This is a genomic window from Streptomyces capillispiralis, assembly GCF_007829875.1.
Classification (GTDB): Bacteria; Actinomycetota; Actinomycetes; order Streptomycetales; family Streptomycetaceae; genus Streptomyces; species Streptomyces capillispiralis.
In genome coordinates, this window is the sequence record NZ_VIWV01000001.1 from 5,222,761 (window position 1) to 5,280,431 (window position 57,671).

Annotated in this window: 42 protein-coding genes and 2 tRNA genes (2 of these 44 only partly in view); 38 read left to right on the plus strand and 6 right to left on the minus strand. The window is 72.8% G+C overall.

Features of this window, described 5'->3' with window-relative positions:
• The 3 genes from rodA to FHX78_RS22725 form a co-directional block, all read left to right on the plus strand.
• On the plus strand, nucleotides 1–712 hold the 3' portion of the coding sequence (gene rodA, locus FHX78_RS22715; protein ID WP_145869261.1) for a rod shape-determining protein RodA. The gene continues 491 nt to the left of window position 1, outside the view; 712 of the gene's 1,203 nt are visible here — the last part of the coding sequence; the start codon falls outside the window, past its left edge; its stop codon occupies nucleotides 710–712.
• A gap of 124 nt (nucleotides 713–836) precedes the next feature.
• Nucleotides 837–2,348 (plus strand): CYTH and CHAD domain-containing protein, encoded by a 1,512-nt coding sequence (locus FHX78_RS22720; RefSeq protein WP_145869262.1) that lies wholly within the window; start codon nucleotides 837–839, stop codon nucleotides 2,346–2,348.
• Between the two features lie 100 nt (nucleotides 2,349–2,448).
• Nucleotides 2,449–4,422 (plus strand): TIGR03960 family B12-binding radical SAM protein, encoded by a 1,974-nt coding sequence (locus FHX78_RS22725; RefSeq protein WP_145869263.1) that lies wholly within the window; start codon nucleotides 2,449–2,451, stop codon nucleotides 4,420–4,422.
• Nucleotides 4,423–4,511: 89 nt separating this feature from the next.
• Here FHX78_RS22725 and FHX78_RS22730 read toward each other — a convergent pair whose 3' ends face one another.
• Nucleotides 4,512–5,297, minus strand: coding sequence for a DUF2637 domain-containing protein (locus tag FHX78_RS22730; RefSeq protein WP_145869264.1), 786 nt, complete (start codon nucleotides 5,295–5,297; stop codon nucleotides 4,512–4,514).
• Nucleotides 5,298–5,568: 271 nt separating this feature from the next.
• Here FHX78_RS22730 and FHX78_RS22735 point away from each other — a divergent pair, with 271 nt between their 5' ends.
• The 17 genes from FHX78_RS22735 (at nucleotide 5,569) to FHX78_RS22815 (ending at nucleotide 30,446) form a co-directional block, all read left to right on the plus strand.
• Entirely contained in the window at nucleotides 5,569–6,780 is a 1,212-nt protein-coding gene (locus FHX78_RS22735; RefSeq protein ID WP_145869265.1) for a hypothetical protein, read from the plus strand.
• A gap of 48 nt (nucleotides 6,781–6,828) precedes the next feature.
• A complete protein-coding gene (locus FHX78_RS22740; protein WP_145869266.1) occupies nucleotides 6,829–7,605 on the plus strand; it encodes a TIGR03936 family radical SAM-associated protein in 777 nt (258 codons plus the stop codon).
• 261 nt (nucleotides 7,606–7,866) lie between these two features.
• The gene (locus FHX78_RS22745) at nucleotides 7,867–12,057 is read left to right on the plus strand and encodes an Rne/Rng family ribonuclease (protein WP_145869267.1); all 4,191 of its coding nucleotides are present in this window, start codon (nucleotides 7,867–7,869) and stop codon (nucleotides 12,055–12,057) included.
• Nucleotides 12,058–12,272: 215 nt separating this feature from the next.
• Complete coding sequence (locus tag FHX78_RS22750) at nucleotides 12,273–13,340, plus strand: glucose-1-phosphate thymidylyltransferase (protein ID WP_145869268.1); 1,068 nt, start codon at nucleotides 12,273–12,275, stop codon at nucleotides 13,338–13,340.
• Entirely contained in the window at nucleotides 13,337–14,350 is a 1,014-nt protein-coding gene (rfbB, locus tag FHX78_RS22755; RefSeq protein ID WP_145869269.1) for a dTDP-glucose 4,6-dehydratase, read from the plus strand. The genes FHX78_RS22750 and rfbB overlap by 4 nt, the downstream gene beginning before the upstream one ends.
• Nucleotides 14,351–14,465: 115 nt before the next feature.
• A complete protein-coding gene (gene rfbD / locus FHX78_RS22760; protein ID WP_145869270.1) occupies nucleotides 14,466–15,389 on the plus strand; it encodes a dTDP-4-dehydrorhamnose reductase in 924 nt (307 codons plus the stop codon).
• Nucleotides 15,386–17,386 (plus strand): glycosyltransferase family 2 protein, encoded by a 2,001-nt coding sequence (locus FHX78_RS22765; protein WP_145869271.1) that lies wholly within the window; start codon nucleotides 15,386–15,388, stop codon nucleotides 17,384–17,386. The genes rfbD and FHX78_RS22765 overlap by 4 nt, the downstream gene beginning before the upstream one ends.
• Before the next feature lie 11 nt (nucleotides 17,387–17,397).
• Nucleotides 17,398–17,991, plus strand: coding sequence for a dTDP-4-dehydrorhamnose 3,5-epimerase (gene rfbC, locus FHX78_RS22770; protein ID WP_145869272.1), 594 nt, complete (start codon nucleotides 17,398–17,400; stop codon nucleotides 17,989–17,991).
• 217 nt (nucleotides 17,992–18,208) lie between these two features.
• Entirely contained in the window at nucleotides 18,209–18,529 is a 321-nt protein-coding gene (gene rplU / locus FHX78_RS22775; RefSeq protein WP_004931419.1) for a 50S ribosomal protein L21, read from the plus strand.
• 14 nt (nucleotides 18,530–18,543) lie between these two features.
• Nucleotides 18,544–18,798 (plus strand): 50S ribosomal protein L27, encoded by a 255-nt coding sequence (gene rpmA, locus FHX78_RS22780; protein ID WP_037935795.1) that lies wholly within the window; start codon nucleotides 18,544–18,546, stop codon nucleotides 18,796–18,798.
• A gap of 112 nt (nucleotides 18,799–18,910) precedes the next feature.
• Nucleotides 18,911–20,356: a GTPase ObgE gene (gene obgE, locus FHX78_RS22785; protein WP_145869273.1), complete on the plus strand. Its 1,446-nt coding sequence runs from the start codon at nucleotides 18,911–18,913 to the stop codon at nucleotides 20,354–20,356.
• A gap of 100 nt (nucleotides 20,357–20,456) precedes the next feature.
• Nucleotides 20,457–21,980 (plus strand): FG-GAP-like repeat-containing protein, encoded by a 1,524-nt coding sequence (locus FHX78_RS22790; RefSeq protein ID WP_145869274.1) that lies wholly within the window; start codon nucleotides 20,457–20,459, stop codon nucleotides 21,978–21,980.
• Nucleotides 21,981–22,163: 183 nt separating this feature from the next.
• On the plus strand, nucleotides 22,164–23,714 hold the full coding sequence (locus FHX78_RS22795; RefSeq protein WP_145869275.1) for an alkaline phosphatase D family protein: 1,551 nt from the start codon (nucleotides 22,164–22,166) through the stop codon (nucleotides 23,712–23,714).
• A 91-nt stretch (nucleotides 23,715–23,805) separates the two neighbouring features.
• A complete protein-coding gene (locus FHX78_RS22800) occupies nucleotides 23,806–25,029 on the plus strand; it encodes a hypothetical protein (protein ID WP_145869276.1) in 1,224 nt (407 codons plus the stop codon).
• A 224-nt stretch (nucleotides 25,030–25,253) separates the two neighbouring features.
• Nucleotides 25,254–26,750: a bifunctional cytidylyltransferase/SDR family oxidoreductase gene (locus FHX78_RS22805; protein WP_145869277.1), complete on the plus strand. Its 1,497-nt coding sequence runs from the start codon at nucleotides 25,254–25,256 to the stop codon at nucleotides 26,748–26,750.
• Nucleotides 26,751–26,932: 182 nt separating this feature from the next.
• A complete protein-coding gene (locus tag FHX78_RS22810; RefSeq protein WP_145872111.1) occupies nucleotides 26,933–29,008 on the plus strand; it encodes a hypothetical protein in 2,076 nt (691 codons plus the stop codon).
• Between the two features lie 211 nt (nucleotides 29,009–29,219).
• On the plus strand, nucleotides 29,220–30,446 hold the full coding sequence (locus FHX78_RS22815; RefSeq protein WP_145869278.1) for a glycosyltransferase family 2 protein: 1,227 nt from the start codon (nucleotides 29,220–29,222) through the stop codon (nucleotides 30,444–30,446).
• A gap of 109 nt (nucleotides 30,447–30,555) precedes the next feature.
• Here the strand turns inward: FHX78_RS22815 and FHX78_RS22820 are convergent, their stop codons facing one another.
• Together FHX78_RS22820 and FHX78_RS22825 are read right to left on the minus strand one after the other, a co-directional pair.
• Complete coding sequence (locus tag FHX78_RS22820) at nucleotides 30,556–32,649, minus strand: hypothetical protein (RefSeq protein ID WP_145869279.1); 2,094 nt, start codon at nucleotides 32,647–32,649, stop codon at nucleotides 30,556–30,558.
• A 102-nt stretch (nucleotides 32,650–32,751) separates the two neighbouring features.
• The gene (locus FHX78_RS22825) at nucleotides 32,752–34,197 is read right to left on the minus strand and encodes a polysaccharide pyruvyl transferase family protein (protein WP_145869280.1); all 1,446 of its coding nucleotides are present in this window, start codon (nucleotides 34,195–34,197) and stop codon (nucleotides 32,752–32,754) included.
• A gap of 197 nt (nucleotides 34,198–34,394) precedes the next feature.
• Between FHX78_RS22825 and proB the strand changes: the two genes are divergently transcribed.
• From proB to FHX78_RS22850, 5 genes are all read left to right on the plus strand, one after another.
• On the plus strand, nucleotides 34,395–35,522 hold the full coding sequence (gene proB / locus FHX78_RS22830; RefSeq protein ID WP_145869281.1) for a glutamate 5-kinase: 1,128 nt from the start codon (nucleotides 34,395–34,397) through the stop codon (nucleotides 35,520–35,522).
• A 142-nt stretch (nucleotides 35,523–35,664) separates the two neighbouring features.
• Nucleotides 35,665–36,123, plus strand: coding sequence for a hypothetical protein (locus FHX78_RS22835; protein WP_145872112.1), 459 nt, complete (start codon nucleotides 35,665–35,667; stop codon nucleotides 36,121–36,123).
• A gap of 132 nt (nucleotides 36,124–36,255) precedes the next feature.
• Entirely contained in the window at nucleotides 36,256–37,542 is a 1,287-nt protein-coding gene (locus tag FHX78_RS22840; RefSeq protein ID WP_145869282.1) for a glutamate-5-semialdehyde dehydrogenase, read from the plus strand.
• A 99-nt stretch (nucleotides 37,543–37,641) separates the two neighbouring features.
• Nucleotides 37,642–38,205 (plus strand): SCO2584 family spore wall biosynthesis protein, encoded by a 564-nt coding sequence (locus FHX78_RS22845; protein WP_444545365.1) that lies wholly within the window; start codon nucleotides 37,642–37,644, stop codon nucleotides 38,203–38,205.
• Between the two features lie 87 nt (nucleotides 38,206–38,292).
• Complete coding sequence (locus FHX78_RS22850; protein WP_145869284.1) at nucleotides 38,293–39,366, plus strand: SCO2583 family membrane protein; 1,074 nt, start codon at nucleotides 38,293–38,295, stop codon at nucleotides 39,364–39,366.
• A gap of 33 nt (nucleotides 39,367–39,399) precedes the next feature.
• Here the strand turns inward: FHX78_RS22850 and FHX78_RS22855 are convergent, their stop codons facing one another.
• On the minus strand, nucleotides 39,400–40,533 hold the full coding sequence (locus FHX78_RS22855; RefSeq protein ID WP_145869285.1) for a M48 family metallopeptidase: 1,134 nt from the start codon (nucleotides 40,531–40,533) through the stop codon (nucleotides 39,400–39,402).
• Nucleotides 40,534–40,905: 372 nt separating this feature from the next.
• Between FHX78_RS22855 and FHX78_RS36860 the strand changes: the two genes are divergently transcribed.
• The 8 genes from FHX78_RS36860 (at nucleotide 40,906) to FHX78_RS22890 (ending at nucleotide 45,742) form a co-directional block, all read left to right on the plus strand.
• Nucleotides 40,906–41,070 (plus strand): hypothetical protein, encoded by a 165-nt coding sequence (locus FHX78_RS36860; protein WP_167531824.1) that lies wholly within the window; start codon nucleotides 40,906–40,908, stop codon nucleotides 41,068–41,070.
• Nucleotides 41,071–41,131: 61 nt separating this feature from the next.
• Nucleotides 41,132–41,770, plus strand: coding sequence for a nicotinate-nucleotide adenylyltransferase (gene nadD / locus FHX78_RS22860; protein WP_145869286.1), 639 nt, complete (start codon nucleotides 41,132–41,134; stop codon nucleotides 41,768–41,770).
• 16 nt (nucleotides 41,771–41,786) lie between these two features.
• Nucleotides 41,787–43,526 (plus strand): LCP family protein, encoded by a 1,740-nt coding sequence (locus tag FHX78_RS22865; protein ID WP_145869287.1) that lies wholly within the window; start codon nucleotides 41,787–41,789, stop codon nucleotides 43,524–43,526.
• Nucleotides 43,527–43,628: 102 nt separating this feature from the next.
• Nucleotides 43,629–44,075, plus strand: a complete 447-nt coding sequence (gene rsfS / locus FHX78_RS22870; protein WP_145869288.1) for a ribosome silencing factor — start codon at nucleotides 43,629–43,631, stop codon at nucleotides 44,073–44,075.
• Nucleotides 44,066–44,740 carry a histidine phosphatase family protein gene (locus FHX78_RS22875; RefSeq protein WP_189908613.1) on the plus strand — a complete coding sequence of 225 codons (675 nt, stop codon included), beginning with the start codon at nucleotides 44,066–44,068 and terminating at the stop codon, nucleotides 44,738–44,740. The genes rsfS and FHX78_RS22875 overlap by 10 nt, the downstream gene beginning before the upstream one ends.
• A gap of 130 nt (nucleotides 44,741–44,870) precedes the next feature.
• Nucleotides 44,871–44,943, plus strand: a tRNA-Ala gene (locus FHX78_RS22880).
• Between the two features lie 377 nt (nucleotides 44,944–45,320).
• Entirely contained in the window at nucleotides 45,321–45,554 is a 234-nt protein-coding gene (locus FHX78_RS22885; RefSeq protein ID WP_005479297.1) for a hypothetical protein, read from the plus strand.
• Between the two features lie 115 nt (nucleotides 45,555–45,669).
• A tRNA-Ala gene (locus FHX78_RS22890) sits at nucleotides 45,670–45,742 on the plus strand.
• Nucleotides 45,743–45,835: 93 nt separating this feature from the next.
• Here the strand turns inward: FHX78_RS22890 and FHX78_RS22895 are convergent.
• Together FHX78_RS22895 and FHX78_RS22900 are read right to left on the minus strand one after the other, a co-directional pair.
• Nucleotides 45,836–47,446 (minus strand): NADH-quinone oxidoreductase subunit NuoF family protein, encoded by a 1,611-nt coding sequence (locus FHX78_RS22895; RefSeq protein ID WP_145869290.1) that lies wholly within the window; start codon nucleotides 47,444–47,446, stop codon nucleotides 45,836–45,838.
• Nucleotides 47,443–48,687: a cytochrome b/b6 domain-containing protein gene (locus FHX78_RS22900; protein ID WP_145869291.1), complete on the minus strand. Its 1,245-nt coding sequence runs from the start codon at nucleotides 48,685–48,687 to the stop codon at nucleotides 47,443–47,445. Before FHX78_RS22900 ends, FHX78_RS22895 begins: the two co-directional genes overlap by 4 nt.
• A 486-nt stretch (nucleotides 48,688–49,173) precedes the next feature.
• Between FHX78_RS22900 and leuS the strand changes: the two genes are divergently transcribed.
• The 5 genes from leuS to FHX78_RS22925 all read left to right on the plus strand — a co-directional run.
• Entirely contained in the window at nucleotides 49,174–52,041 is a 2,868-nt protein-coding gene (gene leuS / locus FHX78_RS22905) for a leucine--tRNA ligase (protein WP_145869292.1), read from the plus strand.
• 220 nt (nucleotides 52,042–52,261) lie between these two features.
• Nucleotides 52,262–53,005 carry a hypothetical protein gene (locus FHX78_RS22910; protein WP_145872113.1) on the plus strand — a complete coding sequence of 248 codons (744 nt, stop codon included), beginning with the start codon at nucleotides 52,262–52,264 and terminating at the stop codon, nucleotides 53,003–53,005.
• A gap of 72 nt (nucleotides 53,006–53,077) precedes the next feature.
• On the plus strand, nucleotides 53,078–53,923 hold the full coding sequence (locus FHX78_RS22915) for a DegV family protein (protein WP_145869293.1): 846 nt from the start codon (nucleotides 53,078–53,080) through the stop codon (nucleotides 53,921–53,923).
• A 129-nt stretch (nucleotides 53,924–54,052) separates the two neighbouring features.
• A complete protein-coding gene (locus FHX78_RS22920; protein WP_189908612.1) occupies nucleotides 54,053–55,198 on the plus strand; it encodes a ComEA family DNA-binding protein in 1,146 nt (381 codons plus the stop codon).
• 50 nt (nucleotides 55,199–55,248) lie between these two features.
• Nucleotides 55,249–57,671: the 5' portion of a ComEC/Rec2 family competence protein gene (locus FHX78_RS22925; RefSeq protein ID WP_229923985.1), read on the plus strand. Its footprint extends 205 nt past the window's final position; only the first 2,423 of its 2,628 coding nucleotides appear in the window; its start codon is at nucleotides 55,249–55,251; its stop codon lies beyond the right edge, outside the window.

The following is a 57,671-nucleotide window of genomic DNA, read 5'->3' on the forward strand; positions in this document are numbered from 1 at the left end:
GCCCTACCCCGACCACCGCACGGTCCTCCAGGCCCTAGGCCTGGCCGTCGTCCCCATGCTGATCGTGATGCTCATGCCCGACCTCGGGTCGGTCATGGTCATGGTCATCATCGTGCTCGGCGTGCTGCTCGCCTCCGGCGCCTCCAACCGCTGGATCTTCGGCCTGATGAGCGCCGGCGCGCTCGGCGCGGTCACCGTCTGGCAGCTCGGCGTCCTCGACGAGTACCAGATCAACCGCTTCGCCGCCTTCGCCAACCCCGAACTCGACCCCGCCGGCGTCGGCTACAACACCAACCAGGCCCGCATCGCCATCGGCTCCGGCGGACTCACCGGCTCGGGCCTCTTCCACGGCTCCCAGACCACCGGCCAGTTCGTGCCCGAGCAGCAGACCGACTTCGTCTTCACCGTCGCCGGCGAGGAACTCGGCTTCGTCGGCGGCGCACTGATCATCGGCCTGCTCGGCGTCATCCTCTGGCGCGCCTGCCGCATCGCCCGCGACACCACCGACCTCTACGGCACCATCGTCGCCGCCGGCATCGTCGCCTGGTTCGCCTTCCAGGCCTTCGAGAACATCGGCATGACCCTCGGCATCATGCCGGTCACCGGCCTGCCCCTGCCCTTCGTCTCCTACGGCGGCTCGTCGATGTTCGCCGTCTGGCTGGCGGTGGGCCTGCTGCAGTCGATCCGGGTGCAGCGCCCCATGTCCGCATGACCCCCGGCCGCGCGGCCCCGTCCCACGGACACCCGCGCGGCCGCCCCACCCCCTGCGCCTGTACGCGACACCCCCACGGAGCCGCCCACTGCCGCTCCCCACCCCGGGCGACTAGATTCGGTCCATGGCGGACATCAAGCGCGAGATCGAGCGAAAGTACGAGTCCGACGACAGCGGGCTGCCCGACCTGACCCGCGTGCCGGGCGTGGCGGCCGTCCTCGACAAGGGCGTCGTCCACCTCGACGCCACCTACCACGACACGGCCGACGAACGCCTCGCCGCGTCCGCCGTCACCCTGCGCCGCCGCACCGGCGGATCCGACGCCGGCTGGCACCTCAAACTCCCCGTCGCCCCCGGAGTCCGCGACGAGATCCGCGCCCCCCTCTCCGACACCCTCCCGGCCGAGCTGACCGCCCTCGTCCGCTCCCGCGTCCGCGACGGCGAACTGCTGCCCCTCGTCCGGCTCCGCTCCGACCGCGAGGTACGCCACCTCGTGGACACCGACGGCCGGCTGCTCGCCGAGGTCAGCGTCGACACCGTCCACGCCGAACGCCTCACCGGCAGCGGCGGCACCGCCCAGTGGACCGAGATCGAGGTCGAACTCGCCGACGACGCGGACCCCGCCTTCCTCGACAAGGTCGACAAACGGCTGCGCAAGGCCGGCGTGCGCCCCGCACCGGCGGCCTCCAAACTGGCCAGGGCCCTCACCGAGACGGCACCCGGCGGACAAGCACGCGCGCACGGTCCACGGGCGCCCCGGAAACCCGCCACCGCCGGCGACCACGTCCTCGCCTACGTCCGCGCCCAGCGGGACGCCCTCGTCGCCCTCGACCCCGCCGTCCGCCAGGACACACCCGACTCCGTGCACCGCATGCGAGTCGCCACCCGCCGCCTGCGCAGCACCTTCCGCAGCTACCGCGCCCTCCTCGACCGGGAGGTCACCGACCCGATCGGCACCGACCTGAAATGGCTGGCCGGTGAGCTCGGCCGGGACCGCGACCAGGAAGTGCTCGCCGAGCGCCTCAGGTCCGCCCTGGACGACCTCCCCGCCCCGCTCGTCTCCGGCCCCGTCGCCGACCGGCTCACCGCCTGGTCCGGCACCGCCCACCACACGGCCCACGGCCGGCTCACCGGCGTCCTGGACTCCCGCCGCTACCTCACCCTGCTCGACACCCTCGACGCCGTCCTCGCCGACCCGCCCCTGCGCGAGAAGGCCGGCGCCGCCCCCGGCAAACCGCTCGCCAAGGCCGTACGCAAGGACTTCGACCGGCTCGCCGGCCTCGTCGGGCGGGCCCTCGGCCTCCCGCCCGGCGAGGACCGTGACACCGCCCTGCACGAGGCCCGCAAGAAGACCAAGCGCACCCGCTACGCGGCCGAGGCCGCCGCCCCCGCGCTCGGCACCCCGGCGAAGGACCTGGTGAAGTCCATGAAGTCGCTCCAGAGTCTGCTCGGCGACCACCAGGACAGCGTCATGGCCCGCAGGACCCTGCGCGAACTCTCCGCCGTCGCCCACGCGGCGGGCGACAGCGCCTTCACCTACGGCGTCCTCTACGCCCGCGAGGAACGCCGCGCCGAACTCGCCGAGAACGCCCTGCCCGAAGCCTGGGAGACGATCACCGAGGACACCGCCCTCTGATCGGCGTACGGGGAACCCGCCCGGCCGCGTTAGTCTGGATGGTCACCCGCCCCCAGCCATCGGCCGGGGGGACCCCCAGTCAGCAACGAAGGTTCGCGAGATGCCTGCCGAAGCCGCCGAGTCTGTGAAGTCTGTGTTTCCGCAGCTCGAAGCTCTGCTCCCGCATGTGCAGAAGCCGATCCAGTACGTCGGCGGAGAGCTCAACTCCACGGTCAAGCCGTGGGAGAGCTGCGACGTCCGCTGGGCGCTCATGTACCCCGACGCCTACGAGGTCGGACTGCCCAACCAGGGCGTCATGATCCTCTACGAGGTCCTCAACGAGCAGGCCGGCGTCCTGGCCGAGCGCACCTACAGCGTCTGGCCGGACCTCGAGGCGCTGATGCGGGAACACGACGTCCCGCAGTTCACCGTCGACGGCCACCGCCCGGTGAAGGCCTTCGACGTGTTCGGCCTGAGCTTCTCCACCGAGCTCGGCTACACCAACATGCTCACCGCCCTGGACCTGGCCGGCATCCCGCTGGAGTCCAAGGACCGCGGCATCGACGACCCGGTCGTCCTGGCCGGCGGGCACGCGGCCTTCAACCCCGAGCCGATCGCCGACTTCATCGACTGCGCCGTCATCGGCGACGGCGAGCAGGCCGTCCTGGAGATCACCGCGATCATCCGCGCCTGGAAGGCCGAGGGCCGCCCCGGCGGCCGCGAGGAACTCCTGCTGCGCCTGGCGAAGACCGGCGGCGTGTACGTCCCCGGCTTCTACGACGTCGAGTACCTCCCCGACGGCCGTATCGCCCGCGTCGTACCGAACCGCTCGGGCGTGCCGTGGCGCGTCTCCAAGCACACGGTGATGGACCTCGACGAGTGGCCCTACCCCAAGCAGCCCCTCGTCCCGCTCGCCGAGACGGTCCACGAGCGCATGTCCGTGGAGATCTTCCGCGGCTGCACCCGCGGCTGCCGCTTCTGCCAGGCCGGCATGATCACCCGCCCGGTGCGCGAGCGCTCGATCACCGGCATCGGCGAGATGGTCGACAAGGGCCTGAAGGCGACCGGCTTCGAGGAGGTCGGCCTGCTGTCCCTCTCCTCCGCCGACCACACGGAGATCGGCGACATCGCCAAGGGCCTCGCCGACCGCTACGAGGACGACAAGATCGGCCTCTCCCTGCCCTCCACCCGCGTCGACGCCTTCAACATCGACCTGGCCAACGAGCTGACCCGCAACGGCCGCCGCTCGGGCCTGACCTTCGCCCCCGAGGGCGGCTCGGAGCGCATCCGCAAGGTCATCAACAAGATGGTCTCCGAGGACGACCTGATCCGCACCGTCGCCACCGCCTACGGCAACGGCTGGCGCCAGGTGAAGCTGTACTTCATGTGCGGCCTGCCCACCGAGACCGATGACGACGTCCTGCAGATCGCGGACATGGCCACCCGCGTCATCGCCAAGGGCCGCGAGGTCTCCGGCTCCAACGACATCCGCTGCACGGTCTCCATCGGCGGCTTCGTCCCCAAGCCCCACACGCCCTTCCAGTGGGCCCCGCAGCTGTCCGCCGAGGAGACGGACGAGCGCCTCACCAAGCTCCGCGACAAGATCCGCGGCGACAAGAAGTACGGCCGCTCCATCGGCTTCCGCTACCACGACGGCAAGCCCGGCATCGTCGAGGGCCTGCTCTCGCGCGGCGACCGCCGCATCGGCGCCGTCATCCGCGCGGTCTACGAGGACGGCGGCCGCTTCGACGGCTGGCGCGAGCACTTCTCCTACGACCGCTGGATGGGCTGCGCCGACAAGGCCCTCGCCCAGTTCGGCGTCGACGTCGACTGGTACACCACCCGCGAGCGCACCTACGAGGAGGTCCTGCCCTGGGACCACCTCGACTCGGGCCTCGACAAGGACTGGCTGTGGGAGGACTGGCAGGACGCCCTCGACGAGACGGAGGTCGACGACTGCCGCTGGACCCCGTGCTTCGACTGCGGGGTGTGCCCGCAGATGGACACGAGCATCCAGATCGGTCCGACCGGCAAGAAGCTGCTGCCGCTCACCGTCAAGAACGCCGCGCAGGCGCCCAGCGGTCACGCGCACTGACCTGAGCGGGGCACTCCACCGGGGTGCCGAGAACGAAAGCGGCCCCCCGCTGTCCTGCGGGGGGCCGCTTCCTCGTCGTGACGCCGGTGCTAGGGGACGTCGCGCCGGTACGGGCGTACGCGGTGGCGGGGTGCGGTGCGCCGGGGCGGCCGGGTCAGGGTGATCTGGCGGACGAGTTGCTGGAAGCACGCCAGTGCGGCGACTCCCGGGAGTGCGGCGGCGGCGGTGTCGGTGATGGTCCGGGGCGCCTGGGCGACGCAGAGCAGCACGGCGACGGACGAGAAGAGGAGAACGACGAACCAGGAGTGCAGGGCGCGTCGTTGGTGCAGTGCCGCGCGCAGGATGGACAGCGATCCCGCCAGCCAGGGGCCGTAGACCAGCACGGGCCACCAGGCCGCGGAACTGCCGCTGCTGTGCGCGGTGGTGACGAGGAGCAGCGGTTCGTAGGTGACCACCCCGCTGAAGACGCTGACCATCGACACGGTGACCGCCGCCAGGGCGGCGATGACGTAGCTGGCGATGCGCAGCGCGTCGGGGCGTCTGCGCGGGGTGTGCTTGCGGTGGCCGCGCGGGGCCCCGCGCAGGGGCGGGAGTTCGGCTGTGATCTCTTGCAGGTTGCCCATCGGGCTGCCGGCGGGGGGCGCGGTGACCGAGGACTCCTCGCGGGGCTGCGGGAAGGCGGCCCTGCCGAACTCCTCGCCGCGGGCTTCCTGGAGCAGATAGGCCAGTTCCTCGGCCGGGTCCCAGGGAGGGACGGCCGGTTCCACGGGGTCCGTGTAGACGGCGCCCGCCCGGTGCCGTCCGGTGCCTGCGCCGTCGAATGGGGCCGAGCCGCCGGAGCCGTACCAAAGAGGGTCGTAGTGTTCATCATTCATGTCACGATTGATTCATCGGATCGGCGTGCATATCACCCGAGTGCGGCTGTGTGACGGGCAGTTGGAGCGGCCCTGACCTGCTTCCCTTCGTCATATAGCAACTAACGGCGGGTCTTTCGCTTGGATGCGTGGCAAATGAGTGAACGGCCGTGGGGACCATTGCTTTATATAAATTCTCGGAATTCTGTTTTTTCGATCGGCGTTCAGCATATGAGGGGAACGGTTCGGCGGACCGGGGATCCGTACGGGCCGCTGCTGCGTCCTGTCGGGTATGGATCTCGAGAAGTCGCCCGCGCCGCCGCCCGCGCCGTCGCCCGCGCCCGAGGGGTGTCTCGTCGTGGCGGTGCGCATTCCGGTGCGGATCGTGGTGCTCGTGCTGGTCGTGCCGGTGCGGATGGTGTGGGACGCGTGCGTCGTCGCCGGGCGGTTCCTGAACGACACCGTCCTGCGGCCCCTGGGACGGGTGCTGCTGTGGGTGGGCCGGGCGGTGTTCGTGTGGCCGTTCGTGGGGTTGTGGCGGTACCTCCTCGTGCCGCTGGGCAAGGGACTGCTCTGGCTGGGGAACGTGCTGCTGGTCCTTCCCGCCCTGGCCTTCTACCGCTATGTGCTGACGCCCCTCGGTCATGCGCTCGTCTGGCTGTACGCGCGGGTGCTGACCCCGTTCGGGCACCTGCTGGCCGCGATCGGCGCCGGGGTGTGGGCGGGGCTGGCCTGGCTGGGGCGGTACCTCGTCGTCGTGCCCTCGGTGTGGGTGTACCGGTGGGTCCTCGCGCCGGTGGGGCGCGCGATCGCCTGGTGCGGCAGGGGGCTCCTGTGGTGCGGCAAGGGCCTGGTGTGGCTGGTGACGACGATCGTCACGGGGATCGGCACGGCCCTGTACTGGATCGCCCGGATCCTGCTGGTGCTGCCGGCGGCGGCGGTGTGGCGCTGGGTCCTGGTGCCGGTCGGCCGGGTGCTCGCCGTCGTCGCCCGGGAGGTCGGGGCCGCCCTCGGTCACGCCTGGCGGGTCGCCGGGTATGTCTCGCTCGCCGTCGGGCGGTTCCTCGCGTCGGTGTTCCGGTGGGTCTTCGTGGAGCCGGTGCGGTGGGTGTACCGGAGTGTGCTGACCCCCGTGGGGCACGTGGTGCGCGACGGCGTGCTGCGGCCCGCCGCCCGGGCCGCGCGCGCGGTGGGGCGGGCCGGCGGGCAGGCCCTCGCCGCCGCCCGCGCGTCGGTCCGGCAGGCGCGCGCCGACTTCCGCCGGCTGCTGCTCGGCGGCCCGGCCCGCGAACCGGTCCCCTCTCGGGCCGCTGAACCCGTGGCGCGACCGGTCGCCGCCCCGATCTCCGCCCCGATCTCCGCCCCGATCTCCGCACCGATCTCCGGGCCGGTCGCCGAACCGGTCGGCGAACCGGGGAAACCGCAGGTCGCGGACCGCCGGGAACCTACCGGCCCGCAGGCACGTACTCTTGGTAGCAGTACGACCGCTCTCACGAAGGACTGAACGACACTGGGTAAGCGCCAGCCCGAAGGCCCGCCGCCCGCACCCGCGGTGCAGCGCATCCGACTGCGCTACACCAAGCGCGGCCGCCTCCGGTTCACCAGCCACCGTGACTTCCAGCGCGCCTTCGAGCGTGCGTTGCGCCGTGCCGGGGTGCCGATGGCGTACTCGGCGGGGTTCACGCCGCACCCGAAGGTGTCGTACGCCAATGCCGCACCCACCGGCACGGGCAGTGAGGCGGAGTACCTGGAGATCGCGCTCACCGAGCCGCGCGACCCCGAGCGGCTCCGGGCCCTCCTCGACGAGTCGCTGCCCGCCGGGCTCGACATCGTCGACGCGGTCGAGGCCCGCACATCGGGGCTCGCCGACCGGCTGACGGCCTCCGTGTGGGAGCTGCGGCTGGACGGTGTCGCCCCCGAGGACGCCCGCCGAGCGGTGGACGCCTTCAACGCGGCCGGGACCGTCGAGGTCCAGCGCCTGACCAAGAACGGCGTCCGCACCTTCGACGCCCGTTCGGCGGTCGCGGCGCTGGAGAGCTCGGAAACGCACTCCTCACCGGCTGATAGGCCGACCGACCAGCCCTGTGCGATACTGCGGCTGGTTGTTCGGCACGTGACGCCTGCCGTACGACCCGACGACGTCCTGTCCGGTCTCCGCGCCGTGGCCGACCTGGCGCCGCCGGTCCCCGCAGCGGTGACCAGGCTGGCGCAGGGGCTGTTCGATGAAGAGACCGGCACGGTGACCGACCCGCTCGCGCCCGACCGCGAGGCAGCAGCGACCGAGCCGAAACCGGCCGGCGCGACTGCCGCCGCGACGGCGCCCGCGTAGGGAAGGTCCCGCGTAGGGACGGACGTCGTAAGCGCCGCCCTCGCACTCGGGAGCCACCTGGGGCGGGCAGCGCACCGACCAGAAGACTTTCGCCAGGCCGTACGCATTCGGCGTACGGAACCGGCGAGACAGGACACAGAGAGCTCCCGTGCGGCGCCCGCGCCCCGGACGGCGGCAGACGCGCATCGCGCGAGCCGCGGACGTCACCGGCATCGCCGGACCGGGTGCGGCGCCCGGGAGCCTGACGGGAGAAACGCCCGCATGCTCGAACCGATCGAGCCCACCGAGGGCTCCGAACCGAACACTCCGAGCGACACCCTGCCGCCGCGCCGGCGGCGCCGTGCCGCGTCACGTCCGGCGGGACCGCCCGCCGCGACGGCCGAGGTGACGGCCGAGACCGTCGCTCCGGCCATACCGGCCGCGCAGGCCGGGTCCGCCGACGCCACCGCGACTTCCGGGCCCGCTGAGCCCGAGGAGGAGCAGGAGGCCGCCGAGGGCGTGGTCGAGAAGGAGACCGAGGCCGCCGAGGCCGCGCCCGCGCCGCGGCGTCGCCGTGTGGTGCGCCGTGCGGCCGCGCCCGCCGGGGCGCCCGCGTCGGCGGAGGCCGCCGAGACCGTCGTACCGGCGGTGCAGAGCGCGCCCGAGACCGCCGCGGCCCCCGAGCCGGCCGCCGTCGCCGCCGAGCCGGCCGAGGACGCCGCTCCCCGGCGTTCCCGCCGTCGTGCGATGCGCAGCGTGACCTCGCCGACGGCGACCGCCGCCGAGACGGCGCGGAGCGCCGAGGCCGCCGAGCCGGTGGCGACCGCCGAGGTCCCCGCCGAGACCGCCCGGACGCCGGAGGCCGCCGAGGTCTCCGAGACCGCCGAGATTCCCGAGACCCCCGAGGACGCCGCTCCGCGCCGCACCCGGCGGCGCGCCGCGCGGCGGGCCTCCGCGCCCGCCGGTGCGCCGGTGGCCGCCGGGACGGCGGAGGGCGACGCGGGCGAGTCCGCGCAGGCCGCCCCCGCCGCCGCTGCCGCCGAAGAGACCGCCGTGGCCGAGACCCCCGCCGAGACGGCGGCGCGGGTTCCCGCGGAGACCGTCGAGGTGCCCGCCGAGGGGACCACCGCGAAGAGGAAGACCACCCGGGCCGCGCGGGCCGCCCAGGCCGCACCGGCGCCGGAGAGCGCCGAGGACGCCGCCGAGGCCCCCGCCGAGGACGCCGCTCCGCGGCGCCGTCGCCGTGTGGTCCGCAAGGCCGCCGCCGGATTCGCCGAGCCCGCGCGTTCCGCCCGGGCCGAGACCGACCGGTCCGCCGAGCCCGCCGAGACGGAGACCTCGTCGCGGCGCCCCGCGCGTCCCGCCGTCGCGGTGTTCCAGCCGCCGGTGTTCACCGAGCCCCGCTTCCAGACCCCCGAGCGCGCCGCCGCCGAGGCGGCGGCCGAGGTCGCCGCACCGGTGGAGCCGGAGGAGACCGAGGAGCTGCTGGAGGAGCAGCCCGCCGCCTCCCGCCGCCGTCGCCGGCGCCGGGGCGCGGGCGACGAGGCCGAGACCGTGCCCGCCGCCGTGACCGCTCCCGAGGCGCCCGCCGAGGACGAGGCGGAGGAGGCCGAGGAGCCGGCCGAGGACCACGCCGACGCCGAGGACCAGGACGAGGGCGAGGCCGCCGGTTCGCGCCGGCGCCGTCGTCGCGGTGGCCGTCGCCGCCGTCGCGGTGAGTCCGCCGAGACCGACGGCGAGGGCGGCGAGCCCGGCGACGCCGACCTCGACCGGGTCTCCGCCGAGCAGGCCGCCCAGGACGCCGAGGACACCGCCGAGCAGGACGAGGACGACGCCGAGGACGAGTCCGACGAGGGCCGCGACGACTCCGGCGCCGGGTCCAGCAGCAGCCGTCGCCGCCGTCGCCGTCGTCGCCGCGCCGGTGACAGCGGGGGCGAGGGCGAGCACGCCTCCGACGACCCCGAGCGCACCGTCGTCAAGGTGCGCGAGCCGCGCAAGGCCGCCGAGCCGTCGGACGAGGTGCAGTCCATCAAGGGCTCCACGCGTCTGGAGGCCAAGAAGCAGCGCCGCCGCGAGGGCCGTGAGCAGGGCCGCCGCCGGGTGCCGATCATCACCGAGGCCGAGTTCCTGGCCCGCCGCGAGGCCGTCGAGCGCGTCATGGTGGTCCGCCAGCACGGCGACCGCACGCAGATCGGCGTCCTGGAGGACGGCGTGCTCGTCGAGCACTACGTCAACAAGGAGCAGGCGACCTCGTACGTCGGGAACGTCTACCTCGGCAAGGTGCAGAACGTGCTGCCGTCGATGGAGGCCGCCTTCATCGACATCGGCAAGGGCCGCAACGCCGTGCTCTACGCCGGTGAGGTCAACTTCGAGGCGCTCGGCATGTCGGGCGGCCCCCGCCGCATCGAGTCCGCGCTGAAGTCGGGGCAGTCGGTCCTGGTCCAGGTGACCAAGGACCCGATCGGCCACAAGGGCGCCCGCCTCACCAGCCAGGTCTCCCTCCCGGGCCGCTACCTCGTGTACGTCCCCGAGGGCTCGATGACCGGCATCAGCCGCAAGCTGCCCGACACCGAGCGGGCCCGGCTGAAGACCATCCTCAAGAAGGTCGTCCCCGAGGACGCGGGCGTCATCGTGCGCACCGCCGCCGAGGGCGCGAGCGAGGACGAGCTGCGCCGTGACGTCGAGCGTCTGCAGGCGCAGTGGGAGGAGATCAAGAAGAAGTCCAAGAACGGCGGCAGCGCGCCGACGCTGCTGTACGGCGAGCCGGACATGACCGTCCGGGTCGTGCGGGACATCTTCAACGAGGACTTCACCAAGGTCGTCGTCAGCGGTGACGAGGCCTGGCAGACCGTCCACGGGTACGTGTCGCACGTGGCGCCGGACCTGGCCGAGCGGCTGTCCCGGTGGACCAGCGAGGTCGACGTCTTCGCCACGTACCGGATCGACGAGCAGCTCGCCAAGGCGCTGGACCGCAAGGTCTGGCTGCCCAGCGGCGGTTCGCTGGTGATCGACCGGACCGAGGCGATGGTCGTCATCGACGTCAACACCGGCAAGTTCACCGGTCAGGGCGGCAACCTCGAGGAGACGGTCACCAGGAACAACCTGGAGGCGGCCGAGGAGATCGTGCGTCAGCTGCGGCTGCGCGACCTCGGCGGCATCATCGTGATCGACTTCATCGACATGGTGCTGGAGTCCAACCGGGACCTCGTCCTGCGGCGCCTGCTGGAGTGCCTGGGCCGGGACCGTACGAAGCACCAGGTCGCCGAGGTGACCTCGCTGGGCCTGGTCCAGATGACCCGCAAGCGGGTCGGCCAGGGCCTGCTGGAGTCGTTCTCGGAGACCTGCGTCCACTGCAACGGGCGCGGTGTCATCGTGCACCTGGAGCAGCCCTCCGCCGTCGGTGGCGGGGGCAAGCGCCGGAAGCGGGCGCGTGCCGGTGCGGCGGAGCAGCCGCACGAGCACGAGGCCGTCGCGGGCGTCGAGACGGCCGAGCAGGAGGCGGAGGAGGAGACGGTGGCCGAGGTCGCCGCCGAGGCCGCCGCGCCGGTCGCGCTCCCGGCGCCCGAGTTCGTGCCGGACGAGGAGCTGTACAGCAGCGCCGCCGAGGCGGAGGCCGCGGCCACCCGTGGGCGCACGCGCCGCCGGGCGAGCCGGCGGGTGTCGGCCCCGGCGGGCGCGCCGAAGCGGGAGACCGCCCGGGCCGGCCGGCAGCGCGCCGAGGCCGCCGAGAAGGACGAGGTGTCCGAGAAGGCTCAGGCCGCGGTGCCGACGGCGCAGGACGTGACGGCCGCCGAGGAGGCCGCGCGTCCGGTGCAGCCGGAGTCGGCCGCCGAGGCGCTGGCCGAGCCCGCGGCCGTCGAGGACGCGGTGGTTCCCGAGCCGGTCGCCGAGGAGGCCGCTCCCAAGGGCCGTACGCGTCGCCGGGCCACCCGCAAGGTGTCCGCGCCGGCCGGTTCCCCGGCGGGGGCGGAGGCCGCGGTGGTGACGGTCACGGAGCCCGCGGCCCCGGTCGCCGAGGCGCCCGAGCCGCAGCCCGCGGAGGCGGCCCCGTCCGAGGAGCCCGCCGAGCCCGAGGCCCCGGCCCGTCCGCGCCGCCGTGCGGTGCGCAAGCCGAGCACGTCCACCGCGTCCGAGGAGGCGGCCGTCGTGGTCGTCGCGTCGGCGCCGGCGGAGGAGCAGGCCGCCGCCACCGGGGAGGCCGAGGAGGCGCCCGCCGCCGAGGCCGCCGCGGAGGAGACCGCTCCGGCCAAGAAGACGGCCCGCAAGACGGCCAAGAAGGCCACGGCGAAGAAGGCCGCCACGAAGAAGACGACGGCGAAGAAGACCGCCGCCAAGAAGACGACGGCCAAGAAGGCGGCGACGACCACCAAGTCGGCCGCCGCCAAGACGACCGCGAAGAAGACGGCGTCGAAGAAGACGGCGGCCGCGGCCCAGCAGTCGTCGCCGTCGGTGACGGCCTCGACGGAGGACTGACCTCCGCTTTTGCCGAGAAGGTGATCCGCCCCCGGTTCCGCCGGGGGCGGATCGCTTTTTTCGTCCCCCAGTCGTCACAAGGACGTCGAAAATGTGAATGGGGGGTGAATCAATGCCCCTTCCGTCTGGTTATGATGTGGCCAAAGATCAAACTTCAAAAACAGACAAACAGGGATATGTCATCCCTAATTAGGTAAAGTATTGGGGCGTCACACGTGAAGGCTCTCGTCCTTTCCGGGGGAGCGGGGACTCGCCTCCGTCCGATCACCCACACCTCCGCCAAACAGCTCGTGCCGGTCGCCAACAAGCCCGTGCTCTTCTACGGGCTGGAGGCGATCGCCGACGCGGGCATCAGCGAGGTCGGCATCATCGTCGGCGACACCGCGGACGAGATCCGTGAGGCCGTGGGGGACGGCTCCCGCTTCGGGATCGAGGTCACCTACATCCCGCAGGAAGCGCCGCTGGGGCTGGCGCACGCGGTGCTCATCGCCCAGGACTTCCTCGGCGACGACGACTTCGTCATGTACCTCGGCGACAACTTCATCGTCGGTGGCATCACCGGCCTGGTGGAGGAGTTCCGGACCGAGCGGCCCGACGCGCAGATCCTGCTGACCCGGGTCCCCGACCCCACCTCCTTCGGCGTCGCCGAACTCGGCCCCGACGGCAGGGTGGTGGGCCTGGAGGAGAAGCCCAGGCAGCCGAAGAGCGACCTGGCCCTCGTCGGCGTCTACCTGTTCACCCCCGCCATCCACGAGGCGGTCCGCTCCATCGAGCCGTCCTGGCGCGGGGAGTTGGAGATCACGCACGCCATCCAGTGGCTGATCGACGAGGAGCGGGACGTCCGCTCCACCACGATCTCCGGATACTGGAAGGACACCGGCAACGTCACCGACATGCTGGAGGTCAACAGGTCCGTGCTGGAGACCCTGGAACCCCACGACGCCGGCACCGTGGACGAGGCCAGCGAGATCATCGGCCGGGTGCGCATCGAGGAAGGCGCCCGCATCAGCGGCAGCCGTATCGTCGGGCCCGCGGTCGTCGGCGCCGGAACGGTGGTCAGCAACGCGTACATCGGCCCCTTCACCTCGGTGTCCGAGGGGTGCCGCATCGAGGACAGCGAAATCGAGTACTCCATCGTCCTGCGGGGTTCGTCCGTGACCGGCGTGCGCCGGGTGGAGGCCTCGCTCATCGGGCGCGACGTCGTGGTCACGCCCGCTCCCCGCAACCCCAAGGCCCACCGGCTCGTGCTCGGTGATCACAGCAAGGTGCAGATCTCGTCATGACGGCCCCCGCCTCTCCCGCCCGCCCGACCCGGATCCTGGTCACCGGCGGCGCCGGCTTCATCGGCTCGCACTACGTCCGTACGCTGCTCGGCCCGCAGGGACCCGGTGATGTCGCGATCACCGTCCTGGACAAGCTGACCTACGCGGGCAACCCGGCCAACCTCGACGAGGTGCGCGAGCACCCGGGGTTCGCCTTCGTGCGGGGCGACATCTGCGACCCGGAGCTGGTCGGCAAGCTGATGGCCGAGCACGACCAGGTGGTGCACTTCGCCGCCGAGTCGCACGTCGACCGCTCCATCGACGGCGGCGCGGAGTTCGTCCGGACGAACGTGGTCGGCACCCACACGCTCATCGACGCGGCGCACCGGGCCGGCATCAAGACCTTCGTGCACATCTCCACCGACGAGGTCTACGGCTCGATCGACGAGGGCTCCTGGCCCGAGACCCACCCGCTGGAGCCCAACTCGCCCTACTCCTCGGCGAAGGCGTCCAGCGACCTGATCGCGCTGTCCTACCACCGCACCCACGGCCTGGACGTCCGCGTCACCCGCTGCTCCAACAACTACGGGCACCACCACTTCCCCGAGAAGGTCATCCCCCTCTTCGTCACCAACCTCCTCGACGGCAGGAAGGTCCCGCTGTACGGCGACGGCGGCAACGTCCGCGACTGGCTGCACATCGACGACCACGTCCAGGGCATCGAGCTGGTCCGCACCAAGGGCCGCGCGGGCGAGGTCTACAACATCGGCGGCGGCACCGAACTCTCCAACAAGGAGCTGACCGGGCTGCTCCTCGAGGCGTGCGGCGCCGACTGGGAGACCAGCGTCGAGTACGTCGAGGACCGCAAGGGCCACGACCGCCGCTACTCGGTGGACTGCACCAAGATCCGCGAGGAACTGGGCTACGAGCCGCGCAAGGACTTCCGCGAGGGCCTCGCCGAGACCGTCCAGTGGTACCGCGACAACCGCGCCTGGTGGGAGCCGCTGAAGGAGCGCGCCGCGCTGAACTGACGCGCCGCCCGTCTCCCGCGGGCCCGGGACCGTCCCGGGCCCCCTCAGGCATTTCCCGCGGGCCCCGGACCAGGGCCGGGGACCCGCGCCATCCGGCACGGAGGACAGAAGAGGGATGAACCCGACAACGGAACAGGCCAACACCCCGGCCGGCTGGCTGGTCACCGGGGCGGGCGGAATGCTCGGCCAGGACGTACTGGCCCGGCTGGCCGCGGCGGGGGAGCGGGTTACCGCCCTGGACCGGGCCGCGCTGGACCTCACCGACGCCGGCGCCGTGCTGCGGGCGCTGGACCACCACCGGCCCGCCGTGGTCGTCAACTGCGCGGCCTGGACCGCCGTGGACGACGCCGAGACCCGCGAGGCCGAGGCGCTCGCCGTCAACGGCGACGGCCCGGCCCACCTCGCCGCCGCCTGCGCCCGCACCGGCAGCGTCCTGCTGCACGTCTCCACCGACTACGTCTTCGCCGGCGACGCCACGACGCCGTACGCCGAGGACGCCCCCACCGCGCCGCGCAGCGCCTACGGCCGTACCAAACTCGCCGGCGAGCAGGCCGTCCTGACCACCCTCCCGGACCGCGGGTACGTCGTCCGCACCGCCTGGCTGTACGGAGCGGGCGGCGGCAACTTCGTCCGTACGATGATCAAGCTGGAAGGTCTCAAGGACACCCTCGACGTCGTCGACGACCAGCGCGGCCAGCCCACCTGGAGCGCCGACCTGGCCGGGCTGCTGGTCGAGCTGGGGCGCGGCGCCCTGGCCGGCACCGCCCCGGCGGGCGTCTACCACGGCACCAGCTCGGGTGAGACCACCTGGTACGGCCTCACCCGCGAGATCTTCCGCCTGCTCGGCACGGACCCGGACCGCGTCCGCCCCACCACCAGCGAGGCGTTCGCCCGCCCCGCCCCCCGCCCCGCCTACAGCGTGCTCGGCCACGAGCGCTTCGCCGCGGCCGGCATCGAGCCGCTGCGCGACTGGCGCGCGGCCCTCACCGAGGCATTCCCGGAGATCCACCGGGTCCACGAGAAGGAGAACCCGGCGTGACAGTCAAGGTCAGCGTCGTCATCGCGGTCTACAACCCGGGCAAGTACGTCGAGGACTGCGTCAACGGCCTGCTGCGGCAGAGCCTCGGCCCCGACGAGTTCGAGGTCTTCTTCGTCGACGACGGCTCCACCGACGAGACCCCGGCCCTGCTGGACCGGCTGGCCGCCGAGCACCCCCACTTCCACGTCATCCACCAGGAGTCCTCCGGCTGGTCCGGCAGGCCCCGCAACACCGGCATCGACGCCGCCCGGGGCGAGTACGTCATGTTCGTCGACCACGACGACTGGCTCGGCGACGAGGCCCTGGAGCGGATGTACGACTACGGCCGGGCGAACGACGCCGACGTGGTCGTCGGCAAGATGGCCGGCATCGGCCGCCCGGTCCCGCAGGAGCTGTTCCGGGTCAACCGGCCGCGCGCCACGGTGGAGAACGCGCCGCTGATCGACAGCCTCACCCCGCACAAGATGTTCCGGCGGGAGTTCCTCCAGCGGCACGGCATGCGCTTCAAGGAGGGCCGCCGCCGGCTGGAGGACCACGTCTTCGTCGTCGAGGCGTACCTGCGGGCGAAGAGCGTCGCCGTCCTCGGCGACTACCTGTGCTACTACCACATCACCCGCGACGACGGCTCCAACGCCGGTTTCCAGCGCTTCGACCCGGTCGGCTACTTCGGCAACCTCCGTGAGGCGCTCGACGTCGTCGAGGAGCTCACCGAGCCCGGCCCGCTGCGCGACAAGCTGTTCAGCCGCTGGTTGCGCAACGAGATGGTCGAGCGGCTGCGCGGCAACCGGCTGCTGGGGCTCCCCGAGGACTACGCCGAGGAGCTGTACCGCGAGATCCGCGGGGTGATCACCGAGCGGTTCGGGCCGGGCGTGTTCGCGAAGGTCGGCCCCACCCAGCGGGTGGTGGCCGGTCTGGTCGCCGCCGACCTGTACGAGGACGTCCGCGCCCTCGCCCGATGGGAGGCCGGGATCCGGCCCACCGGCACCCTGGACTCCCTGACCTGGGAGGACGGCGTCCTGAACGTCGGTCTCACCTCCGAGTACCAGGTCGACGGCGAGCCGATGACCTTCCGCCGGGAGGGCGGGCGCGACCTGCTCGGCCTGCCGCTGTCCGACAAGGCGCTCGAGGCGCTGGCCGGCCAGGGCATCACCCTGGACGCCCCGGTCGGCAGGAGCGACGTGGACCTGGTGGTCCGCCACCGGGAGGACGCCAGGCAGTTCTACCTCCCCGTCGAGTGCGAGCTGCACCGCCTCGACGCGGGGGACGGCGCCTTCCACCTGCGGATCACCGCGCGCGCGGTCCTCGACCCGGAGACCGCGGCCGCGGGCGGGCCCCTGGAGAAGGGCATCTGGGACCTGCACCTGCGCATCAAGTCCTGCGGCTGGAGCAAGGAGACCCGGCTCGGCGCGGTGCGCGGCGAGGACGTGGACGCCGGACGGCTGGCCGCGCTCACCGGTGAGCCGAGGCGGCTGGTCCTGCCCTACTGGACCGACGGGCCGGGCAACCTCTCCCTCGACGTCGACCAGCACACGAACAAGCTGGAGCGCGAGGCGGCGGCCCGCATGGACCCGGCCGAGGGGGTGGTCGAGGGCGCCACCGTGCGGCTCCCGCTGCCGCTGCACGGCGCGGAGGACGCCGGTGACCCGGTGCGGCTGCGCTTCGAGCGCAAGAACGTGGGCAAGTACCCGGCCGACGCCGTGCTCGACGGCCGTACGGTGAGCGCCGTGCTGCCGGTGGGGAAGCTCGCCGGGAAGCGCTGGGCCGTGCGCATCGGCGTGCCGTCCGCCGGCCGGGGCGAGGCAAAATGGACCCGGCTCCCGGTGGACGTGGTGGTCGCCGCCGACGGCACCGCCCGGGTGATCGACCGGCACACCCCGCCGGCCGGGGCCGCGTCGGCGAAGCCGGGCCCCCAGAAGCCCGCCCGGCCCCGGCCGCTGTGGCGCCGGGCCGCCGGGCGGCTCAAGCGCGCACTGACGAACAAGCAGAAGAAGAGCTGAGGACCCCTTCGATGCGACCCCTTTCCCTCTCCGGCGCCTGGGTGCACGAGCCGAAGATCTTCCCCGACGGCCGGGGCAGTTTCCACGAGTGGTTCAAGGCCCCGGTCTTCACCGGGGCGGCGGGCCACCCGCTCACGCTCGCCCAGGCCAACATGTCCGTCTCCAGCCGGGGCACCCTGCGCGGCATCCACTTCGCCGACGTGCCGCCCGGCCAGGCCAAGTACGTCAAGTGCGTGCGCGGCGCGGTCCTCGACGTGATCGTGGACATCCGGACCGGCTCGCCCACCTTCGGCCAGTGGGAGGCGGTCCGCCTGGACGACCGGGACCACCACGCGGTCTACCTCTCCGAGGGCCTCGGCCACGGCTTCATGGCGCTCAGCGACGACGCCACGGTGGTCTACCTCTGCTCCGAGGGCTACGCCCCCGAGCGCGAGCACGGCATCCACCCCCTCGACCCGGCGCTCGGCATCGAGTGGCCCGACGGCCTCACCCCGCTCCTGTCCGCCAAGGACGAGCAGGCCCCCACCCTGGCCGAGGCCCGCGACCAGGGCCTCCTCCCCTCCTACGAGGCGTGCGTGGCCTACCGGGAGAGCCTCGGGCGCTGAACCGTCCGGGCCGGGCCGGCCCTCCTCCCGGGGGGGCCGGTTTGACCCCTTCGGCCACGGCCCCGTAACCTTGACCGTCGGCGTGTCCATCGGGGCCGCCACATCCCCGTAAACCTCTTCCTTCCGGGTGCCGCGGTGTCCGGGAGAGGTCGTCCGTGTTCACGGCCGGGCGGCTGGCCTGCGGGGGTGCCGTTCTTCGAGTGAGAGTGAGATCCGCGTGTACGCCATCGTGCGCAGCGGTGGTCGCCAGCACAAGGTTGCTGTCGGCGACATCGTTGAGGTTGACAAGATTTCCACCGCCAAGGTCGGCGACACGGTCGAGCTCTCGACCCTGCTCGTGGTCGACGGCGACGCCGTGACCAGCGACCCGTGGGTCCTGGCCGGCATCAAGGTCCAGGCCGAGGTCGTGGACCACCACAAGGGCCAGAAGATCGACATTCTGCGCTACAAGAACAAGACCGGCTACCGCCGTCGTCAGGGCCACCGCCAGCAGTACACGGCGATCAAGGTCACTGAGATCCCCGCGGCTGCGAAGTAAGGGACTGAGGAGAGATGGCACACAAGAAGGGCGCATCGTCCACCCGGAACGGTCGTGACTCCAACGCTCAGCGCCTCGGCGTGAAGCGCTTCGGCGGTCAGGTCGTCAACGCGGGCGAGATCCTGGTCCGCCAGCGCGGCACCCACTTCCACCCGGGCGCCGGTGTCGGCCGCGGCGGCGACGACACGCTGTTCGCGCTGCAGGCCGGTTCGGTGCAGTTCGGCACCAACCGTGGCCGCAAGGTCGTGAACATCGTTCCGGTCGCCTGATCGGAAGCTTTCGCGAGGCGGACCTCACTTCCCCGGTGGGAAGGCGGGTCCGCCTTTCGCGTGTTACACCAACAACTGATCCGTACGTTTTCGCAGTGCTGGAGGCACCCCCATGACCACCTTCGTGGACCGCGTCGAGCTGCACGTCGCCGCGGGTAACGGAGGCCACGGCTGTGCCTCCGTCCACCGTGAGAAGTTCAAGCCGCTCGGCGGACCCGACGGCGGGAACGGCGGACGCGGCGGTGACGTGATCCTCACCGTCGACCAGTCCGTCACCACCCTGCTCGACTACCACCACTCCCCGCACCGCAAGGCCACCAACGGCAAGCCCGGCGAGGGCGGCAACCGCAGCGGCAAGGACGGCCAGGACCTCGTCCTGCCCGTGCCGGACGGCACCGTCGTGCTGGACAAGGCGGGCAACGTGCTCGCCGACCTGGTGGGCCACGGCACCTCGTACGTCGCCGCCCAGGGCGGACGCGGCGGGCTCGGCAACGCCGCGCTCGCCTCCGCGCGGCGCAAGGCGCCCGGGTTCGCGCTGCTCGGTGAGCCGGGCGACCTCCAGGACGTCGTCCTGGAGCTGAAGACCGTCGCCGACGTGGCGCTGGTGGGGTACCCCAGCGCCGGCAAGTCCTCGCTGATCTCCGTGCTCAGCGCCGCCAAGCCGAAGATCGCCGACTACCCCTTCACCACCCTCGTCCCGAACCTGGGCGTGGTCACCGCCGGTTCGACCGTCTACACCATCGCCGACGTGCCCGGTCTCATCCCCGGCGCCAGCCAGGGCAAGGGGCTCGGCCTGGAGTTCCTGCGGCACGTGGAGCGGTGCAGCGTGCTCGTGCACGTGCTGGACACCGCCACGCTGGAGTCCGACCGGGACCCCGTCTCCGACCTCGACATCATCGAGGAGGAGCTGCGGCAGTACGGCGGTCTCGGCGACCGCCCCCGCATCGTCGTCCTCAACAAGATCGACGTCCCGGACGGCAAGGACCTCGCCGAGATGGTCCGGCCCGACCTGGAGCGGCGCGGCTACCGCGTCTTCGAGGCGTCGGCCGTCGCGCACATGGGGTTGCGGGAGCTGTCGTTCGCGCTCGCCGAGCTGGTGGCGCAGGCGCGGGCCGCCAGGCCGAAGGAGGAGGCGACGCGGATCGTCATCCGGCCCAAGGCCGTGGACGACGCCGGGTTCACCGTCACCCGCGAGGACGACGGGCTGTTCCGCGTGCGGGGCGAGAAGCCCGAACGCTGGGTCCGCCAGACCGACTTCAACAACGACGAGGCCGTCGGCTACCTCGCCGACCGCCTCAACCGCCTCGGTGTCGAGGAGCAGTTGGTGAAGGCCGGTGCCCGCTCCGGCGACGGCGTCGCCATCGGGCCCGAGGAGAACGCGGTCGTCTTCGACTGGGAGCCGTCCCTCACCTCCGGCGCGGAGATGCTCGGCCGGCGCGGCGAGGACCACCGCTTCGAGGAACCCCGCCCGGCGGCGCAGCGGCGCCGCGACCGGCAGGCCGAGCGGGACGACGCCGAGCGGGAGTACGACGACTTCGAGCCGTTCGGGTCGGAGTGACGCCCCGGGGGTGAACCCGGGGTGAACGGCGGGGCAACCAAGGGGAGTTCCGGCGAGTCGTAGACCACGGCAACAGACCGGTCTACGACAGGAACCCCCCATGGCCCCGCCCTCCCCACGCCACTGGTACCTCTCCCGCCCGGCGCGGACCGCGCTCGCGGCCGGCGTCGCACTCGTCGCCGGCGCGCTCGCGGTCCCCGGCGCGTACGCCGTCCCCGCGCAGGGACCGGCCACCGCCACCACCGCCGGTCCGCACGACGACTTCAACGGCGACGGCTACGCCGACCTCGCCGTGGCCGCCCCCGCCGCGACGGTGGACGGCCGGCGGGGCGCGGGCTACGTCGCCGTCCTGTACGGGTCGGCGAGCGGACTGCGCACGGCCACCCGGCAGGTGGTCAGCCAGAACACCGCCGGTGTGCCCGGCAGCGCCGAGACCGACGACGAGTTCGGCAGCGCGCTCGCCACCGCCGACCTCGACCGGGACGGTTACGACGATCTCGTCGTCGGGGCGGCCCGCGAGGACACCGCGGACGGGGGAGCGGACGCCGGACTGGTCGCCGTGGTGTGGGGCGGTCCCGGGGGCCTGTCCGGCGGTGCCGCGCTCGCGTCCGGGCGCGGCGCCCACGACGCCCTCGGCGCCGCCGGCCACCTGACCGTCGGCGACGTGGACGGTGACGGCGCCCCCGACCTGGTGACCGTGGAGAACCTGCACGACCTGCGGGTCCTCAGGGGGCCCTTCGGGCGGAACGGCGCCGGCGCGGGCGGCGAGCAGGTGGTCGTGGACGAGTTCGACAGCCGGGTCCTCGACCTCGCCGCCGGTGACGTCAACGGCGACGGCGTGACGGACGTCGTCGCCACCGAGAACGACGGCGACGAGTACGACGCCCGGCGGGTCGTGTACTGGACGGGCACCCGGGACGGGCTGACCCCGTACACCGTGGTGGACGACGCCGACGGGAGCCGGCTGCAGGGCGGGGAGAACCTCGACGTCGGGGACGTGAACGCCGACGGGGCCGACGACATCGTGGTCGGGCGTGCCGTGGACGGCTACGACAGCGACCTCGACAACCCGCACGTCAAGGGCGGCCGGGTCACCTGGATCCCCGGGTCCCCGCAGGGCCCGGACGGGACCCGGGCGGTCTTCGTCAACCAGGACACCCCCGGAGTGCCCGGCAGCGCCGAGGACGACGACGCCTTCGGCACCGACGTGCGGATCGGCGACGTCGACGGCGACGGCCACCCCGACGTCGTCACCGGGCTGCCCGGCGAGGACCTCGGCGACGTGACGGGCGCGGGCTCGGTCGTCGTGCTGCGCGGCACCGCCGACGGGCTCACCGGCGCCGGTGCCCGAGCGGTCACCCAGAACACCCCGAACGTGCCGGGCAGCGCCGAGCGCGACGACACCTTCGGCCGGGCCGTCCACCTCGGTGACGCGAACGGCGACGGGCTCGCCGACCTCGCCGTCGGCGCGCCCGGGGAGAACGCCGGCGCCGGATCGGTGTGGTACTTCCGCTCCTCGGTGACGACCGTGGTGACCCCCAACGGCACCACCGCCTTCGGCGCGGGCACCCTCGGCACGGTGGCGACCGGCGCCGCACTGGGCACCGCCTTCGCCGCCGGCTGACGTCCCGTCGCCCGCCGCTCACCCGACGGACCCGTCGCGGTCACGGGATGTTCCCGGGCCGCGGCGGGTTTCCCGTTGTCTCCCTGTTCGTCATGCACGCGAGTCCCGGAATTCTCCGGGCGTACCGCCCGGACGGCGAGCTTCCCAGTGTCCAAGAGGCGCTTGAGACAGGGGAGTTCGCCGATGTCCGGAGCAAAGTCGCCCGACCGCCGCCGCGTTCTGACCACCGGCGCCGCCGTGCTCGGCGCCGCGGCCTCCGCCCAGCTGTGGCTGCCGGCCGGCGCCGGGGCGGTGGAAAGACCGCTGCCCGACGGCGTGTTCGGCCTCGGCGTCGCCTCCGGCGACCCGCTGCCCGACGGGATCGTGCTGTGGACGCGGCTCGCCCCGGACCCGCTGAACGGCGGCGGCATGCCCGACCGCACCGTCCCCGTGGAGTGGCAGATCGCCCGGGACAGCCGCTTCCGGAAGGTCGTCCGCCGGGGCACCGCCCAGGCCCGCCCCGCCTACGGGCACAGCGTCCACGTGGATGTGCGCGGGCTGCGCCCGGACACCACGTACTGGTTCCGCTTCCGGGCCGGCGGGCAGCTCTCCCGGGTCGGCCGCACCCGTACCGCCCCCGCCGCGGACAGCTCCGGCGGACAGCTGCGGGTCGCCCTCGCCTCCTGCCAGAACTGGCAGCACGGCTACTTCACCCCGTACGCCGACATGCTGGACCAGGACCCGGACGTCGTGGTGTTCGTCGGCGACTACATCTACGAGTCGGGGCCGTCGGCGACCGCGGTGCGGCGGCACGAGGGCACGGGCGAGCCCAACAGCCTCACCCAGTACCGCAACCGGTACGCCCAGTACCGCTCCGACCCGGACCTCGCCGAGATGCACGCCAACGCCCCGTTCGTCGTCACCTTCGACGACCACGAGGTCGACAACGACTTCGCCGGCGACATCCCGCAGGACCCCGACAAGCAGGCGCACGACGCCTTCGTGGCCCGGCTGACGGCCGCCTACCAGGCGTACTACGAGCACATGCCGGTCCGCGCCACCGCCGTCCCGAACGGCCCGCACATCCGCATGTACCGCCGGCTGGAGTTCGGGCGGCTGGCCCGGCTCAACGTGCTGGACACCCGCCAGTACCGCAGCGACCAGGCCACCAGCCAGAAGGGCGCCCAGGACCCGTCGCTGACCATGCTCGGGCCCGCGCAGCGGCGCTGGCTGGTCGACGGGCTGCGCCACTCGCCCGCCCGCTGGAACCTGATCGCCTCCCAGATCATGATGGCCGAGACCGACCTCCAGGTCGGCGAGGGCAAGCTCTGGTTCTACGACGCCTGGGACGGCTACCAGGCCGAACGCAACGCCCTGCTCCAGGAGTTCCGGCGGGTCAGCAACCCGGTCGTGCTCACCGGTGACCGTCATCTGACGATGATCAGCGACCTCAAGGCGGACTTCGCCGACCCGAAGTCGGCCGTCGTGGGCGCCGAGTTCGTCGGCACCTCCATCTCCAGCAACGGAGACCAGGACCAGGCCGCCTTCCGCGCGCAGTGGGACCCCCGGCGCGCGGACAACCCGCACTGGAAGCTGCTCGACGCCCACCGCGGCTACCACCTGTTCGACATCCGCCGTGACGGCATCGACGCGCGCGTGCGGGTGGTGGACACGGTGCTGCGGCCGCGGGCCACGCCGAGCACCCTGGCCCGGCTGCGGGTCCAGGCCGGCCGGCCCGGCGTCCACCTGGTCTGAGCCCGCCGCCCGACGGGAGGGGCCGGGCACTCACCCGGGTCCCAGGCTCCTCTCACGGCATCCTCAGCGAGCCCGCCTACCGTGCCTCGGCATGGACACGGACCGCACCCACGACGCGCCCCCGGCGGCGGACACCACGACGGCGGTGCCGCCGCTGCCCGCCGGCACCCGCCTGCTGCACATCGGCCCGCACAAGACCGGCACCACCGCCGTCCAGGGCGCCCTCTTCGCCGCGAAGGAGGAGATGGCCCGGCACGGCGTCGACTTCCCGGCGCACAGCCGCCACCCGATCGAGGCCGTCCTCGCCGCCTGCGCCCGGCCCGCGATGATGGGCGACCCCGTCCCCACCGAGCGCCACTGGCAGCGGCTGCTGGACCGGGTGCGGGCCACCGGCGCACGCACCTCCGTGGTCAGCAGCGAGTTCTTCGCGGACACCGAGGACGCGTCGGCCATCGCCCGGATCGTCGAGCAGCTCGGCGGGGTGGGGGTCCCCCCGCTCGAGCGAAGCCGAGAGTGGGGGAGGGTGCACGTCCTGGTCACCCTGCGCCCCCTCGTGCGGATCATGCCCTCGCAGTGGCAGCAGTACGTGCAGAACGGGCTGCGCCTCGGCTACGAGCCGTGGCTGGAGCACATGCTCCGCCGGGCCCCGTACGACCGGCCCACCCCCAGCTTCTGGCGCCGGCACCGGCACGACCGGCTGGTCGAGCGGTGGGTCGCGGCGACCGGGCCGGACCGGGTCACCGTCGTCGTGGTGGACGACCGCGACCGGGACGGGCTGATGCGCACCTTCGAGGCGCTGCTCGGACTGCCCGGGGGAGTGCTGGAACCGGACCCGGAGACCGTGAACCGTTCCCTCACCCTCGCCGAGACCGAAATGCTGCGGAATCTTAATAAGGAATTCCGCGGCAATGGGCTTCCCGAGGAGCTGTATTCCAGGCTGGTGCGCCACGGCGCGATCGCCCATATGAAGAACTCGTGCAGCCCCGCATCCCGGGACGTGAAGATCCGTACCCCGCGATGGGCCCTCGAGGCCGCCGCCGGGATCGGCGCCGAGGCGGCGGCGCGGATCGGCGGCACGGGCGTGCGCGTCCTCGGCGACCTCCGGACGCTGTCCGCCGTACCGGAGGCGCCTCCGGAGTCCGGTGAGCAGCCGCGGCTCGCTCCCGAAGCGGCCGCGCGGGCGCTGTTCGGGGCGCTCGCCGCGGTGGCGGCGACGGCCGGCGCCGGCAAAGGGCGTACCGTTCACCGGACATCGTCGAAGGAACTCGTGAAGGTCCTCGGTCACCGCTGTCTGAAACGGCTGCGCCTGCGCTGAACGGGCCGCCGCCGTCCCTCACGTCACGCACAGCAATGACATAACTCCTGTGGAGTTACTCACAGCAATTCACAAGGCGTCCCGGGAACCCTCACGGAGCACCAGGGGTCGCAGGTGAATGGCAGGTTGCGCGCACATATGCGGCGGAGGTCGCTCACCTTGCACTGCGGTAACCACAAGTGGGACCATTTCGAAGTTCCCTGTCGCCCCAAGGTAGGTCACCTGTGTCCCAGCACATAGCCAAGCCCCGTACCACCGCAGTGATCCTGGCCGGCGGTACCGGTCAGCGGGTGGGTCTGTCGATCCCCAAGCAGCTGCTGAAGATCGCCGGCAAGGCAGTCATCGAGCACACCCTGACCACCTTCGAGAACGCCGACTCGATCGACGACATCATCGTGCTGATGGCGCCGGGATACGTGCCCGACGTGGAGAAGATCGTCGCCAAGGCCGGCCTCACGAAGGTCGCCAAGGTCATCGAGGGCGGCTCGACGCGGAACGAGACCACCGAGCGCGCCATCGCCGCGCTCGGCGAGGGCCTGGCCGAGGGCGAGGACCGCAACGTCCTCTTCCACGACGCCGTACGCCCCCTGCTGTCGCAGCGCGTCATCGACGACTGCGTGACCGCGCTGGAGCGCTACCAGGCCGTCGACGTGGCCATCCCCTCCGCGGACACCATCATCGTCACGCGCACGCACGGCGAGGACGGCGAGTTCATCACCGAGATCCCGGACCGCTCCCGACTGCGCCGCGGCCAGACCCCGCAGGCCTTCAAGCTGTCGACCATCCGCCGCGCCTACGAGGTCGCCGCCGGCGACCCCAACTTCCAGGCCACGGACGACTGCTCGGTCGTGCTCAAGTACCTCCCCGACGTGCCGATCCACGTCGTGGCGGGCGACGAGTACAACATGAAGGTCACCCAGCCCGTCGACGTCTTCATCGCCGACAAGCTGTTCCAGCTCGCCTCCACCGCCGCGCCCGAGCAGAAGGGCGAGGAGGTCTACCGGGAGCTGCTCACCGGCAGGACCATGGTCGTTTTCGGCGGTTCGTACGGCATCGGCAAGGACATCGCCGAGCTCGCCGAGTCCTACGGCGCCACCGTCTACGCGCTGGGCCGCTCCACCACCGGCACCCACGTGGAGAACCCGGAGGAGGTCGACGACGCGCTGTCCAAGGCGTACGCCGAGACCGGCCGCATCGACTACGTCGTCAACACCGCCGGCGTGCTGCGCATCGGCAAGCTGGCCGAGACCGACAACGCCACCATCGAGGAGGCGCTGAAGGTCAACTACCTGGCCCCGGTGCAGATCGCCCGGTCGGCCTACAAGTACCTGGCCGAGACCAAGGGCCAGCTGCTGCTCTACACCTCCAGCAGCTACACCCGCGGGCGCGCCGAGTACAGCCTGTACTCCTCGACCAAGGCCGCGATGGTGAACCTCACCCAGGCCCTGTCCGACGAGTGGGCCGGTGACGCCGTGCGGGTGAACTGCATCAACCCCGAGCGCACCGCCACGCCGATGCGCACCAAGGCGTTCGGGCAGGAGCCCGCGGGCAGCCTGCTGTCCTCCGAGGCGGTGGCCCGCACCTCGCTCGACGTGCTCTTGTCCGAGCTCACCGGCCACGTCATCGACGTGCGCCAGCAGGACCCCACGGCGGGCGCCGCGCGTGCCTCCGGGTTCGAGCAGGCGCTGGCCTCGGTCCTGGACCGTCAGGACGGCATGTAATAATCGACGTCAATTAGTCTTCGGTAATTCAGGCCTTCGCGTCCTTCCGTTAACGCAGTACAGCAACGGAAGTTCGCGGGGGCCTGAATCCGTACCTCCCGAAATACCCACAGGCACACAACCGGCACTCCCCCTCCAAGAGCAGGTTCTCCGTGATATCCACCGCTATTCGCGTCGCCCGGGTGGGCAGCGCGGCCGAACTGGCCGCGGCGGTCCTCATGATGCTGGGCTTCCCCTGCCTCATGCTGGCCGCGCTCGTCCCGAGCATTCCCGCCTTCGCGGCGGCGGCCGCCGTGACGTACCTGGCGGACCACTATCTGCACCGCAAGGGCAGCTACCTGGTCAACCGCCTCAGCAAGGTGCGGGCGGGCCTGTCGATCCGCTTCCTGATCCGACAGCTGTTGCTGATCCTGCTGCTGGCCCGCCTGTCCCTCGCGGACAACCTGATCTACTACGGGGCGATCGCCTGCTTCATCGCCTTCTACGGCCTCCAGGCCCCGCACGGCGCGCTGGCCACGCTGATCCGCAACCGCCGCCGCATGCCGGTCGCCACCCGTAACGTCGACCTGGCCTCCCGCGTCCGCATCCCGGACGCCCCGCCGCGCGTGCTGCTGCACCGCGCCGCGGAGAAGATGCTCCACCTCGACCTCGCGGCGGTCGTCGGCATACTGGTCGGCGCGCAGCTCGACTCGGCCGCCATCGGCTACACCGGCATCGGCGTCACCGTGTTCCTGGGCATCCTGTACGTCGCCGCCCTGGTGCCCTACGTGCGCGGCCGGAAGATCCCGCCGAAGGCCGACAAGGTGCTGGCCGCGGTCGACGACTGGCTGCGCGAGTACCGCCCGGAGACGGTGCTGTACTTCTCGGGCTCCAAGGACTCCGCCTACCAGGTCAACATGTGGCTGGAGACCATGGAGCAGCTGGACACCCGTCCGCTGGTCATCCTGCGCGAGCGGGTCATCCTGCAGAACCTCGCGCCCACCACGGTCCCCGTCGTCTGCGTGCCCGGAGGGGTGCACCTGATGAACCTGGACCTGTCCACGGTGCGGGTCGCGCTGTACGCGGCGAACGTCGGCAAGAACATCCACCTGCTGCGCGTGCCCACCATGAAGCACGTCTTCATCGGCCACGGCGACAGCGACAAGCTCGCCAGCGTCAACCCGTTCAGCAAGGTCTACGACGAGGTGTGGACGGCCGGCCGCGCGGGCCGCGACCGCTACGCCATCGCCGACGTCGGTGTCCGCGACGACGACATCGTCGAGGTCGGCCGCCCGCAGCTGGCCCCCATCGAGACCTGGCGGGGCGTGCCCGGCGACCGCATGCCGACGGTCCTGTACGCCCCCACCTGGGAGGGCTGGGACGACAACCCGGGCAACACCTCGATCCTGCTGGCCGGCGAGGCCATCGTGACGAAGCTGGTCCGCGCCGACCCGGCGGTGCGTGTGCTGTACAAGCCGCACCCCTTCACCGGCACCCGCAGCCCGCGGGCGAAGGCCGCCCACCAGCGGATCGTCGCGCTGCTGGAGAAGGCCGCCGCCGAGCGCGCCGCCGACGCGCGCTTCACCGCCGACACCGCCGAGCAGACCCGGGCCCGGGCCGAACTGGCGCGCATCGAGGCCCGGCTGGCCGAGCTGGCCGTCGGCACCGACAAGGGCGACGAGGCCGAGGCCACCCGCGACGGGCTGGTCGACGTGGCCCGGCACGAGGAGACCGCCCGGCTGCGCGAGGAGTGGAACGCCGCGTACTGGCGCTCCATCCCCGAGTGGGAGCACCGCGTCATCACGGGCGCCCAGCCGCGCCTGTACGACTGCTTCAACGTCTCCGACGCGATGGTCTCCGACATCTCCAGCGTGGTCTCCGACTTCATCGCCAGCGGCAAGCCGTACGCGGTCACGGACTCCGCCGAACTCGGCGCGGAGGAGTTCAAGCGGCAGAACACGGCGGTGCGTGCCGCGGTGATCCTGTCCAACAGCGCGGCCGAGCTGGACGGGCTGCTCGACGCCGTCCGTGACCCGGCCGCCGACCCGCTGGCCGAGGACCGCGGGGAACTCAAGCGCTACCTGCTCGGCCCGGACGAGCCGACCTCCATCGACCAGTTCAACACCGCCGTCGCGCAGCTCGCGCTGAAGGCCGAGACGCGCAACCTCGGCCAGCAGTCGCGGATCACGGTCGGCGGCCCCGACGTGGAACTGGCGGACGCGGTGCCCGGCCAGCGCGCGTCGGCGGCCGGCGAGGCGGACGGCATGACCGCGGGCTGACCGGCTCCGCGGTCCAACTGGGCTCGGCCCCCGAGGAGTTGATCCTCGGGGGCCGAGCCCTTTGGCGTGTGCGGCGAGGCGGGCCCGATTGTGTGAGCTGGGCCACGAAAGGGAGGAGGGCGGGCAACCATTCCCCTCGAACACCCGTCTAGCAGGTAGTGATTGAGGCGATACGGGGCACTTATGGGGACTTATTCCAATGAGGGGGAACGTGGCTGTGACGCAGCCTGATGTCACCGTGGTCATCGGGGCGTACGAAGCGATGCCGTATCTGGTCGAGTGCCTCGCCTCGGTGGAGGCGCAGACCATCGACCCGGGGCGCGTCGAGGTCATCGCGGTCGACGACGGTTCGACCGACGGCACGGGGGAGTACCTGCGGGAGTTCGCGGACCGCGCCCCCATGTCCGTCACCGTGCTGCGGCAGGAGAACTCGGGCGGCCCCAGCGGCCCGCGCAACGTGGGCCTGGGCAAGGCCGCCGGGCGCTACGTCTTCTTCCTCGACGCCGACGACCGGCTGGGCCCCGAGGCCCTGGAACGGATGGTCGCCATGGCCGACCGCGCCGGCACCGACGTGGTGCTGGGCCGGGTCGAGGGCGTCAACCGCAGCGCGCCGAAGTCGATGTGGGGCCGGACGCTGGAGCGCACCGACGTCTTCTCCTCCAACATCATGTTCACGCTCAGCGCGCAGAAGCTGTTCCGCCGTGAACTGCTGGACCGGCACGGCATCCGGTTCGACGAGTCGCTGTTCACCGGCGAGGACGCGCTGTTCACCATGGAGGCGTATCTGCGGGCGGACGGGGTCTCCGTGATCGCCGACCACACCTGCTACTACCTGGTCGGCCGCGACGACGGCAAGCACGTCACCAAGAGCGGCGGCTACGTCCTGCGGTTCGACTCGGCCCGCGCCCTGATGAACCTGATCGCCGACCTCGTGCCCGAGGGGCCCCGGCGCGACCGGCTGATGGTGCGGCCCTTCACCATCACCCTGCTGCCCCAGTTCGGCCCGCGGTTCCTCAAGGACAGCGACGAGGTCCGGCGGCACAAACTGTCGCTGGCGCAGCCGCTGATGGACGTCCACTGGACCGAGGGCGTCGCCGCGCGGCTGAAGGTCGAGGAGCGGCTGCGGCTGCACCTGGTGGCCGAACAGCGGCTGGAACTGCTCACCGAGTTACTGGAGTTCGTCCGCACGAAGCAGCAGGCGCCGGCGGTGCTCGGGCGGCGGGGGCGGCGCGTCCACCTCGCCTACCCGCACTTCCGTGACCGTACGGCGGGCATACCCGACTCCGTGTACCTGGCCTCCCCGCGCGAGGCCCGCACCGTCCCCGGCTACCGGGAGGGCGGGGCCCGTTCCGTCCTGCGCCGCGCCGCCCGCAAGGCCCGCCGCGTACTGACACCCTCCCGCAGGACCACCCCGGACGGATCAGCGGCGGCGGCGTGAGGGCGGCGGGGGCGAGGCCGGGACCGGGGCCGCGGGCCGGAAGGCCGCGGCGCGTGGCCGCCGGCCTCCGGCCCTGAGCCCCCAGCCCCCGGCCCCCGGCCTCGCTCGTTCAGGCCGGCCCGGCTGCTCCGGTCGCCCCGGCCCCCGCCCCCGCTTCCGCGGGAGTCTTCCGGCGCTGGCCGGGCAGGTCCGCGGTGGCCCTCCGTGCCGTACGGGCCCGGTGGTCCCGCGCCGCCGCGCACAGGGCGCGCACGGCCGCGGCGAAGCGCTCCTGCGACGACGGCTCCGCCGGCCCCAGCAGCCGCAGCTTCAACTCCGCTCGGGCCTCGGCCAGTTCGTCCTTCTCCGGATGGCGCACCGACTCCAGCAGGGCCGGCACCCCGGCCGCGTCCGGCGTCAGCACGGTCGCCCCCGCCACCGTCGGGAACGCCGCGCGGAACGCCTCCTCGGGCAGCCCGCTGGTGTTCGCCACCGCGTACGGCTTCTCGCTCGCCAGGAAGTCGCTGATCACGCTCGACACATCACTGATCAGCAGGTCGGCCACGTTGAAGCAGGCGTACAGCTCGGGGCGGGCGTCCGTGACGATGTGGTGCTCCCCCTCGGGCAGCGACGCCCAGTACGCCTCCTCCCAGGCCGCCGTCGCCCGCGCCACCGCCGCCGCCCGGCCCGGCTCCGGGGCCGACTGCACCAGCATCCGCTCGACCTGGTCGGCGCCCGCCCGGAACGCGGCCGTGGTGAGCCGGTCCAACTCGGCGGTACGGAGCGCCAGTTCCGCCGACGGCGCGGGGCGCGGCGCGGACCGCTCCCGGTTCGCCGCCCGGATCAGCTCCCGGATGCGCCGGTCGGCCGCGCCCGCCCGCGGATCCACCGAGCCGGTCAGCGGGTGCGGCTTGTACAGCAGGCGCACCCCCGGGTCGGCGAGCAGCGCCCGCACCAGGTTCTCGCCGGCCGCGACCACCGAGGTGTTGCCCGGGTTGCCGTCCCAGCCCTCCCAGGTCGGCGCGTACAGCACGGTGGTGAGGTGCCCCCCGGCGGCTCCGCCGCGGGGCCCGGCGGGCGGACCCGCGTACGGGCGGACGGCGTCCAGCTGGGGGCGCCCGATCTCCACCACGTCCTTGTCCTCGACGCCCACCTCGGCCCGCGCGTACCGGTCACGCGCCGCGGGACCGGCCACCCACACCTCGTCGTAGGCCTTCGCGTACGGGTTGCAGGACGACAGCTTGTCGCTCTCGCCGTGGTTGACGAACGCGTGCTTGATCGTGGGGATGCGCAGCACCTGGGAGGTCTTGCCGGAGTTCGACGGGTGGATGAGGACCTGGAGCGTGGACCGCTCCAGCCGCATCAGCGTGGACACCTTCGGCAGGCACACGACGGGGAGGTCGGTCGCCGCGATCCTCGGCACCATGAACCGCTCGCGCAGGACGATCACCGGCCGTCCGCCGAGCGCGGCCAGCGGCCCCAGCCACATGTTGGCCTGGTAGGCGGAGGAGGGGCCGCCGGAGAAGTACAGCCCGACCGTGGGCCGGTACTCGGCCAGCCAGGCGTCGAACCAGTCGAGCACCGCCTGCTCGTCCGCCGGACGCCGGCCGGGCAGCAGCCGCAGCAGCAGCGCCCCCAGACCCACCGACGTCAGCAGCAGCGCCAGCGCGATCCCGGCCGCCGCGTACCGGGGGTCGCCGGTGGCCGCCGTCGCCGTCAGCCCGGCCGTCGCGGGCAGGCCGAACACCAGCAGCCGGTGGCCGGGGCGGCGCAGCAGCGCGGGCGGGGCGGGGGACAGGCGCAGGGCCGAGGCGTCGATGTTCCGGGTCACCACGGGCAGCGTGCGGGTGCGGCGGACCAGCACGGACACCGCCTGGACCGCGCAGTGCAGCGCGTAGAAGGCCAGCAGCCCGGCGACCAGCGGCGCGTACTGCGTCTCCCGGTCCTGCTCCCCGAGCCGCAGCAGCCCCACCACCAGCAGCAGATCGCGCAGCACATGGCGGACGGTGAGGTCCGCGTGCGACTTGGCGAACAACGACAGCATGCCGGGCTGCCACCGGTACAGCACGCCCTCCACCGCCAGGGACATGGCGGTGGAGGCGAGCAGCAGGGGTACGTGGGGGCGCAGCGCGGCTGCGGCCTGCGCGACGAACGCGGCCGTCAGGGCGGCGAGGACGAGCAAGCGGGCGGCGGTCCGCCGCCGATGGGACGAGGGTTCGGGCACTGCGGTCACTCCAGGGTCGCGCGGAACGGGCGCCCGGGTTAACGCGCGCCGACCTCCGGACGACACGCGCGTGTCCTCGACGTGTGGAGTGACCGCGGGATGCTATGGCCCCGCCGGGCCGTCCCCGCGGAACCCGGGCCGCCCCTTTTGCAGTGCCCTGCGCAGTGGAGCGCCCACCACGCGGCGGGCCCGGCGGTACACCGACGCGGTCGCCGGGGTGGCCGCGAACCTGCGCACACCGGCCTTCGCGCGGTCCAGGTCCCGCTTCAACCGGGTGTTCTCCGCGGTCAGTTCGCCCACCCGCTGGTTGAGCCAGCCCATGCGCGAGGCAAGGGAGGCGAGATCCGTGCCGGTCCAGGGGCGCACTCCCGCCGGGAAGTCCAGCGAGCGCAGCCTCTCCTCGAAGGCCGCGCCGCCGTCGCCGTGCGAGAAGGTGTTCCGCAGTCCGTTGCGGTCCAGGAAGCCCGTGAACCGCTCGAACCGCTCGGGGTGGTTGCCCGTGAGCGCGCTCAGGTCCGCCTCCTCGTACAGCCGCGCCGGGTCGACGTCCTCGGGCAGCTTGTCGATCCGGCGGTGCGGGATCTCGAAGTAGCGGCACAGTTCCAGCGTCCGCGAGTCCGCGCACAGCACGGTCGCGGGCGTACCGGCCAGCAGTGCGGCGATGTTGCCGTGGATGCGGGAGCCGAAGGAGAAGTCGAAGTCCCGCAGGTCGTCGATCCAGGTGACCGGGTCGACGTAGACGCGGACCTTGTCCTCCCGGTACATCGGGTGGTCGGGGTGCGTCGGCATCGCGGTGACCGCGGCATTCGGGTCGGACAGGTCGCGCCAGTGCAACTGCCGGGCGTCGCTGAGGTTCTGGCCGATGAACCGCAGGTTGGGGTAGCGGGCGTGGGCGCGCGAGATGATCCGGTCCATGCCCAGCCTGCGCACGGCGCTGTGCGAGCCGTTGACGGCGATGCGCGACCCGCCGGTCAGCTCCTGCGTCCGCTTCTGCACGGCGAGTTCCTTGCCGTACATGAACAGCGACGGGCAGCCGATCACCTCGACGTCGCGGAACCCCATGTCGTTGAGGTACTTCTCGGTGAACTCGCCCCGTACCCCGATCGAGGCGCTGCGGTCGAGCACCGCGGAGACGAAGGCGCGCACGGACGGCTCGATCGGCTTCAACCGCGCCGGGTTGTAGCTCAGCCCGGTCTGCGCGCCGACACCGAGGACGACCACGGGGATCCTCAGCCGGCCTATCAGCCGGGTGAGCCGCTTCAGGCCCGGCTCGAAGGACGGGCGGAAGGCGTTGGCGAGCGGCACGACGAAGGCGTCGTACTCCTCGTTGATGCGTTCCGCCGCGGCCACCTCGGTCCGCATCTCGTTCGAGACCACCTCGGTGCCGGGTGTCTCGAGGATCTTGTGCGCGGCGTCGCTGAAGATCAGGTTGCCGGAGTTGGTGGCGATGACGTCACGGTGGAGGGCCTCCTCCACGGACAGGACGTCGAAGGGGCTTTTCCCCGATCTGAGGAGGATGCGCTGCGCGCGAGGAACGTTGTGGAGCACGTAGTTCACGATAAATTTGCGCAACGTTTGATTTCTATAGGCGTCCGACGCAACCTTTTCGCCGGATGCGGGGCGTGAACGCGCGGTCACGGTGCGCCTGTCCGGGGGCTGGAATGCCCGCGCGTGCCCGGGGGTGCTTCGCGTAGATTGCCAGGCGAGCGACCGATCGGACGTGTTGTGAGGGGACGGGCGGCAAGGTGGCAGGCGTGAGGCAGGCCGTGGGCGAGGCGCGCAGGATCGTCGTCAAGGTCGGCTCCTCGTCGCTGACCACCGCGGCGGGCGGTCTGGACGCCGACCGCGTCGACGCGCTCGTCGACGTGCTGGCCAAGACCCGCAGCGGGGGAGAGCGGGAGATCGTCCTCGTCTCCTCCGGTGCCATCGCCGCCGGTCTCGCCCCGCTGGGCCTGCGCCGCCGCCCCACCGACCTCGCCCGGCAGCAGGCCGCCGCCAGCGTCGGCCAGGGCCTGCTGGTCGCCCGCTACACCGCCTCCTTCGCCCGCTACGGCGTCCGGGTCGGCCAGGTGCTGCTGACCAGCGACGACATGAGCCGCCGGGCGCACCACCGCAACGCCTCCCGCACCCTCGACAAACTGCTGGCGATGGGCGCCTTCCCGATCGTCAACGAGAACGACACCGTCGCCACCGACGAGATCCGCTTCGGCGACAACGACCGGCTCGCCGCCCTCGTCGCCCACCTGGTCCGCGCCGACCTGCTGGTGCTGCTGTCCGACGTGGACGGCGTCTACGACGGCGACCCCGCCCGCCCCGGCACCTCGCGCATCGCGGAGGTCAGGGCCCCCGGTGACCTCGCCCACGTCGAGATCGGCAGCGCCGGCAAGGCGGGCGTCGGCACCGGCGGCATGGTCACCAAGGTCGAGGCCGCCCGGATCGCCGCCGCCGCGGGCATCCAGGTGGTGCTGACCAGCGCGGTCCACGCGGCCGACGCCCTCACCGGCGGCGACACCGGCACCTACTTCCACCCCACCGGCCGCCGCTCCGCCGACCGGCTGCTGTGGCTCCAGCACGCCTCCACCCCGCAGGGCTCGCTCACCCTGGACGACGGCGCCGTGCGCGCGGTCGTGCAGGGCCGCAAGTCGCTGCTGCCGGCCGGGATCGCCGGTGTCGAGGGCGAGTTCAGCGCGGGCGACCCGGTCGAGCTCCGGGACCGCGCGGGGCGGGCGGTGGCCCGCGGACTGGTCAACTTCGACGCCAAGGAGATCCCCCTCCTGATCGGCCGCTCGACCCATGAACTGGCCCGGGACCTCGGGCCGGAGTACGAACGCGAGGTCGTACACAGGGACGACCTGGTGGTCCTGCATCCGTAATGCGCCGATACGTCCGCCCACGGTGGTGGACGTTCCGCAAAAGTCCCCCGCGATCCCCGGCAGCCTGCTCAACTTTGTCCCAGGGACACATCCGCCCGAACCCCGGGCCGGTCCGCGTGCGAAGGAGGCCGTCGTGAGACGAGTGCGCCCTGGGACGACGGCGTCTCGCGGTGGTGCCGGCTCCCGCGCGGCCGGCGACGAGCGCGCCCTGACCAGCGTCGCGGCCGGGGACCGCTGCCCGGCCGGCGAACCCCGCGACCTCCCGCGCCTGTGGCACGTCACCCTCAGCGTCTCCGGCGCGCGGGCCCCGGTCGCCGAGGTCAGGCGGGCCCTGGAGCAGCTGGCCCACGACCACCCCTTCCTGCTGACCAGCCGCTACGCCGACGACCACGCGGAGATCCGCTACTGGGAGGAGGCCCGCGACCTGCACGACGCGGCCGCCGTGGCGCTGCGCCTGTGGGGCGAGCACCGCCAGACCGCCGGACTGCCGCCCTGGGAGATCGTCGGCCTGGAGGTCATCGACCGGCCCACCTACCACCAGCGCGTCGCGGCGGGCTACGGACCGGCCCTGGCGACACCGGTCGGCGTGCACCCCTTCTAGTTCGGCGCCCGGCGCCCGGCGCGCGTCCCTCCCGGGGGGAGTGCGCAATTCCGTGCCCAGGGGACAAAAGCCGCCGTCTCGGGGTGTGAAATGCATGCCGCCGGCGACGGCCGCCCGCACTACCCTTCCCCCATGACCACGCTCTCGCCGTACGACTCGATGTCCCCGGTCAGCCAGGCCGCCTACCGCGCCAAGGGGGCCGCCGCCACCCTCGCTCCGCTGCCGCGTGCCGCCAAGGACGACGCGCTGCTCGCCATCGCGGACGCGCTGGAGGTCCGTACGAGCGAGATCGTCGAGGCCAACGCCCAGGACGTGGCCAAGGCGCGCGAGGCCGGGCTCGCCGAGGGCATGATCGACCGGCTCACGCTCACCCCGGAGCGGGTGCGCGCGATCGCCGCCGACGTACGGGACGTGGCCGCGCTGCCCGACCCGGTCGGCGAGGTCGTCCGCGGCTCCACCCTGCCCAACGGCATCGACCTGCGCCAGGTCCGGGTGCCGCTCGGCGTCGTCGGCATCATCTACGAGGGCCGCCCGAACGTCACGGTCGACGCCGCCGCCCTCTGCCTGAAGTCGGGCAACGCGGTCCTGCTGCGCGGCTCCTCCTCCGCCTACCGCTCGAACACCGCCCTGGTGCGCGTACTGCGCGACGCCGTGGGCGGGGCCGGGCTGCCCGCCGACGCCGTGCAACTGGTGCCCGGCGAGAGCCGGGACAGCGTGCGCGAGCTGATGCGCGCCCGCGGCCTGGTCGACGTGCTCATCCCGCGCGGCGGCGCCTCCCTGATCAACACGGTCGTCCAGGAGTCGGTCGTCCCGGTCATCGAGACCGGCACCGGCAACTGCCACGTCTACGTCGACGCGGAGGCCGACCTCGACATGGCCGTGGAGATCCTGGTCAACTCCAAGGCCCAGCGGGTCGGCGTCTGCAACGCCGCCGAGACCCTGCTGGTCCACCAGGACATCGCCGCCGAGTTCCTGCCGCGCGCCCTGGACGCCCTCGCCGGCGCCGGGGTCACCGTGCACGCCGACGAGCGGGTGATGGCGTACGCCAAGGACTCCCGCGCCACCGTCGTGGAGGCCACCACCGAGGACTGGGAGACCGAGTACCTCTCCCTCGACATCGCCGCCGCCGTCGTCGACTCCCTCGACCGGGCCGTGGAGCACATCCGGCTGTGGACCTCCGGCCACACCGAGGCCATCGTCACCACCTCGCAGGCGGCCGCCCGCCGCTTCACCCAGCTGGTGGACTCCACCACGGTCGCGGTGAACGCCTCCACCCGCTTCACCGACGGCGGCCAGTTCGGCTTCGGCGCCGAGATCGGCATCTCCACGCAGAAGCTGCACGCCCGCGGCCCCATGGGCCTGCCCGAGCTGACCAGCACGAAGTACATCGTCACCGGCGACGGTCACGTACGGCGCTGACCCGTGCGCCCCGGGTGAGCGGGCGCTCGGTCGTCTCAGCAGACGGATGAATTTCCATACCGTCTGCCCAAAATGACCCCCCAGGTCTACTCTGGATCCGTGCCGGAGGACGTGGGGGGCACGCCGTTCCCTGACGGCTGGGAGCCCGACGACGACCACGACCGCGGGGTGTCGGACGAAGAGTTCGCCTCCGTGGTCTTCGACGAGGCCTTCGTACGCGCGGCCGAGGTGCACGAGCCGACCGCCGTCGAGCGTCTCCTGGCCGCCGCCCAGGCCAGAGCCGAGGCCATGGAGGCCGAGGCCCACCGGGCCCGCGCGCGCGGCGAGCGGTACGACGACGGGTACGGCGGCTACCGGGGCGCTCCCGGCTACGACGACCCGGACGACGACCCCGACGTCCTGGACGACGACTACGGCTCCCCGGGCCCGTACGGCAGGCACGTGCGCTGGCACCGTCCCGTCGCCTGGATGCTCGCCCTGGTGATGGGCATCGGCATGGTCGCGCTCGCCTTCTCGGCCGTCTACCGGGGCGCCTCCTCCCACCGGCAGGACCCCGCCCCGCCGCCCGCCTCGACCGGGGTGGAGCAGGGCGGCGCGGCGCCCTCCGCGTCGGCCGACTACTCCCGGCCGACCGTCCCGGTGATCCCCCGCGACAGCCCCTGAAACCCGCCGCCGCGATTGGTCGGAACCTGTCAGAAATTGGGTGCGGCCGGGCGTTTACCGGGCCCCCGCCGGACCTACCCTGAAGGTATGGGAGGGCCTCCGGACCCACCTGAGGGGACACCCGAGGGAGCCCCCGGAGGTGGCGAGGACGAGTACAGGTCCGTCGTCTTCGACGAGTCCTTCGTCCGCGCTGCCCCGCTCCAGGAGTACTCCGCCCAGGAGCGCATCACCGACCACGCCCCCGCCGTCCGCCACCGCCCGCCCCTGCGCCGCGGCGGCCTGTCCCGGCAGGCGCTGGTCCTGGTCCTGCTGATCGCCGTCGCCTTCGGCACCGCCATCTACCTGGGAGTGCGCCACCCCTACCAGGGCCCCGCCGCCGAGCAGCCCGCCGAACCCCTGCGCATGACCGTCATCCCGCTCGCCCCGCGGGGCGAGGTGCCCGGCACCTCCGACGTCGAGCAGCTGTACGCGCGCAGTCCGGCGGCGCAGTTCCGCAACGGGGCCGAGGGCGTGCCCCTCCCGGCCTCCCGGCGCACGGCCCACTTCTCCGACGGCCAGGTGGTGACCGCGCTGATCACCGCCAAGGACTACCTCGTACGGTCCTCACTCGACCCCGGCGTGCTCACCGGCGGCCGGACCCGGCCGGTGCGGGTGCTGCTCGACTCCGACCAGCTCGGCCAGTTCGACCAGAGCTTCGACCGGCCCACAGCCGACGGACGGCACGCGCCCACCGGCTGGATGGTCCGCTTCGACCCCTCCCACGTGGAACTGGCCGGCCGCGAGATCCGCGTCCAGGGCAGCATGCAGGCCGCCGAGACCGACTCCTCCACCCTCGAGGTCACCACCGACCACACCTTCGTCTACGCGCTGCGGCCGGCCGGCGCGGACCCGGACGCCGAGGCGTCGCTGTTCACCGTCCGCCGCGAACTGCACTTCCGCTTCGACCGCGACGACCTGCGGCTGCACCAGGCCGAGCTGGTCGTCGCCTACGTCCAGGCCGGACCACTGTCCTGCGCGGACGACTCCACCGGCCGGCTGCGCCCGCTGCTCGCCGGGCAGACGGCCAAGGAGGGCGGCCCCGCCGGCACCGACCCCTACGCGACGGGCAGCGCCCCGGCCCTGTGCGGCACCCTGGCGGCGGGAGCGCAGCCGGCGGTCTGAGCGCGACGCCCGCGCGTCACGCCCCGCACGGCCTCACGCGCCGTCGCGCGGCGGCTCCTCGTCCCCCGTGCCCCCGCCGCCGGACGCCGTGCCCGGTTCCTGCGGACCGCGCGGGGGCCTCGGCGCCGAGGACGTGAAGCCGCCGAAGCCGCGGCGGACCCGGTCACCCAGGTCACCCGCACCGCCCGCGATGTCGTTGACCAGCTTCATCAGCGGGTCCTTTGAGGTCCGCACGTCACCGGCGTAGCTGCTCGCCGACTCCCGCCACGTCTCCCGTACGGACGCGTCCTTGTCCTCGTCGCGGCGCGGGTAGTGACCGTCCATGATCCGCTGGTAGTCCCGGGTGGCGGCCCACCTCTGCAGCTCCGCCGCGCGCACGGTGGTGAAGGGGTGCGAGCGGGGCAGCACGTTCAGGATCTTCAGCACGGAGTCGCGCAGGTCGCCCCCGGCCTCGTACTCGTCGGCCTGCTCCAGGAACGCGTCCACGTTCATCTCGTGCAGGTGGTTGCCGCCCGCGATCTTCATCAGGCCGCGCATGGAGGCCCGCAGGTCCTGCCCGACCAGCAGCCCCGCGCGGTCCGCGGACAGCTCCGACTTGCGGAACCACTCGCGCAGCGCGGTCACGATCGCCATGATCGCGAAGTTGCCCAGCGGGATCCAGGCGACCCGGACCGCCAGCGACGTCAGGAACAGCAGGACCGTCCGGTACACCGAGTGCCCGGACAGCGCGTGCCCGACCTCGTGCCCGACGACCGCCCGCATCTCCTCCTCGTCGAGCAGCTCCACCAGGCCCGTGGTCACCACGATGATCGGCTCGTCCAGGCCGATGCACATCGCGTTCGGGTTCGGGTCCTGGTTGACGTACATCGGGGGGACCTTCTCCAGGTCCAGGATGTGGCAGGCGTCCCGCAGCATGTCGTTGAGGTGCGCGAACTGCCGGTCCGAGACCCGCACCGAGTCGGACAGGAACAGCAGCCGCAGACTGCGCTCGGGCAGCAGGCCGCTCAGGGCCTTGAAGACCGTGTCGAAGCCGCTCAGCTTGCGCAGCGCCACCAGCGCCGAGCGGTCGGCCGGATGTTCGTAGGCACGCGAGGAGATCCCGGGGAAGCGCCTGCGCTGCCTGCTCGGCACGCTCTCGTGCCCGTGGTGCTGCTGGCCGTCGGACATGTTTCCCCCATGTGCGTCTCAGTGGCCCCTGCGGCCCCTTGTGCGGCCCTTCGTTCCCCCGCGGCGAGGCCCAGCCTAGGCGGAGTTACCGTGGATGGGCAGCGCGGACGGCGGTCCGGACGAGGAGGTGCGGGGATCGTGCTCCGGGTGATTCTCATCGTGATGGTGGTGGGCTGTGTGCTCACCGCGTGGTTCCTGTTGCGCGGTTACAGGCGGAAGGACGACTGACGGCCCCCGACGGTTGCCCGCCCCGGCGCCCCGGTGGCCCGCCCGCGCCCCGCAACGGCGGAGTCGGCGTGATCGGCGCCGAGGCGCCCGCTTACGATGAGCGGACGTCTTTGTCCCGCCCCCTCGCGATAGGTCCTGCCGAAGATGAGCTTCCCCAGCACCGCTGCCCAGTTGGTCACCCTCGCCGCCGAGGGCGGAGAGCACAGCGGCAACCACGAGAGCCTCAGCCCCTACGTCACCGGTGGCGGCGCCCTGCTCGCCCTGCTGCTCCTGCTGTGGATCACCACCCGCTTCAACCGCGACCGCTGAGCCCGCCGCGGGCCGCCCTGGCCACCGGGGCATTCGGGCCGGGCCGGTAGGGTCTGCACGCATGGGAGAGCAGGACATGCCTACCGGTCCCGGCAACGGCCCGGCGCAGCAGGGCAAGCGCCGACTCGGCGTCATGGGCGGCACCTTCGACCCGATTCACCACGGGCACCTGGTGGCGGCCAGTGAGGTCGCCGCGCAGTTCCGCCTCGACGAGGTGGTCTTCGTCCCCACCGGCGAGCCCTGGCAGAAGAGCCACCGCGCGGTCTCCGCGGCCGAGGACCGCTACCTGATGACGGTCATCGCGACCGCCGAGAACCCGCAGTTCTCCGTGAGCCGCATCGACATCGACCGCGGCGGCCCCACCTACACCGTGGACACACTGCGCGACCTGCGCGCGCTCAACCCGGACACGGACCTGTTCTTCATCACCGGCGCCGACGCCCTCGCCCAGATCCTCACCTGGCGCGACAGCGAGGAACTGTTCTCCCTGGCACACTTCATCGGCGTGACCCGGCCCGGCCACCACCTGACCGACGCGGGCCTGCCCGAGGGGGGCGTCTCGCTCGTCGAGGTCCCCGCCCTCGCCATCTCCTCGACGGACTGCCGCGCGCGGGTCGCCAAGGGAGAACCCGTCTGGTATCTGGTGCCGGACGGAGTCGTGCGCTACATCGACAAGCGCGAGCTGTACCGCGGCGAGTGAGCCGAGAGGGGCACCGGTGAACGACCGATACGACGCGGGGTACGGGACCGACGGGGCCGCCCCGTACGAGCTCGTCGGCTACGACGAGTACGGCCGGCCCGTCTACCGCCAGGCCACGGACCAGCAGATCCAGCAGTTCCAGCAGACACAGCAGCCCCACCAGCCTCAGCAGTACGACGGCTACCAGCAGCAGGGGCAGCAGGGCTACGGCTACGACCCGTACGCCACGGGCGGGCACCAGCAGCCCGCGTACGACCCGTACGGGACCGGCACCGGGGTGCCGCAGCAGCCGCAGGACACCTCCTACGGCTCCTACGACCCCTACGGCGGCGGCCAGGGCGGCCAGGGCGCCCCGTACGACCCCTACGGGCAGAGCGCGCAGACCGGCCCCGAACAGCAGCCCCGGGCGGCCGAGCAGACCGCCCACATCCCGCAGCAGGCCGGCCCGGTCGACGACGACACCGCCGCCGACGACACCGCACCGGAGTACCGCACCGAGCAGTTCGCCTTCGTGGAGGAGCCCGACGGCGACTCCGAGGACGTCATCGACTGGCTCGCGTTCACCGAGAACCGCACCGAGCGGCGCGAGGAGGCCAGGCGGCGCGCCCGCAGCCGGATCGTCGCCCTGGTCGTGGTCCTCGCCCTGGTCGCCGTCGGCGGCGTCGGCTACCTCTGGTACGCCGGGAAGCTGCCCGGACTGTCCGCCTCCGACCCGGACACGGGCACCACGACGGCCGCGGGCGCCCAGAAGCGGGACGTGATCGTCGTCCACCTGCACGACACCACCAACGGCGGCACGGCCACCGCCCTGCTCGTCGACAACACCACCACCAAGCAGGGCACCACCGTCCTGCTGCCCAACTCCCTCGCCCTCACCGGCGACGACGGCAGCACCACCACGCTCGCCAAGTCCGTCGAGGACGACGGCTCCGAGGGCACCAGGACCGCGATCGACACCGTCCTCGGCACCGACATCGAGGGCACCTGGCGGCTGGACACCCCCTTCCTGCTCACCCTCGTCGACCTCGTCGGCAACATCGAGATCGACGCCGACACCGACGTGCCCGACCCGGACGCCGAGAAGGGCGAGGCGCCCCTGGTCCGCGAGGGCGAGAACCGCACCCTCGGCGGCAAGGCCGCCGTCGCCTACGCCACCCACCGCGCGCCCGGCGAGGACCAGAACGCCCAGCTGGAGCGGTTCGGGCAGGTGCTGCACGGCGTCCTGCGCAAGATGACCTCCGACCCGGACGCCGCCACGGTCACCATCCAGACCCTCGGGCAGATCATCGAGCCGCCCCTCACCGACAAGGACCTGGGCTCCTTCCTGGCCCGGCTCTCCGATCTCGCCAAGGGCGGCGACCACAGGACCGCCCTGCTGCCCGTGCAGGACGACGGCACGCTCACCGCGCAGGCGAGCGACGACGTGGTCGAGGACGTGCTCGGCGGCACCGCGAAGAGCCCCGACAAGGACGCCGCCGTCAGCGTCTCCGTGCGCAACGCCACCGGTGTGAGGGACCACACCGAGAAGGCCCGCGTGGTGCTCCTCAACGGCGGCTTCACCTTCCGGGACGCCGGCACCGCCGGTGCCCCCGAGACCGCCTCCCAGGTCGTCTACGCGGACGCCGCCGAGAAGGAGAACGCCACCGAGGTCGCCAAGACCCTGGGGCTGGGCGCCGACGCCGTCACCCAGGGCAAGGTCTCCGCGAACGCCCGCGTCTCGGTGGTCCTCGGCCAGGACTATGACCCCGGTTCGTAGCCGCCCGGCGTGTTCCGGGCGCACCCTCCGTCATCGCGTGGGGTGCGCCCGGCGGTCCGTGAGACCCTTGAGGGCAAGTGACCGCCGACCGAAAGCCTTGTAGTGACCGCAACCGACCGTTCCCTGGAGCTCGTCACCACCGCCGCGCAGGCGGCCGCCGACAAGCTCGCGCACGACATCGTCGCCTACGACGTCAGTGACGTGCTGTCCATCACCGACGCCTTCCTGCTGGCCTCCGCGCCCAACGACCGCCAGGTCAAGTCCATCGTCGACGAGATCGAGGAGCGGCTGAGCAAGGAGCTCGGCGCCAAGCCGGTCCGCCGCGAGGGCGACCGCGAGGCCCGCTGGGTGCTCCTCGACTACGTCGACATCGTCGTCCACGTCCAGCACAGCGAGGAGCGTGTCTTCTACGCCCTGGAGCGGCTGTGGAAGGACTGCCCCGAGCTGGAGCTGCCCGAGGACGCCAAGGCCACCCGTGGCAAGGCAGCCGAGCACGCCCGGCTGCAGGAGGCCGAGGAGGCGACCGAGCCGGGGGGTGAGTGGCGGTGAGCGCCACCGGTGAGGTGAGCGGCTCCGCGGGCCGGGGCCGCCGCGTCATCCTGTGGCGGCACGGCCAGACCTCGTGGAACGTGGAGCGGCGCTTCCAGGGCACCACCGACGTCGAGCTCACCGACACGGGCGTCGCCCAGGCCCGTCGCGCCGCCCGTCTCCTGGCCGGCCTCGGGCCGGACGCGATCGTCGCGTCCGACCTGAAGCGGGCCGCGGCCACCGCCGCCGAGCTCGCCGCGCTCACCGGCCTGGAGGTCACCCACGACGAGGCCCTGCGGGAGACCTACGCGGGCGTCTGGCAGGGCCTGACGCACGACGAGATCATCGCCAGGCACGGCGACGAGTACACCGCGTGGAAGCGCGGTGAGCCGGTCCGCCGGGGCGGTGGCGAGCTGGAGACCGAGGTCGCCGACCGCGCCGCCCCCGTGGTGCTGCGGCACGCCGAGAAGCTCCCGGAGGACGGCACGCTCGTCGTGGTCAGCCACGGCGGCACCATCCGCACCACCATCGGACGGCTGCTCGGCCTCCAGCCGCACAACTGGGAGAGCCTGGGCGGCCTCACCAACTGCTGCTGGTCCGTCCTCGGCGAGGGCGCCCGCGGCTGGCGGCTGCTCGAGCACAACGCCGGCACCCTGCCCGAGCCGGTGCTCGGCGACGACGACTGAGGGGCTCCCGATCCGGCCCGGGACGCCCCGGGACCCGGATTTCACTTTCTGGCAGGTCGCAGGCTAAAGTTCTTCTTGTTCGCCCCGCCGAGCGGGGCGAAACACCAAGTGGCCGCGTCGCGTGGCACTCGGGGCTATAGCTCAGTTGGTAGAGCGCCTGCATGGCATGCAGGAGGTCAGGAGTTCAATTCTCCTTAGCTCCACGTGACGAAGATCCCGTCTCCCTCAGGGAGGCGGGATTTTTCGTTCCCGCACCTGAGCGGTCCGGCTCCGCCGGACGTATACGTCGGCGAGGCGCGGGGCCGTGTCCCGACCGGTACCCCGGCGTCGCTGACCGTGTCGGTCCGGTCGTGGCAGAATCAAACGGCCGGAAGGGGGCGCGGCCCGACGGGAGGGAGTTGTGATGCCTGCGAGCATCCACGAGGAGGTCGACCACCTTCTCGGATCGGTGTCCACGCGACGGACCACGACCCGCCCCGGCCGTCCTTCCCCCGGTCGCGCCCACGGCGCCCGGCTCCGCGGTGACCACGGCGGGATCTCCTCCATGTGCACGGCCTGCGGCCACAGCCGGAGCTGAACGATGGGTGCACACAGGCGGAAGTGCGACTGGTGCGGCAGTGGAACGCCGATCGTCCGGGACATGGAACCGGTCAACGCCGACTACCAGTACTGGTGCGAGGAGTGCGCGCGGGCGCTGATCATAAAAGGCGACCCCATCGAGACGTACCGCGAACTCGAAGGGGAGCCGATCTACGGCCGGCTGCTGGAAGAGCACTGCACGCTCAAACGCTTCTATTCGTTCGTGACCGCCTGAGCCCGGCGCGGGCATATCGGGCAGAGGCGGGCGAAGCGAAACCGATTTGGTGTTGGCCCGGGTCGACCGTGTAAAGTTGGCGTCGCCGCCGGGGAAACCGGGCGGAGCAGGACAAGGGGCTATAGCTCAGTTGGTAGAGCGCCTGCATGGCATGCAGGAGGTCAGGAGTTCAATTCTCCTTAGCTCCACGGAAGTAGAGGGCGGACCATCCGAACGGATGGTCCGCCCTCTCTCGTTGTGGCCGTCGCCGATGGCGCCCTCACCGGAGTGAGGGCGCCGCCTCAGCGGCCCAGGGCCCGCCGGCCGCGGCCCTGCGAGAGCACCGGCAGATTCCGGGAGGGCGCCTTGGCCTGGGGCGTCTCGTCCTCGATGCGCAGGGCCAGCGCCGGGCAGCGGCGCACCGCGCGCAGCGCCTTCGCCTCGGCGAAGCGCGGCACCTGCGCCTGGGCCACCGTGGGGAAGCCGTCCGCGCCGAGCTGGAACACCTCGGGGAGGATGTCCGCGCACAGTCCGTGGCCCCGGCACAGCGTCCAGTCGACGTAGATCTTCTGGCGGCTGGGCCCGTTCTCCTCCCCGCCGCCGCCCGGGATGCCCGTGGGGGCCCTGCCCCCCTCGAAGAGCGGCAGGACGCCCGCCACGGGCCGTCCGCAGCCGTTGCCGAGGACATGGGCGGCGAGGTCGTCGGTGAACGCCTTGAGGGTCGACTCCAGGAACATCGCGGAACCGTCGGGGTGCGAACACGCCCCCCGCCGCTTCACGTTCCTGGCGACCTGCTTGACCGCCTCCAGGGCGGCCGGCCCGCCGCCGTTGAGGATGTCCTCCAGACCGCGCGCCGCGGCCGGCAGTCCCAGGTAGCAGGGGCCGCACTGGCCCGCGCTCTCCTCGGCGAGCCACTGCGCCACCCGCAGCGACTCGCCCAGCGGGCAGGTGTCCTGACTGATCGGCAGGATCGCGCCCGCGCCCAGCGAACCGCCCACCGCGTCCAGGGAGTTGCGGGAGACGATCGCCTCGTCGACGGTCGCCGCGTCGATCCACTTGCCGTGGTAACCGCCCGTCAGCACGCCCTGCGGCACCGGCGGCGCCCCGGCGAGCTGCAGGACGTACCGCAGCGGTACGCCCGTCGGCACCTCGATCACCATGGGGCGGGCCACCGCGCCGGACACCGTGAGCATCACGGTGCCCGGCTCGTCGTACAGGCCGGTGTTGCCGTAGCGCTCCGGGCCGATGCGTGCGGCGATGGCGAGCTGGGCGAAGGTCTCGGCGTTCGACAGCAGGGTGGGCGCGCCGCCGACGCCGCTGCGCGAGGCGCTGACCTTGCGGCCCGGCGGGACGGCCGGGCCGCCGTCGATGGAGCGGATCAGGGAGGCCGCGGCGCCGGTGACCATGCGGACCGGGTTGCGCTGCACGCGGGCGCGCAGCACCGAGCGGCGCCCGTTGTTCAGGCCGCGTTCGGCGAGCGCGGCCTCCATGGAGCGCTGCGTGGACTCCCGGGTGACCCCCACCACGAGCGTGCGGGCCCCCATGGCCTCGGCGCACAGCAGCGCGCCGTCCAGGATGAGGTGCGGGGCACGGTTGATCAGCACCGTGTCCTTGCGGCAGGCCGGTTCGTCCTCGCTGCCGTTGACGACGACGACCGGCCGGACACCGCGCTTGATCGCCGATTCGGCGACCGAGCGCAGCTTCTTGTGGAAGGGGAAGCCCGCGCCGCCGCGGCCCCTGAGGTTGATGCGTTCGGCGAGTTGCGCGAGCTGCTCACCGCCCAGGGGCTCGAGCGGCCCGTGCACCTTGAGGTGCATGGGCAGATCGAGCCGGTCGACAAGGTCGAAGCCCGACGTGAGCTGGGGAAGACCGACCACGCGGACTTCGGGTACGTCGGGCAGGGCCTCGTTCACTTAAAGCCTCCGGAAGGCGTGTTCCAAGGTTCGCCCGAACCCGGTGCGTCGAAGTCGTAGGACGACGAGGGCGACGCACCGGGGAGTGTTTCAGTGGCGGGACCGCTGTTGTACGTGTCGTTCGGGTTGTACGTGCCGTAGAGGGTGTTCGTCTCAGCGGTGTCGTACACATCACTCGAGCCGTAGCCCGAGCCGACCGGATTGTCGTAGGCCGGGATGGTGTATCCGGTGTCGTTGAGCGGGTCGTACGCCGACGGCGGGGCCTCGCCGACCGGCGGCGGGGAGGGGATCGGCCAGTTGCCGGAGGTGCTGGACGGGCCGTCCACGCGCGGGATCGCCTCCGTGCGCTGGAGGTCCGGGGGCAGCTCCATGCGGGCGGTCCCCTCGGTGAGGGGCGTGTCCCGGGCCGGCCGGCCGGGCGTCGAGACCGCGCGGTAGGCGGCCGCGAAGCCGTTCGCCGGTTCCGGGGCGGCGGCCCGTTCGGCGGTCTCGAACAACGGGCGTTCTCCGCGCGGTCGCCCCTCGCCTCGCGCGGAGGCGCGCCGGCCCCCGTAGCCGGGCAGGGGGGACTCGGCCGCGCGGGACCTGCTCTCCTCCAGGCTGTCGCGGTCGCGCTGGTCGGCGGGGCCGAGCAGCGTGGTGATCCGGTCGGCGATTCTGCGCTTGACCGGGCGCGGGGAGGCGCGCAGCACCAGGGCCGCCGTGACGCCGGCCACGGACAGCCCGTAGAGGATCACGAAGACGGGCTTCGCGGCCCGGCCCGCGTACAGGCCGTGCACCAGCGCGGCGCACCAGGCCGGGTACGCCAGCATGTGCATCGCCCGCCAGCGGGCCGCGACCGGGGCCGGGGAGGCGAACCGGTTGCGCAGCACACCGGTGATGCCGACGAAGAACATCAGCAGGCCGGCGAGGGTGCCGAGCCCGATGAGGAAGGCCCGGCCGGTGACCACCTCGTCGTCGGTGAGGAGCAGCCCGAAGGGGATCACCGCGGCGATCCACGTGGTGTGCTCCTGGGCGAGCTTGATGCCGATGTGCAGTACGAGGAAGACGATCGAGGCGACCGCGGTCGTGCGGTGCACCGCCTGCGCCAGGATCCGCTGGCGGGGGCCGAGCAGGATCCGGTCCTGGGCGACGAGTCCCCAGATCACCGAGCAGCTCAGGCAGACCAGCGACAGGACGCCCACACCGAAGGTGAGGAACTCGGCGAGCCAGTCGTCCGCCGTGCTGTCGTCCGGCCTCACGACCTGCCTCCCGGCGTCACGAGGCGAAGCGGGCAGGGCTCGGCCGCAGCCGACCGGCCCCGTGCGGGGGGTGGGCTGCTGTCTGCGCGGAAGTTCATGGGGCAACTCCGAAAGGTTCGGTAAAGCGGTCCCGCTGCCGAACTCTAGAGCGCGTCATACCGGGGAGTACGAGGTTTGAGTTATTGCGCTGTTACCAAATGACGATCCGCTCGTTGTGATGTCCCTTAGTGGCAGTTACGCGAAGTAACCCCGCGTTGACGGGACGGCGTCACCGGCGCGACCGGCGCGTCGCGGCCGGATCGACGACTGCGGTACCCTGGCGCCATGCGTGCCGTACGCCTTCTGCTTAGCGGGCCGCGCTGATCAGTCCCGACCGCCGGTGACAGGCCGGTCGGAATCGGCGCGGCGTCCCCTCCTGTGCGAGGGGATTTTTCATTTCCGGCACCGCAGCAGCAGGCAGAGACGATCGATGGAGCATTGAGGATCATGAGCGAGACGAACCCCGCAGCCGCGGAGGCCGCGCCGCACCGCTACACGGCCGCTCTGGCGGCCGAGATCGAGGCACGCTGGCAGGACTTCTGGGACGCCGACGGCACGTACGCCGCGCCCAACCCGAGCGGCGACCTGGCGGACGATCCGGAGACCGCCGCCAAGCCCAAGAAGTTCATCATGGACATGTTCCCGTACCCCTCCGGTGCGGGTCTGCACGTCGGACACCCGCTGGGCTACATCGCCACCGACGTCTTCGCCCGCTTCCAGCGCATGACCGGGCACAACGTCCTGCACACCCTGGGCTTCGACGCCTTCGGCCTGCCCGCCGAGCAGTACGCGGTGCAGACGGGCACGCACCCGCGCGTGTCCACCGAGGCCAACATGGAGAACATGAAGGCCCAGCTGCGCCGGCTGGGCCTGGGCCACGACAAGCGCCGGTCGTTCGCCACGATCGACCCGGACTACTACAAGTGGACCCAGTGGATCTTCCTGCAGATCTTCAACTCCTGGTACGACGACGAGGCGAAGAGGGCCCGCCCGATCGCCGAGCTGGTCGAGCGGTTCGAGTCCGGTGAGCGCGCGCTGCCCGGCGGGCGTTCCTGGGCCGAGCTGAGCGAGGGCGAGCGCGCCGACGTCCTGGGCGAGTACCGCCTGGCCTACGCCTCCGACGCGCCCGTCAACTGGTGCCCCGGCCTGGGCACCGTGCTGGCCAACGAGGAGGTCACCGCCGAGGGCCGCTCCGAGCGCGGCAACTTCCCCGTCTTCAAGGCCAAGCTGCGCCAGTGGAACATGCGCATCACGGCCTACGCCGACCGCCTCCTGGACGACCTGGACGCCCTGGACTGGCCCGAGGCCATCAAGCTGCAGCAGCGCAACTGGATCGGCCGCTCCGAGGGCGCCCGCGTCGACTTCCCCATCGACGGCGAGAACATCACCGTCTTCACCACCCGCCCCGACACCCTGTTCGGCGCCACCTACATGGTGCTGGCGCCCGAGCACCCGCTGGTGGAGAAGTTCACCCCGGCCGCCTGGCCCGAGGGCACCCACCAGGTGTGGACCGGCGGCCACGCGAGCCCGGCCGAGGCCGTCGCCGCCTACCGCGCGCAGGCCGCCTCGAAGTCCGACGTCGAGCGGCAGGCCGAGGCCAAGGACAAGACCGGCGTCTTCATCGGCGCGTACGCCACCAACCCGGTCAACGGCGAGCAGGTCCCCGTCTTCATCGCCGACTACGTCCTGATGGGCTACGGCACCGGCGCGATCATGGCCGTACCGGCCGGCGACCAGCGCGACTTCGAGTTCGCGCGGGCCTTCGAACTGCCGGTCCGCTGCATCGTCGAGCCCACCGACGACCGCGGCACGGACCCCTCCACCTGGGAGAACGCCTTCGCCTCCTACGACGCGAAGATCATCAACTCGTCGAACGACGAGGTCTCCCTGGACGGCCTGGGCGTCGCCGAGGCCAAGACGCGCATCATCGAGTGGCTGGAGCGCACGGGCCACGGCGAGGGCACCGTCAACTTCCGCCTGCGCGACTGGCTGTTCAGCCGGCAGCGCTACTGGGGCGAGCCCTTCCCGATCGTCTACGACGAGGACGGCGTCGCCCACGCGCTGCCCGAGTCGATGCTGCCGCTGGAGCTGCCCGAGGTCGAGGACTACTCCCCGCGCACCTTCGACCCGGACGACGCCGACACCCAGCCCGAGACGCCGCTGTCGCGCAACGAGGACTGGGTCAACGTCACCCTGGACCTGGGCGACGGGCCGAAGAAGTACCGCCGCGAGACCAACACCATGCCCAACTGGGCCGGTTCCTGCTGGTACGAGCTGCGCTACCTGGACCCGCGCAACGGCGAGAAGCTGGTCGACCCGGCCGTCGAGCAGTACTGGATGGGCCCGCGCGAGGGCATGCCGCACGGCGGTGTCGACCTGTACGTCGGCGGCGCCGAGCACGCCGTGCTGCACCTGCTGTACGCGCGCTTCTGGTCCAAGGTCCTGTTCGACCTGGGCCACGTGTCGTCCGCGGAGCCCTTCCACAAGCTGTTCAACCAGGGCATGATCCAGGCCTACGTCTACCGCGACAGCCGTGGCATCGCCGTGCCGGCCGCCGAGGTGGAGGAGCGCGACGGCGCCTACTGGTACCAGGGCGAGAAGGTCTCCCGGCTGCTGGGCAAGATGGGCAAGTCCCTGAAGAACGCGGTCACTCCGGACGAGATCTGCGCCGAGTACGGCGCCGACACGCTGCGCCTGTACGAGATGGCCATGGGCCCGCTGGACGTGTCCCGGCCGTGGGACACCCGCGCGGTGGTCGGCCAGTTCCGGCTGCTGCAGCGGCTGTGGCGCAACATCGTCGACGAGACGACCGGCGAGGTCACCGTCGTCGACGGGGGTGACGTCGACGAGGACACCCTGCGCGCCCTGCACAAGGCGATCGACGGCGTGCGCGGCGACCTGGAGGGCATGCGCTTCAACACCGCCATCGCCAAGGTCACCGAGCTGAACAACCACCTGACCAAGCGGCAGGGCGCGCTGCCGCGCACCGTCGCGGAGTCCCTGGTGCTGCTGGTCGCCCCGCTGGCCCCCCACATCGCCGAGGAGCTGTGGCGCAAGCTGGGCCACACGGACTCCGTCGTCCACCAGGACTTCCCGGTGGCCGACCCGGCGTACGTGGTCGACGAGACCGTGACCTGTGTCGTGCAGATCAAGGGCAAGGTCAAGGCGCGGCTGGAGGTGGCGCCGGGCATCTCGCAGGAGGAGCTGGAGAAGGCCGCGCTGGCCGACGACAGGGTCGTCGCGGCGCTGGACGGCGCCGCGATCCGCAAGGTCATCGTGCGGGCGCCGAAGCTGGTGAACATCGTTACGGCGTGAGGTGAGCCGCGGGGGCCGTGCGGCGTGATCCGCCGGGCGGGTCCCGGGGTTCGGCGTGGCCGGGGCTTGGCGTGATCCGTCGGGCGGGTCCCGGGTCCGGGTGGTCCCCTACGGGCAGGTTCGGGGTTGGTCAGGAACTCCGGGCCTGCCCGTTGCGTTTACCGTTGAAGAGCGGCGCGAAGTGCGCCCGGACAGCGAGAAGGCCCGCAGGAGGAGCTTCGTGGAGACGGTGTTCGCAGTGGTCGCCCTGCTCTTCGTGCTCTTCGTCGTGCTCGGCGTGTACGCCACGGTGAAGGTCGTCGGTGCCGCCAAGCGCAGCGCCGACCGCCACCTCACCCAGGCCCGCCGCACGGTGGAGGACCACACCCTGAGGGCCAAGGCCTTCGCCCAGCCCGGACCGGCCGGTGAGATCGCCCAGCTGAGGTTGAAGCTGCGCACCTCGATGCGGGCCACCCAGGAGGCGCTGGAGGCCGCCGTCGCCGAGGACAGCTCCCTCAAGGAGTCGCTCGGCCTCTTCCAGCGGCTCAGCGCGCACGGTTATGAACTGGACGGCGAGCTCAGGCGGCTGGAGTCCGAGCCGGACCGTGCCACGCTCGCCGAGCGGCTGCCCGACCTGCGCGAGCGCACCGAGCGCGTCACGAGTGCCGCCGACTCCCTGCGCTGGGCCGCCCGCGACCGCGCCCGCCACTTCGCGTCCGACGACCTGGACACCCTGAGCGAGCAGATCGACATGGAGGCCGGCGCCCTGCGGCACTGGACCACCACGGAGCCCGGCCCGACACCGCCGCCCTGGCCCGAAGCCTCCGCCGACGCCCCCTCGGCCGGGCAGACCCGACCGGAGACCTCGGGGACGGCCGGGGCGCGCGAGCCGGAGAAGGAGCCAGAGCGGCCCGCCATCACCCCGCCCGCACCGCGTCCCACCTACCCCTGGCAGAAGAAGCCCCGCCCCGAGAGCACCACTTGATCCGGACACGGCCGCACCCGGCCCGCGGGGCCGGGCTGCCGCACGGGCACTACGCCAGGTAACCTCCAGCTCATGTCCCGCCATGTCGCGATCGTCACCGATTCCACGGCCTACCTGCCGGCCCGGACGATGGAGCGGCACCGCATCACGGCGGTACCCCTGACCGTGGTTCTCGGCGACCGCGCGCTCGAAGAGGGCACCGAGATCTCCACCCGCTCCCTCGCCCAGGCTTTGCAGAAGCGGCGCCCGGTCACGACCTCCCGGCCCGGCCCGGAGGTCTTCGCCGAGACGTACCGCAGGGTCGCCGAGTCCGGAGCGACCGGCATCGTCTCCCTCCACCTCTCCGCCGAACTCTCCGGCACCCACGACGCGGCGGTCGTCGCCGCCCGCGAGGCGCCGGTGCCGGTGCGGGTGGTGGACACCGGCATGATCGCGATGGCGCTCGGCTTCTGCGCCCTCGCCGCGGCGCGGACCGCGGACGCGGGCGGCACGGTGGACGAGGCGGTCACGGCGGCGGAGAAACGCGCGGCGGGCACCTCGGCCTACTTCTACGTGGACACCCTCGACTACCTGCGGCGCGGCGGCCGTATCGGCGCCGCGCAGGCCCTGCTGGGCTCGGCCCTCGCGGTGAAGCCGCTGCTGCAACTGTCGGGCGGGCGCATCGAACCCCTGGAGAAGGTCCGTACGGCGTCGAAGGCGATCGCCCGGCTGGAGGAGATCGCGGCCGAGCAGGCCGGGCGCGGGCAGGTCGACGTCGCCGTCCACCATCTCGCCGCCCCGGAACGGGCGTCGGCGCTCGCGGAGCGGCTGCGGACCCGGTTGCCGGGCCTGGCGGACCTGCACGTCAGCGAGGTGGGCGCGGTGATCGGGGCGCACACGGGGCCCGGGCTGCTGGGGGTCGTGGTCTCGGCCCGCTGAGACGGCGGGCCGCGTGGCCCCCGGCTTCCGTTACCCGTGCGGGTGACGGAGTTGTCCACAACCGGCCGGTGATCCCCAGGAATCGGGCAAGATCATCGCGGGTGGGCCGGGGTGCCGGATCCTCCTGCCATGGCACTTCGATCACGCTCACGCACAGCGACGCCCACCAGCGGTCCGGGCCGCGGTCCCGCCTCCGACGGCCGGGCGCGCCACCGCCGGCCCACCGGATCCCGTGGCGGCCGGCCACGCGACCGGCACCGGGACCGCCGGGCGGCGGCGGAGGAACTGCGGCGTCGCGCGGAGTCACTGTTCGACGAGGGCGGGGGCGACGGGGCCGCCGGGACCGTCCGGCGGGTACCGAGCTGGGCGGTGCGCGGCGCACGCCGCATCCCACGTCCCGACTCCTCCACGACTGTGGGGCGTTCGGCGGCCCCGTCGTCCGGCCGTGGCGCGGTCACGGTGGGGGGCGACGAGGGAGCTGCGGACGTCGAGCCCCGCCGGGGAGCCGCCGCACCGCGGGCTGCGGAGGGGCGGCGCCGGGAGCGGATCGGGCTCGCGCTGCGGGAGCGTCTGCCGGTGTGGGTGCAGGCGCGGTGCGGGATGGAGCGGCGGAGCGTGATCGCGCTGTCGGTGCTGCTCGTGGTCGCCGTGGGCTTCGCCGTGCAGCACTTCTGGGCGGGACGGACCCAGCCGGTGCGGGCACCGGAGGTGGTCCGGGCGGCCGTCCCCCACGGGGAGCGGACGGAGGGGGAGAGCGGCCGGCCGCGGACGCCGGCCGGCGGGGTGGGAACCGACGGTTCGGCGGCCCCGGAGATCGTGGTCGACGTCAGCGGCAAGGTGCGCGACCCGGGGACCCATCGCCTGCCGGCGGGTTCGCGGGTCGAGGACGCGCTGCGCGCGGCCGGGGGCGTGCGCCCCGGCACCAGGACCGACACCCTCAACCGCGCCCGCTTCCTCGTCGACGGCGAGCAGGTGGTCGTCGGAGGCCCCACACCCGCCGCAGCACCAGGAGCTGCCAGCAGCGGAACGGCCTCCGGCGGCAGTGGCGGCGGCGCCGGTACGGCGGCCGGAGCCGGGCCCGCCGTGCCGGTGTCCCTCAACACCGCCACCCTGGACCAGTTGGACACCCTGCCCGGCGTCGGCCCCGTACTGGCCCAGCACATCGTCGACTACCGCACCCGGAACGGCGGTTTCCGCTCGGTGGACGAACTGCGCGAGGTCAACGGCATCGGCGACCGCCGCTTCGCGGATCTCCGCAACCTCGTACGGCCATGAGGACCGGGACCACGGACACAGCGGCCCCTTCGCGCGCGGAGCCGCGGCCGATGCCGTCGCACACCGAGCCGCAGTCGGCGTCACCGCCCCTGGAGCCCACCGTCCGGCGCCGGGTCCACGCCGCCTCCGGGAAGCGGCTCGGGGCGGCGCACCCGAGGCAGGAGGGCCCGACGGACCTCCGGCTGGTTCCGCCCGCGCTGGCCGCCTGGGCCACGGCGGCAGTGATGCTGCACGCCCCGCCCGGATGGGTGGCGGGCGCCGTGCTCGGCTCCCTGACGACGGCCGGAGTCCTCCTGCTGGCGCGGAGCCGGCTGACCGAGCGGGGACGGGCCGCCGCCCACGCCGGTGCCGCCGTGCTGTTCTGCGTCGCCGCGGCCGCCGGATCGGCGGGGCTGCACGGCTCGGACCTGCGGCGGGACGCCGTGACCGGGCCGGCCCGGGAGTACGCCGGGGTCACCGCGGAAGTCGAGATCACCGCCGATCCCCGGCTCACCAGGCCCAGGGCCGGCGGACCCCACATGGCTCCACCGTCCGTCCTGATCGAGGCCGATGTGCGACGCGTGGCGAGGACCGGCGGCACGGAGGTGGAGACCAGGGCACCCGTCCTGCTGATCGTCGACACGGGCCCGTCCGGGCGCACCACGCGCGGCGGCGCGGCCGCCCCCTGGCTCGCCCTGCTCCCTTCCACCCGTCTGCGCGTCGAGGCGCGGCTCGCGCCGGCGATGGCGGGCGGTGACCGTTTCGCGGCGGTGCTGCGGGTGAAGGGCCGGGGCGGACCGGAGGTGGCCGGGGAGCCGTCGGCGCCGCAGCGGCTGGCGGGACGGCTGCGGGCCGGACTGCGGGAAGCCACCGACGGGCTGCCGGCGGACGCGCGGGCACTGCTGCCCGGGCTGGTCGTGGGCGACACCGCGAGGATCGCCCCGGACCTCGACCAGGCGTTCAGGGAGACCGACCTCACGCACACGCTCGCCGTCTCCGGCGCCAACTTCACGATCCTCCTCGCCCTGCTCCTCGGCCCGCCCGGCCTCGCGCAGCACGTCGAGCGCCGGGGACTCGCCCCACGCCTCGGCATCTCCCTGCGGTCCACGGCCGTGCTGGGCGCGGCGCTGTCCCTCGCCTTCGTCGTCGTGTGCCGGCCGGATCCCAGCGTGCTGCGGGCCGCCGCCTGCGGCTGCGTCGCCCTGCTCGCCCTCGCCACCGGCCGCCGCAGATCCCTGATCCCCGCGCTGGCGACGGCCGTCCTGCTCCTGGTGCTGTACGACCCGTGGCTGGCCCGCAGTTACGGCTTCCTGCTCTCCGTGCTGGCCACCGGCGCGCTGCTCACACTCGCTCCGCGCTGGAGCACGGGGCTGCGGCGGCGCGGGGTCCCGCCTCGTCTCGCCGAGGCGCTGGCCGCGGCGGGCGCCGCGCAGGCGCTGTGCGCGCCGGTGGTCGCCGTGCTCGCGGCGCGGGTGAGCCTGGTGGCGATCCCGTGCAACCTGCTCGCGGAGTTCGCCCTCGCGCCGGCCACGGTGCTGGGCTTCCTGGCCCTGGCGACGGCGCCGGTGGCGATGCCGGCGGCGAAGGCACTGGCCTGGTGCGCGGGCTGGCCCACGGAGTGGATCGCGTGGGTGGCCAGGACGGGGGCGGCGCTGCCCGGCGCGGGAGTGGACTGGCCCGGCGGCTGGGCCGGAGCGGCGGCACTCGGTGCCGTCACCCTGGGCGCGCTCCTCGTGGGGCGGCGGCTGCTCGGACACCCGTGGTGGTGCGGCGTCTGCGCCCTCGTGCTGGTGCTCGTCGTGCTGCGGCCACCGCCGCTGGCCCGGGTGATCACGGGCTGGCCGCCGCCGGGCTGGCGGCTGGTGCTGTGCGACGTGGGGCAGGGCGACGCGATGGTGCTGGCGGCGGGCGACGACGCCGGCGTGGTCGTGGACGCGGGACCCGACCCGGTCCTGGTGGACCGCTGCCTGCGCTCGCTGGGCATCACCAGGGTGCCCCTCGTCGTACTGACCCACTTCCACGCCGACCACGTGGCGGGCCTGCCCGGCGTACTGCGCGGACGGGCGGTGGGCGCCATCGGGACGACGGACCTCGAAGAGCCGGCCGACCAGGCCGCGTTCGTACGGCGGCTGGCGGCCGCCCGGCGGATTCCGGTGACGCACGCCGTCGCCGGTGAGGTGCGGCGCACGGGGGAGCTGTCCTGGGAGGTGGTGTGGCCTCCGCCGAGCCCTCCGCATCCGGGAGGCCCGGGAGGCCCGGTGGGCTCGGAAGGCCCGGCTGGCCCGGCAGGCCCGGGAGGGCTGGTGGGCCCGGCTGGCCCGGCGGGCCCGAACGACGCCAGCGTGGCCATGCTGGTCCGCACGGCCGGCCTGCGTCTGCTGTTGCTCGGGGACCTCGAACCCCCCTCCCAGCGCGCCTTGGCGAGATCACCGGCCGGCCGGAGACTGGCCGGTGTGGACGTCCTCAAGGTCGCCCACCACGGCTCGGCGTACCA

What these genes read in the sequence shown, in the direction of transcription:
- FHX78_RS22745 (WP_145869267.1), top strand. Translation starts at nt 7,867, where the DNA reads ATGCTCGAACCGATCGAGCCCACCGAGGGCTCCGAACCGAACACTCCG.
- FHX78_RS22885 (WP_005479297.1), top strand. Translation starts at nt 45,321, where the DNA reads ATGGGTGCACACAGGCGGAAGTGCGACTGGTGCGGCAGTGGAACGCCG.
- FHX78_RS22920 (WP_189908612.1), top strand. Translation starts at nt 54,053, where the DNA reads ATGGCACTTCGATCACGCTCACGCACAGCGACGCCCACCAGCGGTCCG.
- rpmA (WP_037935795.1), top strand. Translation starts at nt 18,544, where the DNA reads ATGGCACACAAGAAGGGCGCATCGTCCACCCGGAACGGTCGTGACTCC.
- FHX78_RS22795 (WP_145869275.1), top strand. Translation starts at nt 22,164, where the DNA reads ATGTCCGGAGCAAAGTCGCCCGACCGCCGCCGCGTTCTGACCACCGGC.
- FHX78_RS36860 (WP_167531824.1), top strand. Translation starts at nt 40,906, where the DNA reads ATGAGCTTCCCCAGCACCGCTGCCCAGTTGGTCACCCTCGCCGCCGAG.
- FHX78_RS22915 (WP_145869293.1), top strand. Translation starts at nt 53,078, where the DNA reads ATGTCCCGCCATGTCGCGATCGTCACCGATTCCACGGCCTACCTGCCG.
- rfbD (WP_145869270.1), top strand. Translation starts at nt 14,466, where the DNA reads ATGAACCCGACAACGGAACAGGCCAACACCCCGGCCGGCTGGCTGGTC.
- FHX78_RS22725 (WP_145869263.1), top strand. Translation starts at nt 2,449, where the DNA reads ATGCCTGCCGAAGCCGCCGAGTCTGTGAAGTCTGTGTTTCCGCAGCTC.
- FHX78_RS22735 (WP_145869265.1), top strand. Translation starts at nt 5,569, where the DNA reads ATGGATCTCGAGAAGTCGCCCGCGCCGCCGCCCGCGCCGTCGCCCGCG.
- FHX78_RS22730 (WP_145869264.1), bottom strand. Translation starts at nt 5,297, where the DNA reads ATGAATGATGAACACTACGACCCTCTTTGGTACGGCTCCGGCGGCTCG.
- FHX78_RS22790 (WP_145869274.1), top strand. Translation starts at nt 20,457, where the DNA reads ATGGCCCCGCCCTCCCCACGCCACTGGTACCTCTCCCGCCCGGCGCGG.
- rfbC (WP_145869272.1), top strand. Translation starts at nt 17,398, where the DNA reads ATGCGACCCCTTTCCCTCTCCGGCGCCTGGGTGCACGAGCCGAAGATC.
- FHX78_RS22855 (WP_145869285.1), bottom strand. Translation starts at nt 40,533, where the DNA reads ATGTCCGACGGCCAGCAGCACCACGGGCACGAGAGCGTGCCGAGCAGG.
- rfbB (WP_145869269.1), top strand. Translation starts at nt 13,337, where the DNA reads ATGACGGCCCCCGCCTCTCCCGCCCGCCCGACCCGGATCCTGGTCACC.
- obgE (WP_145869273.1), top strand. Translation starts at nt 18,911, where the DNA reads ATGACCACCTTCGTGGACCGCGTCGAGCTGCACGTCGCCGCGGGTAAC.
- leuS (WP_145869292.1), top strand. Translation starts at nt 49,174, where the DNA reads ATGAGCGAGACGAACCCCGCAGCCGCGGAGGCCGCGCCGCACCGCTAC.
- FHX78_RS22800 (WP_145869276.1), top strand. Translation starts at nt 23,806, where the DNA reads ATGGACACGGACCGCACCCACGACGCGCCCCCGGCGGCGGACACCACG.
- FHX78_RS22720 (WP_145869262.1), top strand. Translation starts at nt 837, where the DNA reads ATGGCGGACATCAAGCGCGAGATCGAGCGAAAGTACGAGTCCGACGAC.
- nadD (WP_145869286.1), top strand. Translation starts at nt 41,132, where the DNA reads ATGGGAGAGCAGGACATGCCTACCGGTCCCGGCAACGGCCCGGCGCAG.
- FHX78_RS22850 (WP_145869284.1), top strand. Translation starts at nt 38,293, where the DNA reads ATGGGAGGGCCTCCGGACCCACCTGAGGGGACACCCGAGGGAGCCCCC.
- FHX78_RS22840 (WP_145869282.1), top strand. Translation starts at nt 36,256, where the DNA reads ATGACCACGCTCTCGCCGTACGACTCGATGTCCCCGGTCAGCCAGGCC.